This is a genomic window from Streptomyces sp. NPDC002742 (assembly GCF_042888885.1).
Classification (GTDB): Bacteria; Actinomycetota; Actinomycetes; order Streptomycetales; family Streptomycetaceae; genus Streptomyces.
This window is the reverse complement of sequence record NZ_JBIAQF010000002.1, coordinates 356,354-399,476: the sequence shown is the minus strand read 5'-3', so window position 1 is coordinate 399,476 and position 43,123 is coordinate 356,354. Positions and strand designations below refer to the sequence as shown.

34 protein-coding genes and 2 pseudogenes (1 of these 36 only partly in view) are annotated in these 43,123 nt (G+C 71.5%); 16 read left to right on the top strand and 20 right to left on the bottom strand.

What is annotated here, in order from left to right; translation table 11 throughout:
* On the top strand, window positions 1-2,010 hold a 2,010-nt coding region (locus ACFYW8_RS04565; RefSeq protein WP_389067784.1), incomplete at its 5' end, for a PAS domain S-box protein.
* A 21-nt stretch (window positions 2,011-2,031) separates the two neighbouring features.
* Here ACFYW8_RS04565 and ACFYW8_RS04560 read toward each other — a convergent pair.
* The 7 genes from ACFYW8_RS04560 to ACFYW8_RS04530 form a co-directional block, all read right to left on the bottom strand.
* Window positions 2,032-2,529 carry a hypothetical protein gene (locus ACFYW8_RS04560; RefSeq protein ID WP_261706991.1) on the bottom strand — a complete coding sequence of 166 codons (498 nt, stop codon included), beginning with the start codon at window positions 2,527-2,529 and terminating at the stop codon, window positions 2,032-2,034.
* Window positions 2,530-2,609: 80 nt separating this feature from the next.
* On the bottom strand, window positions 2,610-5,501 hold the full coding sequence (locus tag ACFYW8_RS04555) for an ATP-binding protein (RefSeq protein ID WP_389067780.1): 2,892 nt from the start codon (window positions 5,499-5,501) through the stop codon (window positions 2,610-2,612).
* A 244-nt stretch (window positions 5,502-5,745) separates the two neighbouring features.
* On the bottom strand, window positions 5,746-5,988 hold the full coding sequence (locus ACFYW8_RS04550; RefSeq protein WP_261706989.1) for a DUF397 domain-containing protein: 243 nt from the start codon (window positions 5,986-5,988) through the stop codon (window positions 5,746-5,748).
* A gap of 83 nt (window positions 5,989-6,071) precedes the next feature.
* The gene (locus ACFYW8_RS04545) at window positions 6,072-7,238 is read right to left on the bottom strand and encodes a thiolase domain-containing protein (RefSeq protein WP_365875596.1); all 1,167 of its coding nucleotides are present in this window, start codon (window positions 7,236-7,238) and stop codon (window positions 6,072-6,074) included.
* Window positions 7,235-8,290, bottom strand: coding sequence for a thiolase domain-containing protein (locus tag ACFYW8_RS04540; protein ID WP_389067775.1), 1,056 nt, complete (start codon window positions 8,288-8,290; stop codon window positions 7,235-7,237). Before ACFYW8_RS04540 ends, ACFYW8_RS04545 begins: the two co-directional genes overlap by 4 nt.
* Window positions 8,291-9,232: an OB-fold domain-containing protein gene (locus ACFYW8_RS04535; RefSeq protein WP_365875592.1), complete on the bottom strand. Its 942-nt coding sequence runs from the start codon at window positions 9,230-9,232 to the stop codon at window positions 8,291-8,293.
* 77 nt (window positions 9,233-9,309) lie between these two features.
* Window positions 9,310-10,110: a crotonase/enoyl-CoA hydratase family protein gene (locus ACFYW8_RS04530; RefSeq protein WP_365875590.1), complete on the bottom strand. Its 801-nt coding sequence runs from the start codon at window positions 10,108-10,110 to the stop codon at window positions 9,310-9,312.
* Between the two features lie 206 nt (window positions 10,111-10,316).
* Here ACFYW8_RS04530 and ACFYW8_RS04525 point away from each other — a divergent pair, with 206 nt between their 5' ends.
* The 4 genes from ACFYW8_RS04525 (at window position 10,317) to paaK (ending at window position 16,167) form a co-directional block, all read left to right on the top strand.
* Window positions 10,317-12,071, top strand: coding sequence for an acyl-CoA synthetase (locus ACFYW8_RS04525; protein ID WP_389067769.1), 1,755 nt, complete (start codon window positions 10,317-10,319; stop codon window positions 12,069-12,071).
* Between the two features lie 244 nt (window positions 12,072-12,315).
* Entirely contained in the window at window positions 12,316-13,275 is a 960-nt protein-coding gene (locus ACFYW8_RS04520; RefSeq protein WP_389067766.1) for a 5-dehydro-4-deoxyglucarate dehydratase, read from the top strand.
* A 114-nt stretch (window positions 13,276-13,389) separates the two neighbouring features.
* Window positions 13,390-14,721: an enolase C-terminal domain-like protein gene (locus ACFYW8_RS04515; RefSeq protein ID WP_389067764.1), complete on the top strand. Its 1,332-nt coding sequence runs from the start codon at window positions 13,390-13,392 to the stop codon at window positions 14,719-14,721.
* A 138-nt stretch (window positions 14,722-14,859) separates the two neighbouring features.
* On the top strand, window positions 14,860-16,167 hold the full coding sequence (gene paaK / locus ACFYW8_RS04510) for a phenylacetate--CoA ligase PaaK (RefSeq protein WP_389067761.1): 1,308 nt from the start codon (window positions 14,860-14,862) through the stop codon (window positions 16,165-16,167).
* Window positions 16,168-16,588: 421 nt separating this feature from the next.
* Here paaK and ACFYW8_RS04505 read toward each other — a convergent pair whose 3' ends face one another.
* Entirely contained in the window at window positions 16,589-17,176 is a 588-nt protein-coding gene (locus ACFYW8_RS04505) for a TetR family transcriptional regulator (protein WP_389067759.1), read from the bottom strand.
* Between the two features lie 101 nt (window positions 17,177-17,277).
* Here ACFYW8_RS04505 and ACFYW8_RS04500 point away from each other — a divergent pair, with 101 nt between their 5' ends.
* The 4 genes from ACFYW8_RS04500 (at window position 17,278) to ACFYW8_RS04485 (ending at window position 19,659) form a co-directional block, all read left to right on the top strand.
* A complete protein-coding gene (locus ACFYW8_RS04500) occupies window positions 17,278-18,261 on the top strand; it encodes an aldo/keto reductase (RefSeq protein WP_389067756.1) in 984 nt (327 codons plus the stop codon).
* Window positions 18,262-18,788: 527 nt separating this feature from the next.
* Entirely contained in the window at window positions 18,789-19,013 is a 225-nt protein-coding gene (locus ACFYW8_RS04495) for a hypothetical protein (RefSeq protein ID WP_389067753.1), read from the top strand.
* Window positions 19,013-19,318 (top strand): hypothetical protein, encoded by a 306-nt coding sequence (locus ACFYW8_RS04490; RefSeq protein WP_389067751.1) that lies wholly within the window; start codon window positions 19,013-19,015, stop codon window positions 19,316-19,318. Before ACFYW8_RS04495 ends, ACFYW8_RS04490 begins: the two co-directional genes overlap by 1 nt.
* Before the next feature lie 17 nt (window positions 19,319-19,335).
* A complete protein-coding gene (locus tag ACFYW8_RS04485) occupies window positions 19,336-19,659 on the top strand; it encodes a low temperature requirement protein A (RefSeq protein ID WP_389067747.1) in 324 nt (107 codons plus the stop codon).
* A gap of 340 nt (window positions 19,660-19,999) precedes the next feature.
* Here the strand turns inward: ACFYW8_RS04485 and ACFYW8_RS04480 are convergent, their stop codons facing one another.
* Both ACFYW8_RS04480 and ACFYW8_RS04475 read right to left on the bottom strand, forming a co-directional pair.
* The gene (locus tag ACFYW8_RS04480; RefSeq protein WP_389068165.1) at window positions 20,000-20,353 is read right to left on the bottom strand and encodes a hypothetical protein; all 354 of its coding nucleotides are present in this window, start codon (window positions 20,351-20,353) and stop codon (window positions 20,000-20,002) included.
* Window positions 20,354-20,399: 46 nt separating this feature from the next.
* Window positions 20,400-20,822, bottom strand: a pseudogene (locus ACFYW8_RS04475) (recombinase family protein); the annotation flags it as partial.
* A 283-nt stretch (window positions 20,823-21,105) separates the two neighbouring features.
* On the opposite strand from ACFYW8_RS04475, the gene ACFYW8_RS04470 reads away from it, so the two are divergent.
* The 4 genes from ACFYW8_RS04470 to ACFYW8_RS04455 are packed head-to-tail and all read left to right on the top strand — an operon-like array spanning window position 21,106 to window position 24,561.
* Complete coding sequence (locus ACFYW8_RS04470) at window positions 21,106-22,029, top strand: ATP-binding cassette domain-containing protein (protein ID WP_365875564.1); 924 nt, start codon at window positions 21,106-21,108, stop codon at window positions 22,027-22,029.
* Entirely contained in the window at window positions 22,026-22,745 is a 720-nt protein-coding gene (locus ACFYW8_RS04465; protein WP_365875562.1) for an ABC transporter permease, read from the top strand. Before ACFYW8_RS04470 ends, ACFYW8_RS04465 begins: the two co-directional genes overlap by 4 nt.
* Complete coding sequence (locus ACFYW8_RS04460) at window positions 22,742-23,902, top strand: sensor histidine kinase (RefSeq protein ID WP_389067743.1); 1,161 nt, start codon at window positions 22,742-22,744, stop codon at window positions 23,900-23,902. The genes ACFYW8_RS04465 and ACFYW8_RS04460 overlap by 4 nt, the downstream gene beginning before the upstream one ends.
* A complete protein-coding gene (locus ACFYW8_RS04455; RefSeq protein ID WP_365875558.1) occupies window positions 23,899-24,561 on the top strand; it encodes a response regulator transcription factor in 663 nt (220 codons plus the stop codon). Before ACFYW8_RS04460 ends, ACFYW8_RS04455 begins: the two co-directional genes overlap by 4 nt.
* Window positions 24,562-24,706: 145 nt before the next feature.
* Here ACFYW8_RS04455 and ACFYW8_RS04450 read toward each other — a convergent pair whose 3' ends face one another.
* On the bottom strand, window positions 24,707-26,146 hold the full coding sequence (locus ACFYW8_RS04450) for a trypsin-like serine peptidase (RefSeq protein WP_389067738.1): 1,440 nt from the start codon (window positions 26,144-26,146) through the stop codon (window positions 24,707-24,709).
* Window positions 26,147-26,462: 316 nt separating this feature from the next.
* Between ACFYW8_RS04450 and ACFYW8_RS04445 the strand changes: the two genes are divergently transcribed.
* Window positions 26,463-27,347: a hypothetical protein gene (locus ACFYW8_RS04445; protein ID WP_389067735.1), complete on the top strand. Its 885-nt coding sequence runs from the start codon at window positions 26,463-26,465 to the stop codon at window positions 27,345-27,347.
* Between the two features lie 412 nt (window positions 27,348-27,759).
* Here the strand turns inward: ACFYW8_RS04445 and ACFYW8_RS04440 are convergent, their stop codons facing one another.
* The 4 genes from ACFYW8_RS04440 to ACFYW8_RS04425 all read right to left on the bottom strand — a co-directional run bounded on the left by ACFYW8_RS04440 (window position 27,760) and on the right by ACFYW8_RS04425 (window position 33,137).
* Window positions 27,760-28,740, bottom strand: coding sequence for a threonine/serine dehydratase (locus ACFYW8_RS04440; RefSeq protein ID WP_389067733.1), 981 nt, complete (start codon window positions 28,738-28,740; stop codon window positions 27,760-27,762).
* 159 nt (window positions 28,741-28,899) lie between these two features.
* Complete coding sequence (locus ACFYW8_RS04435; RefSeq protein WP_389067730.1) at window positions 28,900-30,399, bottom strand: acyl-CoA synthetase; 1,500 nt, start codon at window positions 30,397-30,399, stop codon at window positions 28,900-28,902.
* A gap of 78 nt (window positions 30,400-30,477) precedes the next feature.
* On the bottom strand, window positions 30,478-32,028 hold the full coding sequence (locus ACFYW8_RS04430) for an acyl-CoA synthetase (protein WP_389067727.1): 1,551 nt from the start codon (window positions 32,026-32,028) through the stop codon (window positions 30,478-30,480).
* The gene (locus tag ACFYW8_RS04425; protein WP_389067724.1) at window positions 32,025-33,137 is read right to left on the bottom strand and encodes an NAD(P)H-dependent flavin oxidoreductase; all 1,113 of its coding nucleotides are present in this window, start codon (window positions 33,135-33,137) and stop codon (window positions 32,025-32,027) included. The genes ACFYW8_RS04430 and ACFYW8_RS04425 overlap by 4 nt, the downstream gene beginning before the upstream one ends.
* A gap of 172 nt (window positions 33,138-33,309) precedes the next feature.
* Here ACFYW8_RS04425 and ACFYW8_RS04420 point away from each other — a divergent pair, with 172 nt between their 5' ends.
* Window positions 33,310-35,136 (top strand): serine hydrolase, encoded by a 1,827-nt coding sequence (locus ACFYW8_RS04420; protein WP_389067721.1) that lies wholly within the window; start codon window positions 33,310-33,312, stop codon window positions 35,134-35,136.
* 329 nt (window positions 35,137-35,465) lie between these two features.
* Here ACFYW8_RS04420 and ACFYW8_RS04415 read toward each other — a convergent pair whose 3' ends face one another.
* The 5 genes and pseudogenes from ACFYW8_RS04415 to ACFYW8_RS04395 all read right to left on the bottom strand — a co-directional run.
* Window positions 35,466-37,031, bottom strand: a complete 1,566-nt coding sequence (locus ACFYW8_RS04415) for a phytoene desaturase family protein (protein WP_389067719.1) — start codon at window positions 37,029-37,031, stop codon at window positions 35,466-35,468.
* A gap of 189 nt (window positions 37,032-37,220) precedes the next feature.
* Window positions 37,221-38,366: a DUF6596 domain-containing protein gene (locus tag ACFYW8_RS04410; protein ID WP_365875634.1), complete on the bottom strand. Its 1,146-nt coding sequence runs from the start codon at window positions 38,364-38,366 to the stop codon at window positions 37,221-37,223.
* A gap of 8 nt (window positions 38,367-38,374) precedes the next feature.
* Window positions 38,375-38,782 (bottom strand): YciI family protein, encoded by a 408-nt coding sequence (locus ACFYW8_RS04405; protein WP_365875538.1) that lies wholly within the window; start codon window positions 38,780-38,782, stop codon window positions 38,375-38,377.
* Window positions 38,783-39,153: 371 nt separating this feature from the next.
* The gene (locus tag ACFYW8_RS04400) at window positions 39,154-41,433 is read right to left on the bottom strand and encodes a tetratricopeptide repeat protein (RefSeq protein WP_389067714.1); all 2,280 of its coding nucleotides are present in this window, start codon (window positions 41,431-41,433) and stop codon (window positions 39,154-39,156) included.
* Between the two features lie 18 nt (window positions 41,434-41,451).
* Window positions 41,452-42,166 (bottom strand): annotated as a pseudogene (locus ACFYW8_RS04395) (oxygenase MpaB family protein); the annotation flags it as partial.
* A gap of 559 nt (window positions 42,167-42,725) precedes the next feature.
* On the opposite strand from ACFYW8_RS04395, the gene ACFYW8_RS04390 reads away from it, so the two are divergent.
* On the top strand, window positions 42,726-43,123 hold the 5' portion of the coding sequence (locus ACFYW8_RS04390) for a potassium-transporting ATPase subunit KdpA (RefSeq protein WP_389067710.1). It continues 37 nt past the right edge of the window; the window shows 398 of its 435 coding nt (coding positions 1-398); it begins with the start codon at window positions 42,726-42,728; its stop codon lies beyond the right edge, outside the window.

Sequence of the window (43,123 nt, the reverse complement as noted above, 5' to 3'; positions counted from 1 at the left end):
AACCGACAGGTCCGCCCCATGGGCGCGGAACTCGAACTCCACGGCCTCCGCAAGGACGGCACCGAATTCCCCGTCGAGATCAGCCTCAGCCCGCTCGAAACGGCAGACGGTCTCCTCGTCTCCGCCGCGGTCCGGGACGTCAGCGACCGCAAGGCCGCAGAGGAAAGGTTTCGGGGGCTCCTGGAGGCGGCGCCGGACGCCATGGTGATCGTCGACGACACCGGAACCATCAGACTCGTCAACGCCCAGACCGAAGCCCTCTTCGGATACCAGCGCGAGGAACTCCTCGGCAATCCCGTCGAACTCCTCGTACCCGGCCGCTTCCGCGCCCACCACCACCGCCACCGCGACGGGTACGCCGACAACCGACAGGTCCGCCCCATGGGCGCGGAACTCGAACTCCACGGCCTCCGCAAGGACGGCACCGAATTCCCCGTCGAGATCAGCCTCAGCCCGCTGGAAACCACGGACGGTCTCCTCGTCTCGGCAGCCGTCCGCGACGTCAGCGACCGCAAGCGCGCCGAGGCCCGGATCAACGAACTGGCCGGTCTGGTGGAGTCCTCCCAGGACGCGATCCTCGCCAAGACCCTGGACGGCCACATCACGTACTGGAACGCGGCGGCCCAGCGGCTGTACGGCTACAGCCGTTCCGAGGTGATGGGCAGGCACGTGTCGCTGCTCGCCACCACCGAGCGGCGGTACGAGATCGATCTGCTCCTTGACCGGCTGCGCAGCGGTGAGAAGGTGGAGCACTTCGAGACGCTGCGGCTGACGCGCTCGGGCGACCTGCTGGACGTGGACATCACGCTGTGGCCGACCCGTGCCACGGACGGTTCGGTGATCGGTGCGTGCGCGATCGTCCGGGACATCAGCGACCGCAAGAAGGCCGAGGCGGAGCTGACCTTCCTCTACGAACAGCAGCGGCACATCGCCCTCACCCTCCAGCGCAGCCTCATGGGCACCCCGCCCGCCATTCCCGGCCTGACCACGGCGAGCCGCTACCGGCCCGCCACGCAGGGAGCCGGGGTGGGCGGCGACTGGTTCGACCTGATCCCACTGGGGGCCGGCCGGGTCGGGGTCCTGATCGGCGACGTGATGGGCCGCGGTCTGGACGCCGCCGCCGTGATGGGTCAGCTGCGGTCGGCCGCGCACGCCCTGGCCAAGACCGGTATGCAGCCCCGCCAGCTGATGCAGGCCCTGGAGGCGGTCGTCGGCGATCTGGACGTGCCCGACCAGCTCGTGACCTGCTGCTATCTGGTGATCTCCGCCGACGCGGGCGAGGTGACGGTGTGCTCGGCCGGGCATCTGCCCACGCTGGTGGCCACGCCCGGCGCCGTTGCCCGGCCGCTTCCCGCGCCGGTGAACGCGCCTCTCGGTGTCGGCGACATCCTCTACGAGCAGGCGACCGCGGTGATACCGCCGGGGGCGACGCTCGTCCTGTACACCGACGGTCTCATCGAGACGCCCGGCAGCGACATCGAGGACCAGCTCGCCGAGCTCACTTCGACCCTCACGGACCTGTTCACCACGGCGCCCGATCTGGAGGTGGCCGCCGATCATGTGCTGAGCGCCCTGCTGCCGGACGCCGACGGGCACAACGACGACGTCACGCTGCTGCTCACGCGGCTCCCCGACGGGCCCCTGGCCACCGTCAGCACGGACCTGCCCGCGGCGCCCGAATCGGTGCCGGAGGGCCGCGCGTTCCTCAGCAAGGCGCTGACCGCCTGGGACTGCGTGCCCTCCGCGGACGACGCCCGGCTCCTGCTCTCCGAGATCCTCACGAACGCCGTGCAGCACGCCCAGGGACCCATCAGCCTGCACCTGTGCCGCACCGCCACCGATCTGACCGTGGAGATCAGCGATCACAGCCCGCATCTGCCGCAGCCCCGGATGGCGAGCGAGGACGAGGAGTCGGGACGGGGACTGATCCTCGTCCGCGCGCTGGCCGACAACTGGGGCGTCCGCCCCACCGACGCGGGCAAGACCACCTGGTTCACCCTCAAACTCTGACGCCAGAAGGGGTGTTCGGCCTCAGCCCTGCTGGAAGAGTTCCGCCGGGAGCGGCTTCAGCAGGGCGTACAGGTCGTCCGTGATCGGACGGTCCCAGGCGGCGATGGTCACCAGGACGTTGTCGCTGCGGTCGAACTGGACGCAGGCGATCCGGGTCTCGGACAGCTTCAGCCGACGCACGATCAGAAGGTTGTCGCCCTGCATCACCGGCATGTCCTCGGTCCCGGTGACGGTGACCTCTTCGTCGTTCTCCAGCGCGATCAGCAGCTGGGCCACCTCGAAGGGGACCTCGCCCTCGGCGACGTCACGGGCCTGGGAGCCCTCCGGCAGATTGCCGATGATCATCGCCGGACCGCGGCCGCCGAACAGGTCGTAGCGCAGGAAGACGCCCTGGCAGCTGCCGTCGGGGGCGGGCAGCAGGCCCGCGCCGAGATTGCCGGGCCAGTCGCCCGGGTCCATGGCCAGAACGTCGAAGTCGGGCCCGGCGGGCGTGGCGCTGCGGCGGCGGAGGAAGGACATGCCGCAATGGTACGTGCACGGGCGCGTACCGGGCCCCACGGGCACCGTCCGCGCGGGGCCGGGGGACGGGCCCGCGCGCGTCAGGAGATCGCCTGTTCCCCCAGCGCCGTCGCCAGTCCCGTGTGGTCCGTGCCGACCTTGCGGTAGACCGCCGACAGGAGCCGGGCGACGGCGTGCTCGTCGATGTTCAGCTCCTCGGCCACCTGGGCCTGGGTCCGGCCCTCCGCGGTGAGTGCCGCGGCGGTGCGCTCGCGGGCCGTCAGGGTGTCCGTCTCGGTGCTGTGCAGGCGGCGCGGCCGCAGTCCGGCCGACGCCAGCTCGTCACGGGCGTCCTCGATCAGCCCGTCGGCACCGCACTGGACGGCCGCGTCGAGGCCGCGGTAGAGGTGCTCGGCGGCTTCCCTGGGACGTCCGGCGCGACGCAGTTCGGTGCCCAGGGCGACCAGGGCGCAGGCCAGTTCGTAGGCGGCCGGGGAGCGCTCCAGGTGGCGGACGGCCTCTTCGAGGAGCTGGACGCGGGCCGGGCCCGGGGAGACCTCGGCGGCGACGCGCAGGGCCTGGCCGATCGCGGAGGGGGCTCCGTACTGGCGGGCGCGGTTCACCGCTTCGAGTGCCGTGGCGACGGCGCGCTCGGGGGCATCGTGGCTCTCGGCGCGGGCGAGGTGGAGCTGCCAGGGGCACCAGGCGGGGTTGCGCATGCCGCGCGGGTCGAGGCGGCGGCCGGCGGAGGCGAGCTCGATGGCGGCGTCCTTGGTGAGGCCGCGGGCGAGCAGGAGTTCGCCGTACACGGTCTGGGCGTCCGGGAAGGTGACGGCGGCCGGGAAGGGGGCGCAGAAGGCGTAGGCCTCGCCGGTCCGCGCCGCCTCCTCGACCTGGCCACGGGCGAGCAGGACCTGGATGAGGGTGCCCACCGCGTACCAGTGGACGGGCGTACCGGGCCCGACGCGTTCGGCGAGCCTGAGGCCCGCGCGGACGAAGTCCTCTGCTTCGGCGAGACGGCCGCGGCGGAAGCGGACGTATCCGAGGATCGTGTAGCCGAAGGAGAGGTGGGCGCCGTGCCAGCCCTGGGATTCGAAGTCGGCGATCCCGGTGGCGAAGAGCTCCTCGGTGCGGCCCGGCCGGTCGGCGTACATGAAGGTCATCGCGACGAGGACCGGGACCTCGAAGCCGCGGTCGGCCTCGGCCCAGCCGAGGCCTCCGGCCAGGGCGCGTTCGGCGTGATGCAGGGCGATGTGGGCGGGTTCGCCCCGCAGGGTGGCGTCCCAGGCGCGCAGTCCGATGACATAGCGCTCGGTGAGGTCGTGGCCGGTGAGCCGGTCGGCGAGACGGGTGAGGCGCCGGGAGCGGGCGGGCGAGTCGGGTTCGTCGGCGCGGAAGGCGTCCCACATGAACTGCTCGGACTGCATGCGCAGCCGTACCCGGGCGTCGCCGGTGACGGGGATCTCGCGGGCGAGGGTCTCGGAGGCCTCGGCGAGGCGGTCGCTGTGCGCGAGGACCTGGGAGAGGCGGTAGACGATGTTGTGGCGCAGCTCGGGGTCGGTGATGGGCTCTTCCAGGGCGGCGCGCAGATGGTTGACCGTGGTTGTCGGCTCGGTGAGCAGGGAGGCGCAGCCCAGTTCGTACAGGACGGCGGCACGGTCCTCGAAGGGCGGGGGTTCGCGCAGGGCGCGGGCCAGGTAGCGGCGGGCGGCGTCGGGGGCTCCGGCGCGCTGGGTCTCGCGGGCCGCGGCGCGCAGCTGCTGGACGATCCAGGTGTCTCCGTCGGGGTGGGTCTCCATGAGGTGCCGGGCGGCGGCGGCCGGGCCGAGGCCTTCGTTGATCACGCACCAGGCGGCCTGGCCGTGCAGGGCGACGCGGACGCTGCCGGGGATGTCCCGGTAGACGGCGGTGGCGATCAGCGGGTGGACGAATTCGAGGGGGTCGGCGCCGGTGAGGATCCGCGCGGTACGCAGGGCGTCCGCCGCGTCGGCGGCCTCCTCGGAGCCGAGGCCCGCGACGGCCGCGGCGAGCGATGGATGGATCTCGGTGCCCAGCACGGCGCAGGCCCAGGCGAAGCGGACGGTCGCGGGGCCCAGGCGTTCGAGGCGGGCGACGATGCCGCTGCCCTTGACGGCGGCGGCGAGGTCGCGCAGGAGATGCGCTCCGTCCTCGGTCGGGGTCAGGCCGCGGTCGCGGACCTTCGCCGTCAGTTCGACGGCCTCGAACGGGTTGCCCGCGGTGACGGCCCAGCACTCGCGGCAGAAGGCGTCGTCGGCCTGGGTGCCGAGGTCTTCGCGGACGAGCCGGGCGACGGCTGCCGCGCTGAGGGGTTCGAGGCCGAGGGGGCGCTGTCCGGCACGTCCGGGCAGCCCTCTGAACGCCTCGGCGTGTTCGGGGAGTTCGTCGGGCCGGTAGGCGACGACGAGCAGCAGCGGGAGTTGCTCGGCGCGTGGCGCGAACGCGGCCAGCCAGCTGAGCGATTCGGCGTCGGCCCAGTGCGCGTCGTCCAGGAGGAGCACCATGGGGGCGCGCTGCACGGCGAGGTGGGTGAGGACCCAGTCGAGTCCGGCGCGCAGGCCCTGCTGGTCGGGTGGGGCACCCTCGGACGGCGCGCAGAGGCCGAGCGCGGGTCCGACGATCGCGTACCAACTGCCCAGGGAGGAGCGGAGTTCGGCCTCGGAGAATCCGGCGAGCTGCGGCTGCAGGAGCTGGCGGGCGACGTGGAAGGCGACGCGCTGCTCCTGTTCTCCGCCGCGCGCGCTCAGCACGGTGCAGCCCTTGGCCGCGGAGCGCCTGTGGACCTCGGCGAGGAGGGTCGTCTTGCCGATTCCGGCGCGTCCGGCGAAGGCGAGGAGCGCGCCACGGGGGCGGCCCGGTGGTTCGCCGGCGTCCCGGCGCAGCCCGACGAGGTCACTCAACGCCTCGTCGGCTGCGGACAGTTCACTCTCGCGCTCGAAGAGCGTCCGACGGCTGCGAAGGCTGCGTTGCCCCATGATCACCCCCTGTCACGATCGCGCGCCCGCGCGGGGATGCGGATGCGCACCGTGACGTCCAGGCACCTCAGCGTACGCCCCGATCAACCACGGGGCAGCCCGTTCGCGTGCTCCTGGTCGGAACCTCGTCGAGGTTGCGTGGCCGCGGGAGGACGGCCGGTGAACGGCCCGCCGGGCGCGAGGACTCGGGCCGCCGCCCCTTCCCCGTGCCGGGGGCCGGAGCGGGGGCCCGGCGGTCCTCGGTTCAGGTCAGGTCGAACTCGCCCTCGCGGGCTCCCGATACGAAGGCTCCCCACTCCGCGGGAGTGAAGATCAAGGAAGCGCTCTGCGGGCGGCCACTGTTGCGCATCGCGATGAAGCCCTCGACAAAGGCGATCTGGACATCTCCCCGCCCCCGGCTGCTGGACTGCCATTCGGCGTTGCTGAGGTCCAGCTCCGGCTTGTCCCAGCCCGCGAGCGGGTGTTGCTCGATGGTGCTTTCGGCCACGTCCGTGCTCCTCCCGGTTCGTCGTCCGCGGCCAGCCTAGCGATCGGTCCCTGCCGCGCACAGGCCACGTGAGGAGGACGGTTTCAGGAGGCGGGCGGCGCGGCCCCGACCAGCCACATGGAGAAGAACTGGGATCCGCCGCCGTAGGCGTGGCCGAGCACCCTGCGAGCCCCGTCGACCTGGTGTTCTCCGGCCTGGCCGCGCACCTGGAGGGCCGCTTCGGCGAAGCGGATCATGCCGGAGGCGCCGATCGGATTAGTGGAGAGGACCCCACCCGACATGTTGACGGGCAGGTCGCCCTCCAGTTCGGTCACGCCCGACTCGGTGAGCTTCCATCCCTCACCCTCGTCGGCGAAGCCGAGGTTCTCCAGCCACATGGGCTCGTACCAGGAGAACGGTACGTACATCTCGACGGCGTCGATCTCGCGGCGTGGGTCCGCGATCCCGGCCTGCCGGTAGACGTCCGCGGCGCAGTCCTTGCCGGCCCGCGGGGACACGCAGTCCTTCCCGGCGAAGAGGGTCGGTTCGCTGCGCATCGCGCCGCCGTGCATCCAGGCGGGCGGTCGGGGTGAACGGGCCGCTCCCGCGCGGTCGGTGAGGATCATCGCGCAGGCTCCGTCGGAGGAGGGGCAGGTCTCGGAGTAGCGGATCGGGTCCCAGAGCATGGGCGAGGCCTGGACCTTCTCCAGGGTGATGTCGTGTTCGTGGAGGTGCGCGTACGGGTTCTTCAGCGCGTTGCGGCGGTCCTTGTACGCGACGAGGGAGCCGACGGTGTCGGGTGCGCCGGTCCGCCGCATGTAGGCGCGCACATGCGGTGCGAAGAAGCCGCCGGCGCCGGCGAGCAGCGGCTGCTGGAAGGGGATGGGCAGGGACAGGCCCCACATGGCGTTGGACTCGGACTGCTTCTCGTAGGCCAGCGTCAGGACGGTGCCGTGGACGCGGCCCGCGATCAGGTTGGTGGCGACCAGGGCCGTCGATCCGCCTACGGAGCCCGCGGTGTGCACGCGGAGCATCGGTTTGCCGACGGCGCCGAGCGCGTCGGCGAGGTACAGCTCGGGCATCATGACGCCCTCGAAGAAGTCGGGCGCCTTGCCGATGACGACGGCGTCGATGTCGGCCCACGTCAACTCGGCATCCGCCAGGGCTCGTTGAGCGGCCTCGCGGACGAGTCCGGCGATGGACACGTCCCGCCGGGCCGCCACGTGCTTGGTCTGGCCGATGCCTACGACGGCCACGGGCTCCTTGCTCATCGGGCATCCCCTTCGAGTACGGCGACCAGGTTCTGTTGGAGGCAGGGGCCGGAGGTGGCGTGGGCGAGCGCCCGGTCGGACTCCCCGCGATGGACCTGCGCGGCGGCCTCGCCGATGCGGATGAGTCCGGCCGCCATGACGGGGTTGGCGGCGAGCGCGCCCCCCGACGGGTTGACGCGCACACTGTCGTCGAGCCGCAGCGTCTTGCGCAGGATCACTTCCTGGGAGGTGAAGGGGGCGTGCAACTCGGCGGTGTCGACGGGCCGTTCGAAGACGCCGGCCCGTTCGGCGGCCAGCCGGGTGGACGGCGAGTCGGTCAGGTCGCGTACGCCGAGGGAGTGCGCCTCGATGCGGTGGTCGATGCCCCGGATCCAGGCGGGCCGTTCGCACAGTTCGCGGGCCCGGTTCCCGGCCGCGAGGATCACGGCGGCGGCGCCGTCGCCGATGGGCGGGCAGTCGCCGGTGCGCAGCGGTCGTACGAGATAGTCGCCCTGCGGCACCGGACCCCGCAGCTGGGCATGGGAGTTGGCGGTGGCGGCGGACCGGCTGCGGGCGGCGACGGAGGCGAGCGCGAGTTCGTCGGTCTCCCCGGTGTCGATGAGCGCCTGCGCCTGGAGCGCGGCGAGGGCGACCGAGTCGGGCCACAGGGGGGCCACGTAGTACGGGTCCAACTGGCGGGTCAGGACGTCGCGTACGGAGCCGGGCGACGATTTGCCGTACGCGTACACGAGCGCGGTGTCGGCGTCGCCGGTCAGCAGCTTGGTCCACGCCTCGTACAGCGCCCAGGCGCCGTCCATCTCGACGTGCGACTCGGAGATCGGCGGCCAGGCGCCGACCCCGTCGAGCGCCATGGTGAACGAGAAGGCGCGGCCCGCGAGATAGTCCGAGGAGCCGGAGCAGGTGAATCCGATGTCACTGGTCTGCAGGCCCGTCCGGTCGAGGACGTCGTGCAGGACCGGGAGGAGCATCTCGACCTCGGAGTGCTCGTCGGAGGTGCGCCGGTGGTCGGTCTGCCCGAAGGCGACGACGGCGATGTCCCTGGCGGTCCGCATCTACAGCATCTCCTTGTACGTGTCGTAGTCCGCGTCCGGTTCCCCGGTGGGCCGGTAGTGGTCGGGGTAGCGGCCGCCCTCGGACCACACGGGTTCCACGCGCAGGCCCATCCGGACCTCGTCGTAGGGGATGCCGCCGATCCGGCCGTGCAGCGCGAGGCCGGCGCCGTCGAGGGCGATGTGGGCGTACACGTACGGGACTTCGATGTCGAGGTTCCTCGCCTTGATGTTGACGATGCAGTACGTGGTGACGGTGCCGCGCGGACCGACCTCGACCTGCTCGGAGGTGGCCACCCCGCAGGTGGGACACGCCCCCTTGGGCGGGACGTACACCTTGTGGCAGGAGGGGCAGCGTTCGCCGACTGTCCGCCGCTCGGAGAGGCTCTCGATGTAGGCGGACTGGGCGCGGCCCGGGGAGTAGACGTAGTCGAGCCGCGCGGGGGCGACGATCCCGGTCACCATGTCGTCGAACCGGCCGTCGTGGCCCGTGAGTTGCGCGGCCGCACCGTCGTAGGGCTCGAAGCAGGCGATGTCGGTGATCGCGCCGGAGCGTTCGCGCGCCCAGCGGACGCGGACGCGCATCCCGGTGCGCACGGCGTCGGGGCCGGGGGCGTCGAGGGCGTGCAGCAGGCCGGTGTCGGCCCCGTCGAGCTTGACCAGGACCCAGGCGAAGGGGGTGTCGAGGGGCTGGCCGCGGCGGGGTTCGTGGTTCCAGGCCCAGGTGGTGACGGTGCCGGTGGGGGCGACCTCGACCAGGTCGCGTATCTCTTCGGCGGTGACGGGGTCGTACTCGACGGGCGGGACGAGGGTGCGGCCGTCGGCGGTCCGTACGCCGAGGACGACCCGTTCGCGCAGTCCCGTGAGGAAGGCGCCCTGCACGGGCCCGAGGGAGCGGGTGAAGGGGAACTCGACGACGAGGGGGGCTTTGAGGACTTCGGGCATCCCGGATCTCTCCTTCCAACGGCCGGACGCGCCGTGTCCGGGGGCGGGCTGGACGCGTCCGGGGCCGGGCTTGCGGGTCAGGCGCGCCGGTAGACGGGCGGGCGCTTCTCGGCGAAGGCCCGGGAGCCCTCCTTGGCGTCGGCGGTGTCGAAGACCGGCCAGCCGCGCCGCAGTTCGGCGGCGAGGCCGTCGGTCTCGGTGAGCTCCGCGGTCTCGTACACGGACGCCTTGACGGCCTCGACGGCGAGCGGGCCGCAGGCGTTGATCTGCTCGGCGACGGCGAGGGCCTTGTCCAGCGCGGTGCCGTCGGGCACGACATGGCCTATCAGACCGATGCCCGCGGCCTCCTGGGCGGTGTACGGGCGTCCTGTCAGCAGCATTTCGAGGGCGTGCGTGCGCGGGATCTGGCGTTGCAGCCGGACCGTCGAGCCGCCGATCGGGAAGAGCCCGCGCCGGACCTCGAAGAGCCCGAAGGTCGCGGAGGCTCCCGCGACCCGGATGTCGGTGCCCTGGAGGATCTCGGTGCCGCCCGCGACGCAGTGGCCCTCGACGGCGGCGATCACCGGTTTTCGGGGGCGGTGGTGGCGCAGCATGGCCTTCCAGTGCAGATCGGGGTCGGCCTTGAGCCGGTCCCGGTACTGCTCGCCCTCCATGCCCTTGCCTGCCAGTGCCTTGAGGTCCATCCCGGCGCAGAAGGCGCCACCGGCGCCGGTGAGCACGATCGAGCGGATCGCGTCGTCCTCGTCGGCCTCGACCCAGCCGTCGTACAGACCGACCAGCATCGGCAGCGAGAGCGCGTTCCTGGCCTCGGGCCTGTTGAGCGTGAGCACCAGTGTGGCGCCTTCGCGCTGCACGGTGAGGTGTTCCGTCCCACCCATTGCCGTCCTCCCGTCTCGGATGCGAGAACAGGTTGCAGGAGGTGTCCAGCCAGTACAAGGGTTTTCTGACAGACAGTCAGATTTCTTGTGCCGGGGCCCTTCACAGTTGGGTGGGGCTTTGCTCTGATGACCGTCGGGCCCGGGGTGAACATGCCCCGGGGCGCCCGGCCACGGACGTAGACGGACGTGCACGGTCAGGAGGAACGGTGGAGTACAACCTTGCCGACCTGTTCGAGTCGGTCGTCGACGTGGTCCCGGACCGCGAAGCGCTCGTCTATCTCGACCACCCGGGCACGGGCGCGGAACGCCGCCTGACGTACGGGCAGTTGGACGCGGCCGCGAACCGTCTCGCGCACCATCTGATCGACAGCGGAATCCGTCCCGGCGAGCATCTCGGCCTACACCTCTACAACGGCGTCGAGTACCTCCAGACGGTGCTGGCTTGCCTGAAGGCGCGCATCGTTCCGGTCAACGTCAACTACCGTTACGTAGAAGAGGAGTTGGCGTACCTCTACCAGGACGCCGACCTTTCGGCGCTGGTCTTCGACGCGGAGTTCACGGACCGGGTGGCGGCGGCCCGGCCTCGCGCCCCGCGGCTGCGGCACCTCGTGCGGGTGGGCGCCTCGGCCTCCGGAGCGGGCGCGCCGGAGGCCTCGGGTGCGGTGGACACGGCGGACCCGACGGATGCGGCCGGCGCCGTGAGCGCGGTGGGTTCGGCGGGTGCCGTGAGCGCGGCCGGTGCCGTGGGCGCGGCGGATGCGGCGAGTACGGCGGCCGCGGTGGATGCCGTGGAGTTCGCCGACGCCGAGGCCGCCGGGTCGCCCGAGCGTGGTTTCCCCGCGCGTTCCGCGGACGACCAGTTCATCATCTACACGGGCGGTACGACGGGGATGCCCAAGGGCGTCATGTGGCGGCAGGAGGACCTGTTCTTCGCCGGACTCGGCGGGGGCGCGCCGACCGGCGATCCGGTGACGAAGCCGGAGGAACTCGCCGAGCGCGTCGCGGCCGGTGGCGCCGGGATCACCTTCTTCCCCACTCCCCCGCTGATGCACGGCACCTCGACGCTCACCGCGTTCATCGCCTTCAACTTCGGCCAACGCGTCGTGCTCCACCGCAAGTTCGTGCCCGAGGAGGTTCTGCGGACGATCGAGAGGGAGAGGGTGACCAGCGTGTCGCTGGTCGGCGACGCGATGCTGCGGCCCTTGATCGACGCACTGAACGGCCCCTTGAAGGGCACCGACTGCTCCGCCCTGTTCAGCGTGTCCTCGTCCGGCGCGATCATGTCGGACACCGTGCGCGAACAGTTCCAGGCGCTCGTCCCGAACGTGATGCTGCTCAACAACTTCGGCTCCTCGGAGTCCGGCTTCAACGGGACCGCGACGGCCGATTCCGGCCCGGAGCGCGGCTTCCGGATTCGCGTCAACGCCCGTACCCAGGTGGTGGATCCGGTCACCCGCGAGCCGGTCGCGGTCGGCGAGCCCGGACGCGTCGCACAGCGCGGTCATGTACCCCTCGGCTACTACAACGACCCCAAGAAGACCGCCGAGACGTTCTTCCGCAAGGGCGACGAGCGGTGGGTCCTCCTCGGCGACATGGCCACGGTCGACGAGGAGGGCATCGTCATCGTCCTCGGCCGCGGCTCGCAGTGCATCAACACCGGCGGCGAGAAGGTCTATCCCGAGGAGGTCGAACAGGCCCTCAAGTCGCATCCGGACGTGTACGACGCCCTGGTCGCCGGGGTGCCCGACCCGAAGTGGGGCAACCACGTGGCGGCGGTCGTCCAGCTCCGCGAGGGCGCGCCACAGCCGTCCCTGGACGACATCCAGACGCACTGCCGCGCCCGCCTCGCGGGCTACAAGATCCCGCGCCGGCTCGTGATCACCGACTTCATCCAGCGCTCCCCGAGCGGCAAGGCGGACTACCGCTGGGCCCGGTCGGTCGCCGCCGACGCGACACGGTGACCGGGGCACCCGACACCCCGGCCTGACCGGCCCGGAGCCGGTCAGGAGCGCTCGCCCCGCCAGGTCACGGTCGCCGCCCGAGCGGCGACCGTCCCGGTCCGGGCGCGGTACGCGCGCCCTCCACGGGCGGCGGCCCACCCCTTCCCGGCGTAATCCGCAGCACCACACCCATTGACCTCCAGGGTTCACGAATCTAACCTGAGTTCTCATATATAGACGTCGTCTGCATATAGGGATGAGACTCATGGCAGGGTTCAGCGCGGATCCGGAGGGCGTGGTCCAGCGGCTGCGGGACGGCATGGCGAGCGGGGTCCTGTCCTTCCCGCTCACCAGCTTCACGGAGGACGGCGAACTCGATCCGGAGTCGTACCGGATCTACCTGGCAGCCCAGTTGGCCACGGAGCCGGGCGCGGTGTTCCCCGCCTGCGGGACCGGCGAGTTCAGCGCGCTGGACGAGGACGAGTACCGCGCGGTCGTCACCGCGACGGTCGAGATCGCCGACGGCCGCCTGCCCGTGGTCGCGGGCGTCGGCTACGGCTGGGCGCAGGCACTGCGGTTCGCCCGGATCGCGGAGGAGGCCGGCGCGGACGCCCTCCTGGTGCTGCCCCACTATCTCGTCGAGGCCCCCGAGGCCGGCCTGGTCGAGCAGCTCCGCCGGATCTCCCTCGGTACGCGGCTGCCGCTCATCGCCTACCAGCGCGGCCCGGTCGCGTTCACCCCCGAGGGGCTGCGGGCCGTCGCGGCGATCCCCAACGTCATCGGGCTGAAGGACGGGCACAGCGACCTGGACCGGCTCCAGCGCCTCACGCTCGCCGCGCCCGACGGGTTCCTCTTCTTCAACGGTGCCGCCACCGCCGAGATCCAGGCCCGCGCGTACGCCACCGTGGGCGTCCCCGCCTACTCGTCGGCCGTCCACGCGTTCGCTCCCGAGATCGCCGACGCCTTCTTCACCGCGCTGGGCACCGGCGACGACGCGACCACGACCAAGCTGCTGCGGGACTTCTACGTCCCGCTCGTGGAACTGCGCGACCGGGTGCCCGGCTACGCCGTCTCCCTGGTCAAGGCCGCGGCCCGGCTGCGGGGGCTGCCCGTCGGACCGGTGCGCGCGCCGCTCACCGATCCCGGCCCGGACGATCTCGCCGCCCTGGAGCGGATCCTGGACACCGGGCTGGCTCTGGTCGGAGCGGTGCGCCGACCCGCCTGAAGCACGCGGGGGACGGCCCGACGGGCTCAGAGCGGGCCGACCGCCTCGCCCCGCCCGTCGCCGTCATCCTGGGAACAGCGGCCACGGTCACCCTCGTACACAAGGATTTTGATGATGAGTCAGCAACCGACGATCACCGAGTTCACCGTCTACCCCGTCGCGGGGCGGGACTGCATGGAGCTGAACCTGTCGGGTGCCCACGGCCCCTACTTCACCCGCAACGTCGTGGTCCTCAAGGACTCCGAGGGGCGGACCGGGCTCGGCGAGGTGCCGGGCGGGGAGAAGATCACCCGGACACTGCGCGACGCGGAGTCCCTCGTCCTCGGCTCGAAGGTGGGCGACTACCAGCGCGTCCTGCGCGAGATCGGGGACCGTTTCCGCGACCGCGACGCCGGCGGGCGCGGCGCCCAGACCTTCGATCTGCGGACGGCCGTCCACGCCGTCACCGCCGTCGAGTCGGCCCTGCTCGACCTGCTCGGCCAGCACCTCGACGTGCCGGTCGCCGCCCTCCTCGGCGACGGGCAGCAGCGCGACCGCGTACGGGTGCTCGGCTATCTCTTCTACGTCGGCGACCCGGACCGCACGGACCTGGCGTACGTCCGCGAGAGCGACTCGGACGTGGGCTGGTACCGCCTGCGGCACGAGGAGGCCCTCACGCCAGGCGCGATCGTACGGCAGGCCGAGGCCGCCCACGAGCTGTACGGCTTCCGGGACTTCAAGCTCAAGGGCGGTGTCCTGGAGGGCGCCGAGGAGGTCCGGGCCGTCCGCGCGCTCAAGGACCGCTTCCCCGAGGCCCGGATCACGCTCGACCCCAATGGCGCCTGGTCGCTGCGCGAGGCGATCGAACTGTGCGAGCCCCTGGTGGGCACGCTCGCCTATGCGGAGGACCCCTGCGGCGCCGAGGACGGTTACTCGGGGCGGGAGATCCTGGCCGAGTTCCGGCGGGCCACGGGGCTGCCCACCGCGACCAACATGATCGCCACGGACTGGCGGCAGCTGACCCACGCCCTGGCGCTCCAGTCGGTCTCCATCCCGCTGGCCGATCCGCACTTCTGGACCATGCGGGGGTCGGTGCGCGTGGCCCAGCTCTGCAACGCGATGGGCCTGACCTGGGGCTGCCACTCGAACAACCACTTCGACATCTCGCTCGCCATGGTCACGCACTGCGGGGCCGCGGCCCCGGGCGCCTACAACGCCCTGGACACGCACTGGATCTGGCAGGAGGGCCTGGAGCGGCTCACGGTCACCCCGCCGCGCATCGTCGACGGCGAGATCGCGCTTCCGGACGCCCCCGGTCTGGGAGTCCGGCTGGACATGGACCGGCTGCTGGCCGCACACGAGCTGTACCTGAAGGAGGCGCTCGGCGCCCGGGACGACGCCATCGGCATGCGCTTCCTCGTGCCAGGGTGGGAGTTCGACGCCAAGCGGCCCGCGCTGGTGCGCTGACCGCCGCCGCACGCGTTCCCGCAAAAAGCGTTCGCGGACCCCTTGCACTGGGACGGGACACCTGAATTACTGATCCGGAACGACACGACCGAATGATCGGTCGTCCGGATTCGCACGGTTGGCGAGGGAGTGGGCGCGATGGCGGGCTCGACGGACCCGAAGGGCCTGCTCGACGCGGGCGAGCGGCTCGACGCGGAGGAACTGCGGGCTCTCCAGCTGGAGCGGCTGCGCTCGTCGCTGCGGCACGCGTACGAGAACGTGCCCTTCTACCGGGAGTCCTTCGACAAGGCCGGGCTGCGCCCGGACGACTGCCGCTCGCTCGCCGACCTGGCACGGTTCCCCTTCACGGTGAAAGCGGATCTGCGCGAGAACTACCCGTACGGGATGTTCGCCGTGCCGCAGGACCGGATCAGGCGCATCCACGCGTCCAGCGGAACGACCGGGCGGCCCACGGTCGTCGGCTACACGGAGAACGATCTCTCCATGTGGGCCGACATGGTGGCCCGTTCGATCCGCGCGGCGGGCGGCCGGCCCGGCGACAAGGTCCATATCGCCTACGGCTACGGGCTGTTCACGGGTGGCCTCGGCGCCCACTACGGCGCGGAGCGGCTCGGCTGCACGGTGATCCCCGCGTCCGGCGGCATGACGGCACGTCAGGTCCAGCTGATCCAGGACCTGAAGCCCGAGATCATCATGGTGACACCGTCGTACATGCTGACCCTCCTCGACGAGTTCGAGCGGCAGGGCGTGGACCCACGCGGCACCTCCCTGCGGGTCGGCGTGTTCGGGGCCGAGCCGTGGACCGAGGAGATGCGCCGCGAGATCGAGGAGCGGTTCGCGATCGACGCGGTGGACATCTACGGCCTCTCGGAGGTCATCGGCCCGGGGGTCGCCCAGGAGTGCGTGGAGACCAAGGACGGTCTGCACATCTGGGAGGACCACTTCTACCCGGAGGTCGTCGACCCGATCACGGGTGAGGTGCTGCCGGACGGCGAGGAGGGCGAACTGGTCTTCACCTCGCTCACCAAGGAGGCCATGCCCGTGATCCGTTACCGGACAAGGGACTTGACGCGGCTGCTGCCCGGCACGGCACGGTCCTTCCGCCGGATGGAGAAGATCACCGGGCGCAGTGACGACATGGTGATCCTGCGGGGGATCAACCTCTTCCCGACGCAGATCGAGGAGATCGTGCTGCGGACCCCGGGAGTCGCCCCGCACTTCCAGCTCCGGCTGACCCGCGAGGGCCGTCTCGACGCCCTGACCGTACGGGCCGAGGCGCGGTCCGGCGCCACACCGGAGATGCGCGAGGCGGCCGCGCGGGCGATCACCGCGGGCATCAAGGACGGGATCGGCGTCTCGGTCACGGTGGAGATCGTCGAACCGGAGTCCCTGGAGCGGTCGGTGGGCAAGCTGAAGCGGATCGTGGACCTGCGCCCGCGCCCGTAACCGGCCGCAGGCAGGAGGGGCCGCGCCGGAACCGGCCGCGGCGGGACGGGCCGCGCCGGCAGTCGATCGCGGCGACGGCCCGCGAGGCGCGCGGCACGGCCCTCGCCGTGCAGCCGAACACCGCTCCATGAATGACCGGCTCAGGGCGGGAGCGCGCGCGGCCCTTTCGGCGTGGCGTTTCCTGCGGCGCCGAAGACATCCACCACTTGCCGGAGCGACCGGGAACGGCGCGCCTTTGCGCGCGGAACCGGCCCGCCGCGTGCCCGCCAGTGCCCGCCCCGCCTCCTCGCCGTGAGGGTGTCGGACCCGCCTCCTCGCCGTGAGGGTGTCGGACCCGCCTTCTCGGCCTGAGGGAGTCGCACCCACCTCCTCGCCCTGAGGGAGACAGACCCGCCCTGCGCCCGACGCACCCATGAGGCCGCTACCCTCCGGCGGTCCTCGGCTCGGTCATCCGGCGGGCGGCCTCGACGACCGCCGAGCGGTGCAGGGCCAGCCGCTGCCGCGACCAGGACCGGCTGACCACCTCGGGGTCGACACCTTCGGCAGCCCAGAACCACGCTTGGGCCGCGGCGAGAACCATGGCCAGAAGATCGGCAGCCTCCATGTCCTGCGCGATCTCGCCACGCTGCTGCGCGTCGGCCACTTCGGCGGATTTGCGCCGGAAGGCGTTCGGTTCGAGTCCGGTGGCGGAGGGACGCTCCAGCAGTTTCCATAGTCGTAGGCGCATCAGGTCCGGACGGGCGACGAGGTGATCGAAGATCGCGCCGGCGTATCCGGGCAGGTCCCCGGCATCGAAAGGCACCGATTCGGCACCCGCCGCCATCGCCCGTTGCAGCACCTCGTCGAACAGCTGCTCTTTGTTGCCGAAGTAGGCGTAGATCAGCCGCTTGTTCGCCCCTGCGGCCTCCGCGATCCGGTCCACCCGGGCACCGGCGATGCCGTAGGCGGCGAATTCGGTGAAGGCGGCGTCGAGCAGCCGGGCCTTGGTGGCGCTGGAGTCCCGTGGCATGCCCGCCACCCTAGCAAGTAACTATCTAGTTATTGACACTCACAATCCCCAGGTCTACAGTGATGTATATATCCAGTTAGTTACATGCTAGGAGAACTCCTATGGAACACCGCACACTGGGCGGCCAGGGCCTGACGGTCGGGGCCCAAGGCCTCGGCTGCATGGGTATGAGCGCGTTCTACGGCTCCACGGACGAGACCGAGTCGCTGGCCACCATCGACCGCGCGCTGGAGCTCGGCGTCACCCTGCTGGACACCGCCGAGAGCTACGGCCCCTTCGTCAACGAGCAGCTTCTCGGCAAGGCGCTGTCAGGGCGCCGGGAGGCTGCAGTGGTCGCGACCAAGACCGGTTTCGAGATCACCGACGACGGCCGGCCGCTCGGTCTCAACGGCCGGCCCGAGTACGTCCGCCGGGCCCTCGAACGCTCGCTGCGGCATCTGCGCACCGACCACGTCGACCTGTACTACCTGCACCGCATCGACCCCGAGGTGCCCGTCGAGGAAACCGTCGGCGCCCTGGCCGAGCTGGTCGCCGAGGGCAAGATCCGCCACATCGGTGTGTGCGAGGCCTCCGCGCGGACCATCCGGCGTGCCCACGCCGTCCACCCGCTCGCCGCCGTCCAGACCGAGTACTCGCTCTTCGAGCGCGGCATCGAGCACGACGGAGTACGCGACACACTGCGGGAGCTGGGGATCGGCCTGGTCGCCTACTCCCCGCTGGGGCGCGGCTTCCTGTCCGGCGCGATCACCAGCCCCGAGGACTTCGCCGAGGACGACTGGCGCCGGACCGACCCCCGGTTCCAGGGCAAGAACTTCGACCACAATCTGGATGTCGTCCGCGAGGTCCGCCGCATCGCCGACGACAAGAACGTCACGCCCTCCCAGCTGGCGCTCGCCTGGGTCCAGCACCAAGGCGCCGTCGCCATCCCCGGCACCAAGCGCCGCCGCTACCTCGAGGAGAACGTCGCCGCGACCGAGGTGGCTCTGACCGCCGACGACATCGCCGCGATCGAGGCGGTCGCCCCGCACGGCGTGATCACCGGCGATCGCTACGCACCCGAGTTCATGGGGACGCTCAACGGGTGAGAACCGGCCGACGGCCCACAAGATCCCGGTGCGGGGCACCCCGCCTCCCCCGCTCCGGCCCGAGGCCGTCGAGTCCCGAAAGGCCCCCGTGCCCCCGTCGACCACATGGTCCCGGACCACCTGCGACGGAACCCGGAAGGACGGTCCACCGACGCCGTTCCGGACCGGGCGGGAGCCGTGCGCGACCACGTACTCCGGCGGCCGGCACCGTGATCGCCGCCGGACACTTCACGGACGACGGGTTCAGCCGTGTCGCGTCGGCAGGCGGCGCGTGCCGGGCTCCCTTCGGCGCCGCGCCGTGTCCGCGGTGACCCGACCGGACCTGCCATCGCGGGTGCGGCCCAGCCCGGCCCAGCCCAGCCCAGCCCAGCCCAGCCCAGCCCAGCCCCTGAGCCTCCCCCTCGCCGAGACGCTGAACACGATCGGCACATGAGCCGCGCACGCTGTGGCCCTGGGCCCTCTCAAGTCACTCACATCACTTCGATCACTCACGTCACTCACGTCACTCGCATCAGGAGAGTCATCTCATGTCCGTATCTCAGACACCCCACAAGTTCGGGGCAAGCACAACCGCCGCCGAAGTCATCGACGGCGTCGACCTGCACGGCCGCCGGGCCGTGGTGACCGGAGCCAGTTCCGGAATCGGTGTGGAGACGGCCCGGGTGCTCGCCGCGGCGGGCGCCGCAACGCCCTGTTCGCCGTCGGTGCCGCCGGACGATGGGCCGACGACGGCATCACCGCCAACGCGCTGATGCCGGGCAACATCGCCGACACGTCCCTGGCCCGGCACGTGGACATGCAGCAGGTGGCCGCCTTCATCGCCTCGGGCGACCTCGCGCTGCCGCCGCAGAAGACCGTGGAACAGGGCGCCGCGACCTCGGTGCTGCTGGCCGCCTCGCCGACGGTGGAGGGCATCACCGGCCGCTACTTCGAGGACTGCGCGCAGGCCGAGCAGGTCACCGCGCGAGCCGGTGCCGTCGCCGGCGTCGCGCCGTACGCCCTGGACCCGGAGAACGCGGCCCGGCTGTGGGCCGTGTCCGAGGCTCTGGTCCGCTGAAGTCCTGGGCTGCCGCTGTGACCTCACGACACGAGCGGTGGGCCCGCCTGTGGCAGCCCCCGCGCGCCCATGGCGAACAGCCGCGCGAGCGGGTGGTCGGACCGCTCGAACTGTTCTACGACCTGGTCGTGCTGGTCGCCCAGGCCGCCCACCACTTCGCCCGACACCTCACCTGGCGTGGTCTGGGCGAGTTCACCGTGGTGTTCGCACTGGTGTGGATCGCCTGGGTCAACGCCGGTCCACAGGGCATTTGCCGTCGACCGGCGTCCGGCCGCCAAAGCAGCCGGTGCACCTCAAACGCACACCGGCCTGTATCCAGGAGGACCACGAACGCGATCTGAACCTGTCAGGGCTTCGGCATGGTCGCGTCGCGGGTTGAGTGGGTTGTCCTGATGTGGGCCTGGAACGTGGAGCAGACACGAGTTTCCAAGATCATGTGGGTATCGAGTTCAGTGATCCCTACAGAAGTCCGTGCCTGCCGTCGCATCTTCTCCGATCCCGCCCGCCCTGGACCGACTCTGTGATCGGCCTGACGCCGCCGAGGATGAACTGCCGGGGCCGGCCCGGTTGACCGAGGTTCCCGACCCCCGGACGCCGCGCGGCGTGCGCCATGGCCTGGTGTACGTGCCGACACGGCACCGGTGTCCTAGCTCAGACACCAGCCGCAAAGTAGCGGGGTGATCACGCGCTCGCCGCTGTGGCGGCCTGCTCGTCGTGTTCGCGCAGCATCCGCATGACGGTGGCGGGCGAGGGGTGCTGGCCCTTCTTCGCGCCAGTGGTGATGACGAGCCGCTTGGCGATGTCGCGCAGGCTCATCTCCTGGTCGCGTAGGTGAAGGGCCACGGACAGCATGGACTCGTCGGTGACGCCCGCGCCGCCGATGGTCTTGCCGCGCCTGCGGGCGGACTCGTGGCCTTCGAGGGTGCGGTCGCGGATGTACTCGCGCTCCATCCCGGACATGGCCGCGAGTACGGTGAACACGGTGCCGGACGGGTCGTGCGAGCCCTTCAGCTCTCCGGTGACGAACTCCGACATCGCTCGCCTTCAGTTCCTCGGCGAGCATGGCGAGTTCGATGGCGTGGCCGAGCCGCTTGTGCTCGTGGACGACGAGGGTCACGGCGGCGCCGGAGGAGCGGATCTCCCCGGCGAGCTTCACGGCTGCCTCCAGCTCGGGCCGTTTCGTGGCACGGGTGGAGATCTTCTCCGAGAAGACCCGCGTCACCCCGGCCTCGGCGAGGGAGTCGAGCTGTGCGTCGAGGGACTGCCGGGCGGTCGAGGCGCGGGCACAGCCAAGGCGGACGCGCCCGACCGGTTCGACGTCGGCGCTCACCGACCGCGGCAGCTCGGCCCACACCGACCCCGGCTTGCGTACGGCGGGGGTCGGCACGCTGAGCACCTTGGCGAGTCGGGGCACGAGGCGGAAGCGGGCGGCGTGGTACTGGATGGCCACCTTGCCCTTGCCCGTCCGGCACGGGGAGCCCGCCGGGGTGGCACAGGTGGACATCGGGCCGGGCCTGCGATTCCACGCGCTTGAAGTCGTCCCTCACGACCCCGGACTGTCATGAGGGTGTTTCAGACGTCCAGTCGTTTGCAACAACTCATGAAACATGATCGCCGCGGGTGGACCTCCGAGCGGCGGGGTGTTTCATGAGCGGCCACCTATGGAACGCCTGCTGGAGCGGGCCTTCTGGGAGACGGCGCCCAGCGGTGGTCTCCTCCCCTGGTGGGAGTTCGGGTTTCGACCGTGGGCGGATGACTGGGAGATCACCACATCGGAAGCTTCGGGCATGACTTCTTCACGAACATTCGTTGGAGACCCGGCAGCCATCAGGGTCGAAGGGCTGACCAAGCGTTATGGCCGTAGAACGGCAGTCGACGACTTGTCGTTCACGGTCGGGTCCGGAAGGGTGACGGGGTTCTTCGGCCCGAATGGGGCAGGGAAGACCACCGCGCTCAAAGCGCTCGTCGGACTGGCACGGCCGACTGCGGGCCGGGCGTTCGTACGTGGCACGTCAGTCACGACGATCAGGCCCGACGCCCGCCTGCTCGGCGTGCACATCGAGCCGTGCGGTGCCCATCCCGGCCGGACCGGTCGGGCGCACCTGCGGTCGCTGGCCGCGCTGGCCGGGTTGCCCCGCCGCCGGGTCGGCGAGGTCCTGGAACTCGTCGGCCTGGAGGAGGCCGCCAAGCGCAGGGTCGGGAAGTATTCGATGGGCATGCGGCAGCGGCTCGGGCTCGCCGCGGCGCTCCTGGGCGATCCGGAGATCCTGGTACTGGACGAGCCGGTGAACGGCCTGGACCCGCAGGGCATCCGCTGGTTGCGCACGCTGCTGCGGGATCGGGCCGCGAACGGTGGCACGGTCCTGCTGTCCAGCCACATGCTGGGCGAGGCGGCCCAGACCGTAGACGACGTGATCATGATCGACCGGGGCCGGCTGGTCCACGAAGGCGCGATCAGGGATCTCGAACGGTCCGGGGAAAGCGTGGTCGTCGTACGCACCGCCGAGGCCGAGCGCCTGTCGGCGCTGGTGGCCCGGGCCGGTGGCCGCACAAAGCGCGAGGACGGAGGCGGGCTGCTGGTCGAAGGGCTCGACGCCGCGGAGGTCGCAGGGCTGGCCCACCGCGCCGGCGTACTGCTGGAGGAGATCGTCCAGCGGACTACGTCGCTGGAGGATACGTTTTTCGGTCTCACGGGAGGGGCGGACCGTTGAGCCATCTGCTGCGAGGCGAACTGATCAAGACCGTGACCACCCGGACTGTGCTGGGCTTCGCGGTGGGCGGGGTCGCGTTCGCGGTCCTCAACGTTCTGGCGGTCGCGGTGTGGTCGGGCACCCTGGACGAGGTGCCCGAGAAGGAGGAGGCCCTGTCGGCGTTGCCGATCCTGCTTCTGCTCTGGGGGTTGGTCGGTACGGCTGGGGAGTACCGGCACCGGACGGCCGCACCGGCGGCTCTTGTGGGCCGCCGTCACCGCGGGGTCGTGCTGTCGGCGAGAATCACCGCTTACGCCCTGACCGGGCTCCTGCTCGGTACGCTGACGACCATGGTGTCGGTCGGGCTAGCGCTGCCCCTGCTGAGCGATCAGCCGGGTCCCGATCTCACCTCGGGAGACGTCGGTGCCGTCGTGGCGGGCAACCTCGTGGCGTTCGTCCTGTCCGCGACCATGGGTGCCGCCCTCGGCGCCCTGATCCGTAGCCCGGTCCTGGGAGTTGTCGTCCTCCTCGTCGTGAACTTCGCCGTGGTCCCGCTGCTGTCCGGCGTCTGGGAATCGGGGGTCAACCTCACGCCCTTCGGCGCTGCCGGGATTCTGAGCCGGATGACGCACAACACGACCCTGTCGGTGGTCTCGGCCGGATGGGTACTGGCCGCGTGGACGGTCGCGGTCACGCTCGTCGCGGTCATCGTCGAGCGACGGCGCGACCTGGCGTGAACCGGCTCCCTGAGCGGGCCCGGACGGCGTACGGCCTGCTGGTCGCGCGCCGCTCGGCGCTGTTCGACCTCGCGCTGGCGGTGATCACGACCGGAGTGGAGCTGGGGCAGCTCTTCGACGGCGCCCCCCCGGTCGGCGTGATCCGGGTCGGCGTGATCCCGGTCGACGTGATCCCGGTCGTGGTGACGGTGTTTGCCGGCTCCGTCCTGCTCGTCCGCCGCCGCGCACCCTTGGCGGTGCTCATCGCGGTCTGTGCGGGGGCCGCGGTGCTCGTGCCGCTGGGCTACTCGCCGGGCGGGGCGCCCGTCGTGGTCGCCCTTGCCTCGCTCGCCGACCTGCGTGACCGAAGGGTGTCGGTGGCGGCGCTCGTCCCGACGGCGCTGTTCCTGCTTCTGGCGAGCATCTGCTCGCTGCCCGTCTCGATCGGCGCGTGGGCCCTCGGCTCGTATCTGCAGACCCGGCGGCGCTACACCTGGGCGCTGGAGGACCGCGCGGCCACCCTGGAACGCGAGCGCGAGCAGCTCGACCAGATCGCGGCACAGCGGGAGCGCACCTCCATCGCCCGCGAGCTCCACGACATCGTCGCCCATTCGGTCACCGTCATGCTGATCGGTGTGCGCGGCGCCCGGGACGTCCTGCCGACCGAGCCCCAGGTCGCGGCTGAGACCCTGGAACGGGTCGAGGCCAATGCGGAGCAGAGCCTGGCCGAGCTCCGCCGGATCCTCGGTCTGCTGCGCACGTCGGACAACAGCGCGCAGTGGCGGCCGCAGCCGTCGCTCGACCAGCTCGCCGAGCTGGTTTCCGGATACCGGGCAGCCGGGATGTCCGTGCGGCTGGAGCTCACCGGCGAGGCCCGGCCGCTGGCCGGCGGCCTCGAGCTGTCGGCCTACCGAATCGTCGAGGAGGCGCTGACCAACGTGCTCAAACACACCGACCCCACCCAGGTCACGGTGACGCTCCACTACGGCCGGACGCAGCTGGACGTCACGGTCGAAGACGACGGCGGCGGCGGCCGCGACCGGGTCCCGCCGGCCGCCGGGCACGGCATCCTCGGGATGCGGGAGCGTGCGGCGGTGACAGGCGGCAGCCTGGACGCCCGCCATACCGCCAGCGGATTCCTGGTGACGGCCCGGCTCCCCGTCGGGGATGCGGCATGACCCGCCTTCTGATCGTCGACGACCAGGAGCTGATCCGCACCGGCTTCCGGCTGTTCCTGCAGACCCAGAAGGACCTCGAGGTCGTCGGCGAAGCCGCCGACGGCCACGAGGCACTCACCCAGGCCGCCGCTCTGCGCCCGGACGTGGTCCTGATGGACATCCGCATGCCGCGCATGGACGGTGTGGAGGCCACCTCCCGGCTGACCGCCTCCGGATCCTCGCCCCGGGTGCTGATCCTTACGACCTACGACCTGGACGAATACGTCTTCGGCGCACTACGGGCGGGCGCGTCGGGTTTTCTGCTCAAGGACGCCTCCCGCGACCGCCTGCTGGAGGCGATCCGCGTCGTGCACGCCGGTGAGGCCCTGCTGTCGCCGTCGATCACCCGCAGGCTGATCGAGGACTACGCCACCCGCACCGAACCGCTCCGCCTCCCCACCAAGCCGCTGGCCGATCTCACTCCCCGGGAACGGGAGACCCTCCTCCTGGTGGCCAGGGGCCTGTCGAACCCGGAGATCGCCGCGCACCTGGTCGTGACCGAGGCGACGGTGAAAAGCCACATCGGCAGCATGTTCGCCAAGCTCCATCTGCGTGACCGCGCCCAAGCTGTGGTATTCGCCTACGAAAACGGTTTCGTCCTCCCAGGCAGCTCAGGCTGAGCCCGGGATGCGCTCGACCTCGCCCTTGTCGTCGACGACCGCCTCGCGCCAGTCCTTGCGCACCACGCCGTCCATCGGCACCACGTCCGTGGCGTCGTAGAAGCGGGTCTTGCCGTCGACGCCCGGCTGCGTGGTTCGGGTGGGCTCAGGAGGTCGGGGCGACGAGCATGCGTTCGGTTCCCAGCCGGTCGGCGAGGGTATCGGTGTACATGGTGGTCTCGCCGTCGGACCAGCGGATGACGAGATCGTCGGTACGGCCGTTGCCGGTGAAGTCACCGGTCGTCATGGCCGCGTCGTGCTTCCAGAGCCCGTTGGGGTCCAGGATGCGATGCTCGCCGCCGAGGCCCGAGGTCGTCGTACCGGCATAGTTGTCCAGCAGCTGCCGCTCGGGGTCGTAGCCGCCGTGTCCGTTGCCGGGGTAGAGCGTGACCTCGCCGTCGGACCAGACCACGATCATGTCGCTGTGGCCGGTCTGGCGGAAGTCGCCCGAGGCCATCAGGTCGGCGTGCTGCCAGGTGGTCGCCGCGCCGGGCAGCCAGGGGTCTCCGGACGGCTGGTACGGCGGCTTGTCGTCATCCACTTTCCGATGCGCGGCGGCGTCGGCGAACAGGTCCTGGGCGTCCTTGCCGTAGATCGGCGCGTAGGTCACCCAGTCGTCGTCGGCGTCGTTGCCGCCGCCGTTGTACCCGCCGGTGTTGCCGATCACCTTGCCGGTGCCGTTGGTGCTGTTGTGGTCCTCGATCCACGGGCCGCCGGAAACACCACCGTAGAAGCCGGTGCAGGTCATGCGCATCTGCCGGAAGCCTGGCAACTGGGAGGTGCTGACGGGGCAGCGGACCGGCACGTGGTCGGGGTTGACACCGGCGTCGTCGGGATAGCCGATGACGGTGACCTTGTGGTGGTAGCTGCTGGTCGGCGTGAAGGTCAGGGCTCCCGTGACATCCTCCACCTTGCCCCGGCTGTTGGGGCCGACCTGAGCGAAAGCCAGGTCGAGGTCGGAGACCGCCTTCTTGCTGTTCCTCTCGTAGCGCGGGTCTATGTAGAGCCGGGACACCGGGAACACGCCGTCCGGTTGCTCGGCGGCGGGCCGGCCGATGCGGTAGCGCGGTACGAAGATGCGGTGGGTGGCTGACTTCAGGCCGAGCCCGCAGTGTCCGGCGGTCAGGACGATGTCCTTGGCGCCCGTGTGCACGACGCTGCCCGTGCAGTACGTCTTCGGGCCGCCGAGCGGCTTGCCGTCGAAGAAGAACGTGCCCACCATCGGGTGGCCGAGGAAGTGCTCCGGAGTGGGGGTGCCCGACGGCGGCGGCCGGTGCGCGGCGGCGCCGGCCGTGATGCCGTGCTTCGAGGCGGCCGGAGCGGGGTCCGGCGGGTCATCGACCGGGACCGCATTGGCCATGCGCTCAGCCGTCCAGTACTTCTCCTCCTCGCTCAGACTCGGTCCGTCCGGGGGAGAGGGAAAGACGGTCGGCTCGGCAGACTGCGAGGGGGACGGCTCGGCGGGCTGCGTCGAGGCGTCCGAGGGGGTGGCGGAGTCGGTCGGGTCGACGGCCCCCGCGACCGTCGACGACGGCGGGGACAGCATCGGCGGGACCTGCGGCGCGGTGCCGGGAGTCTTCGGTGATGCGGAGGCCGTCGGTGGGACGGAGACCACCGGTGACGGATCACCTGTCCCGGCCCATGCCGTCCCGGCGCCGAGAACTCCTGCACCCAGTCCGAGCGCAAGGGCTTGAATCCATCTGCATCTGGAACGCAAGAAGATGCCTTTCCGTCTTGAAGAGGGCCGAACAGTGAGCGGGCCCTGAACTACCCATAACCCGCACATATGTTCAATCGAGTGGCGATAGTGTACTGGTGAGCGATAGCCGACATGGCATCAAATAAGAGGACAGGGTGCGACGATGGACCGACTCCGCAAGACCGCGTGGGCGGCACTCCCCCTCCTGCTCCCCTTTCTGGCAGCCGGGCCGGCCTCGGCCTCGCCGCCCGGACCCTCGCTCCCGTTCGGAAGTGTCCGCTCGGTGCATCCCGGCGACACACTGACGGTCAACACCGCGGCCAGCGATGCCACTTACCTCGCAACGATCAACTCCCCCGCGTTCGTCGCGGCAGGGAAACTGCGCATGATGCATCCGGTGCTGACCACCACCGTCACCATCGCCTGCGACGCCCGGCCCGGCACCTACCCGGTGACACAACGCGGCGCCGGAGACGTGGGCCCGGACGAGCATCCGTTCCGATGGGCACAGGTGCGCGTGGAACCCGCCGACGAGGCGGCACGCCGCGCCTGCCGGAACAAGGCCAGGAAACTGCCTCCGCCCAGGCTGGAGGAGCGCTGGGCTCCGGACAGGACGTGGCCCCAGTCGGAATGGGACGTGCGCACCTTCCGGGCCGGCAGCCGCATCACCATCACGGACAACGACGACGAGGGATCGGACGGAGACATCACCCTGACCTCCCGCGCCTTCACCGACCGCCCCGTCCTGCGCGGCGCCAAAGCCGTCCTGACCGCCACCACCACCCTGACCTGCGACTCCGCACCCGGCATCTACGTCGTCCACCGCCACGACGTCAACCGGACCGGCCCCGACAAACCATGGGCCCGTCTGCGTATCGCCCCCGCCGCACCCGGAAAAGCCTGCGCTGCTCAGCAAGCCGCAAAGCACTCAGCCGGGACATCCGGTACCGGCACGGTGGCCTGGGCCGCGGGCGGCGTACTGCTCGCCGTCGCAGCCGGCGCCGCACTTCTTCTGTGGGCCAACTCCCGCCGCACACGCTCCGCCTGAGCGCGCCTCGCCGCTCGTCGGCCGGCTCGGATCGCTGCTGCGTCGACGCGATCGGGCGGCCCGCGCACCCACACCGACCCTCGAGCTCACTGGCGGCACCAGCTGGGAGAAATACTGGAGCGCCCAGATTTGCGATCGAGTATCAGGGCGCACGGCGGCGCAGTCGCCACGCTGCTACTGATCACCGCGGTGGGCTGTGGTGGGCAGTCCAACACGAAGACGCACGGAGGGTTCGCCGGCGCTGGTGTGGTTACGCAGATGCGGTGTCCGACACCGCGTCGCCCACAAAGGCATCGAGTCCTCCGAACGGCTGGGGCGCCACTGCTGGACCATCGTGACCCGACGCCCGAGCGAGGCGGACGGTGGCGTGATCACCGTCAAGTGATCGACGCCGTCGTCTGGAGAACGCTTGTCAAGACCTGTGGACGGGCGCCGCGCCGACCCAGCGGTGGTAGGCGTCTATGTCGACGTTGCTGCCGCACACGATGGTGACGACGTGTCGGTCGGCGAAGCGGTCACGGTCTTCGAGGATCGCCGCGATACCGAGCGCGGCCGACGGTTCGACGACGAGGCCGGCGTGGTCGAGGAGCATCCGCATACCGGCGGTGATCGACGCCTCCTGGACCAGGACGGCGTCGTCGGCGACCAGGAGGAGGTCGTCCAGGACGGCCGGGATCGGACGCCGGCCGGCGACGCCGTCGGCGATGGTGTCGGTCGAGTCGGTGGTGACGACACGCCGCCCGCGCCACGAGTGTGTCATCGCCGGTGCGCCCAGCGGCTGCACGCAGATCACCTCGACCTGGGGTGCCATTGCCTTCATCACATGGCCCACGCCGGTGGCCAGCGCCCCACCGCCGAGAGCGATCAGGACGGCGTCGAATGACGGCGCGGTGTCCACCAGTTCCAGGCCGATGGTCGCCGCGCCCTCACAGGTCTCGATGTCCAGGCTGTCTTCGACCAGCCGGATGCCGTCGTGCCGTGCGATGGCCGCCGCCCGCTCGCGAGCCATCTCGTGGTCGCCGTCCACCAGCTCCAGCCTGGCGCCCAGCGCGCGGATGCGATCAAGCTTGGCCGTCGTCGCGAAGCGGGATGCCACGACGGTGACGTCGATCCCGCGGCCGCGACCGGACCATGCGAGGGCTTGGCCGAGGTTGCCCGCGCTCGCGCACACCGCGGCTCGCGAGGCATTGCCGGCGAGCAGGCTCGCGACCACCTCGGTGCCGCGGGCCTTGAAGCTGCGGACCGGGTTCGCCGTTTCCAGTTTGATGCTCACCGCGCACCCGAGGCCGGGCTCCAGCGCCTCACATCGGTACAGCGGAGTGTCGAGAAATACCGGGTCGATTACCCGGCGGGCCGCCCGGATCCGAGCGGTGTCGAGACGCGTCTCCTGCACGACACAGCAGGGTAGCGCCACCGGCGCCGGGTCGATGAGCAACCGTCATCTTCCAGGGTCACCGAGCAGAACGACCTTGCAGATTCGCTTCACCACCGGCCTGAAGGCCCCGATGCACTGCGAATGGACCCCTGTAGCGGCCGTCGTCCCCGCCGGGGGCTACGCGTCGCCGAACCGGTCCCGCAGTTCCCGCTTGAGGATCTTTCCGCTGGCGTTGCGGGGAAGTTCGTCCACGAACAGGACGCGCTTGGGTGCCTTGAAGTGGGCGAGCTTCTCGCGTGCGTGGGCGATCAGTTCGTCCTCGGTGACCTCGCCCCGGGGGACGACGACCGCGGTGACGGCCTCGATCCAGCGCTCGTCGGGAAGCCCGACGACGGCCACCTCGGCGACCTGCTCGTGGGTGTACAGCGCGTCCTCGACCTGCCGCGAAGCGACCAGCACACCACCGGAGTTGATGACGTCCTTCACCCGGTCCACGACCGTGAAGTACCCATGGGCGTCGCGCACGGCGAGGTCCCCGGAGTGGAACCAGCCGTCGCGGAACGCCTCGGCCGTCTCCTCGGGCTTGTCCCAGTAGCCCTCGCACAACTGCGGTGAGCGGTAGACGACTTCGCCCGGTGTCCCGTCCGGCACGTCCTTGCCGTCCTCGTCGACCACCCGTGCGTCCACGAACAGCACCGGGCGTCCGCACGAGTCCATCCGGCCCTTGTGCTCGTCGGGCCCGAGGACGGTGGCCAGGGGGCCGATCTCGCTCTGGCCGAAGCAGTTGTAGAAGGCCAGCTTCGGCAGCCGCGCGCGCAGCCGTTCCAGGACGGGAACAGGCATGATCGACGCCCCGTAGTACGCCTTGCGCAGCCCGCTCAGGTCGCGGTCGGCGAAGTCGGGGCGGTTCGACAGGCCGATCCACACGGTGGGCGGGGCGAACAGGCTGTCCGCGCGGCCCGCCTCGATCAGGTCGAAGAGCTGCCCCGCGTCCGGCGCGTCGAGGATGGTGTTCGAGGCGCCGACCGCGAGGTAGGGCAGCAGGAACACGTGCATCTGCGCCGAGTGGTAGAGCGGCAGCGAGTGGACCGGCAGGTCCCCGGCGCTCAGATCGAGAGCGGTGATCGCGCTCAGGTACTCGTGCACCAGGGCGCGGTGGGTCATCATCGCGCCCTTGGGCAGCGCTGTGGTGCCGGACGTGTAGAGGAGCTGCACGAGCGTGTCGCCGCGCGGCTCGTCACCGTCGTACGGGCGTGCCGCCTCCAGTCGCGCGAGGAACGAGCCGTCGGCGTCACGCAGCGGCAGCGTCCGTACGCCCTCCGGCAGCCGGCCCGCGAGGTCGGGGTCGGTCAGGACCAGGGAGCATCCCGACTGGCCGACGATGTAGGCGAGGTCGTCGCCGGTCAGGTTCTGGTTCACCGGCACATGGACGAGTCCGGCGCGGGCGCAGGCGAGGAAGCCGATCAGATAGGCGTCCGAGTTGTGGCCGTAGGCGCCCACGCGGTCCCCGGGGGACAGCCCCTCGTCGAGGAGGACGGTCGCCGCGCGGGAGACGGCCTCGTCGAGTTCCGCGTACGTCCAGGAGCGCTCTCGGTAGTCGACGGCGCGCCGCGCCGGTGTGCGCCGGGCACTGCGGCGCAGCACCCCGTCGACCGTACTGCCGTGTCCAGGCTTCATGAGACGTGATCCTCGATCCACGGAAGGACGAGGTCAAGTGGGGCGGCGTGGCGCGACGGCCGTGGAGGGCGAACCGGGTCACATCGCTCGGGTGCGGCCCTCCCAGTAGGGATCGCGCAGCCGTCGCTTGTACAGCTTCCCGTTGGGGTCGCGAGGCATCACCGCGATGAAGTCGACGCTCTTGGGCCGCTTGTAGCCCGCGAGTTGGCGTTCGCAGTGGGCGAGGATGCCGGCGGCGAGCGCGGGACCGGGTTCGTGGCCCGGCGCGGCCTCGACCACGGCCTTGACCTCCTCGCCCCAGTCGTCGTGCGGGATGCCGAAGGCCGCCGCGTCGGCGACGGCGGGGTGCGAGAGCAGGGCCGCCTCGATCTCGGCCGGATAGACGTTGACCCCGCCCGAGATGATCATGTCGATCTTGCGGTCGCGGAGGAAGAGATAGCCGTCCTCGTCGAGGCAGCCCAGGTCTCCGACGGTGAAGAAGTCACCGATGCGGTTCTTCCGGGTCTTGGTCTCGTCCTTGTGGTAGGAGAAGCCGCCGGTGCTCATCTTCATGTAGACGGTGCCGAGTTCGCCGGGCGGCAGCCGGTTGCCGTCGTCGTCGAAGACGGCCAGTTCGCTGATGGGCCACGCCTTGCCGACGGTGCCGGGCTTCTTCAGCCAGTCCTCGGCGGTCGCGAAGGCTCCGCCGCCCTCACTGGCGGCGTAGTACTCCTCGACGCTGTCGCCCCACCATGCGATCATGGCCCGTTTCACGTGGTCGGGGCACGGGGCCGCGCCATGGATGGCATGCCGCATGGAGGAGACGTCGTAGCGGGCCTTCACCTCGTCAGGGAGGGCCAGCAGCCGGTGGAACTGGGTCGGCACCATATGGGTGTGGGTGCACTTGTGTGCGTCGATGACACGCAGCATCTCCTCGGGCGTCCACTTGTCCATGAGCACCAGCCGGTGGCCGATGTGCAGGGACGCGCCCGCGAACTGGAGCACCGCGGTGTGGTAGAGCGGCGAGCAGACGAGATGGACGTTGTCGTGGAACGGTTTGATGCCGAAGATGGCGAGGAAGCCACCGAGGTACGACTCCTCGGGGAGTTTGCCGGGCAGCGGGCGCCGGATGCCGCGCGGGCGGCCGGTGGTGCCCGAGGTGTAGTTCATGACCCAGCCGAGGGTGCGGTCGGCGGGCGCCGACCCGGGCTGCCCGTCGAGGAGTTCGGCGTACGGCCGGAAGCCCTCGATCTCGCCGACGGCGTACCGCTGCGCCTCGGGAAGTTTCGCCTCGTCGGCCGCGTGCCGGGCCGCGTCGGCGAACCGTTCGTGGGCGATGAGGACCCTGGCTCCGGAGTCGGAGACGATCCAGGCGATCTCGGGGCCGACGAGGTGGTGGTTGACGGGGACGAGGTAGAGGCCCGCCTGCGAGGCCGCGAGGTAGGCGACGAGGAGCTCGACGCCGTTGGGCAGCACGACCGCGAAGGAGTCGCCACGCCGCAGACCGGCGGCGCGCAGTCCGTGGACGAGGCCGTTGGCGGCGGCGTGCAGCCGTCCGGCGGTCCACTCCTCGCCGGTGGGGGTGACGAGGACGACGCGCTCGGGGTCGGCGGTGGCCTGCGCCCAGAAACCGTTGGGTGCTGTGCTCATGCCGGTTCCCCCCTGCCCGCGATGCGGTTGACGCGGTCGACGGCGCGTTCGAAGCCCCGGGTCAGATCGTCGAAGACCTCCTGGACGGAGCGTTCGCTGTTCATCCGGCCCACGATCTGGCCGACCGGGGTGCCGAGCAGGGGCTCCACCTCGTACTTCTGGATGCGGGAGACGGCGTCCGCGACCAGCAGTCCCTGGAGCGGCATGGGGAGGGTGCCGGGACCGTTCGGGTCGTCCCAGACGTCGGTCCACTCGGTGCGCAACTGGCGTGCGGGCTTGCCGGTCAGGGCGCGCGAGCGGACGGTGTCGCCGGAGCCGGCGGCGAGCAGTTTCCGGGTGACGGCGGGCGAGTGCATGTCGGCCTCGGTGACCGTCAGCCAGATCGATCCGAGCCACACTCCCTGGGCGCCGAGGCTGAGCGCGGCCGCCACCTGCTGTCCGCTGCCGATGCCGCCCGCCGCCAGGACGGGCAACGGGCCGACCGCGTCGACGACTTCGGGGGTGAGCACCATGGAGGCGATCTCCCCGGTGTGACCGCCGGCCTCGTAGCCCTGCGCGACGACGACGTCGATGCCCGCCTCGGCGTGCTTGCGCGCGTGCCGGGCACTGCCCGCGAGGGCCGCGACGAGCACGCCCTGGGCGTGTGCCCGCTCGACGACGTCGGCGGGCGGTGAGCCCAGCGCGTTGGCGAGCAGCTTGATCGGATAGTCGAACGCGACGTCGAGCTGGCCGCGGGCGACCTGTTCCATCCAGCCCGTGATGCGCCAGCCGGACGCCTCGCCCTCGGCGAGTTCGGGGACGCCGTACTTGGCGAGGGTGTCCTTGACGTACTGCCGGTGCCCTTCGGGGATCATCGCCTCGACTTCGGCCTCGCTGACGCCCTCCACCTTCTTCGCGGGCATGACGACGTCCAGGCCGTAGGGCCTGCCGTCGACGTTCGCCTCGATCCAGTCGAGGTCGCGTTCGAGGTCGGCGGGGGCGGTGTAGCGGACCGCGCCGAGCACACCGAATCCGCCCGCACGGCTGATGGCCGCGGCGACGGCGGGAAACGGCGTGAAGCCGAAGATGGCGTGCTCGACTCCCAGTTCCTTGCTCAGCTCCGTCTGCATGGGCGCAGGATGCCGCAGACGTCCGGACGAGGGAAGGCCTTTTCTGATACTCCGTCAGATCCCTTGAGTCCTGCCGGGGAGGGTTGACACGCCCACCCCTGACCGGAAAGTTTCACTCGGCACGGCAGACCCGGAAAGATACTTTCAGGCGACGCGAGCGAGAGGCTTCTCGATGACCGAAGGCGCGAGGGACAGGACGGAAGGCGAGCGGGACGGAGCGGGGGGCGACCCGGCCGGAGGGGGCGGCGGGCTGACCCGCCGTCAATGGAGCAGGGGTGTACTGGCCGTGGGCGGGACCCTGGCCCTCGCACCCTTTCCGGCGGGCCCGGCGGCGGCTTCGACGGGGAACGGCCGCCGGACGCTGAGGCACGGCACGCCTGGGCAGGCCGGGCTGCTCGCCGGCCACCTGCGCCAACTGGTCGCGGACGCCGAGGCGTTCCTCGGACCCTCCCCCAAGTACCCCTGGTACGCCGGTGCGGTTCTGCTCGCCGGACGCGGGGACACCGTGGCCCTGCACCAGCCGATCGGCATGGCCGTGCGCTACGCGGCGTACGACGAGAAGACCGACACCGGTGTGGAGTTCCCCGCCGACCGGCAGATCCCGGCGGCCATGGACACGGTCTACGACCTGGCCTCCGTCTCGAAGCTGTTCACCTCGATCCTCGCCGTGCAGCAGATGGAGCGCGGCACCCTGGAGCTGGAGGCCACCGTCGCCTCGTACCTCCCGGAGTTCGCGGGCGGCGGCAAGAAGGACATCACGATCCGTCAACTGCTCACCCACACGTCCGGGTTCCGTTCCTGGATCCCGCTGTACAAGGCGCCGACCCACGAGGGGAAGCTCCAGCTCATCTGGGACGAGGTGCCCCTCCATCCGCCCGGCACCGCGTACCTCTACTCCGACCTGAACCTGATCTCGCTCCAGCTGGTCCTGGAGAGGATCACCGGCCGGACCCTCGACACACTCCTGCGCGACGAGATCACCGGCCCGCTCGGCATGGACCGCACCCGCTACAACCCGCCCGCCTCCTGGAAGCCGGAGATCGCCGCGACCGAGGACGCCCGGCTGCCCTGGTCGGGACTGGACCGCGGGCTCGTGTGGGGCGAGGTCCACGACGAGAACGCGTACTCCCTGGGCGGAGTCGCCGGTCACGCGGGTGTCTTCTCCCGCGCCTGGGACCTGGCGATCCTCGGCCGTACGCTGCTGAACGGCGGCGCGTACGGCAGAACGCGCATCCTCAGACCGGAGACGGTGGACCTGATGTTCACCGACTTCAACACCGCGTTCCCGGGCGACGAGCACGGCCTCGGCTTCGAGCTCTACCAGCACTGGTATATGGGCGCGATGGCGACTCCGCGCACCGCGGGCCACACCGGCTTCACCGGCACCTCGCTCGTTCTCGACCCGACGACCGACTCCTTCCTGATCGTCCTCGGCAACTCCGTCCATCCCGTGCGCAATTGGCGATCCGGCTCCGCTCCCCGGGTCGCCGCCGGGAACAATCTGGCGCGGGCCGTCGCGGTGCGTCCCGCGCGCGGTCGTACGTCCTGGTTCTCCGGAACGGCGAGCGCCACGACGGCGACACTGACACTGCCCCCGCTCGACACCACCGCCGGCCCGACGTGGCTCGGCTGCGCGCTGTGGTGGGACACCGAACCCGTGTCGGACGTCCTGTTCCTGGAGTCCTCGACCGACGGCGGCGCGACCTGGCGGCCGGTCCCGTTCACGGTCCGGCGCGGGTCCGAGGACCCGGAGACCCATCCGGCGGGCACGGCCACCGGCTGGTCCGGGCGGGTCTGGCACCGGCTCCGGGCGGACCTGCCGAACGCGGCGGCGCTCACACTGCGCTGGCGGTACATGACCGACCGGCTGTATGTCGGGCGTGGCGCGTACGTCGACGCCCTGCGGGTCGAGGCCGCGGGCCGCGTCGTCTTCGACGAGACGCACCCGGCGGACGCGGAGCGGATCGCGGCGGTGGGCTGGGTGCCGTCCCGGGACTGACGTGCGGTCGGCGGGGGCGGGCGTGGCCGCCTCCGCCTGCCGGTGGCCAGTTGCCAGGGCCCGATGGCCAGTTGCCCGACGCCTGGTGGCCGTAGCCGATGGCCAGCCGCCGAGCGTCCGGTGGCCGAAGCCGGAGGCCAGCCGCCGGGCGTCCGGTGGCCGGAGGCCGAAGCCGGAGGCCGAAGCCGGAGGCCGAAGCCGGAGGCCGAAGCCGGAGGCCGAAGCCGGAGGCCGAAGCCGGAGGCCGTAGCCGGAGGCCGAAGGGCCGGTCGCCGGTGGCCGGAGGCCGTAGCCGGAGGCCGAAGGGCCGGTCGCCGGTCGCCGGTCGCCTAGCCTCCCTGGCCCAGGGACTCCAGCACCGCTTTCGCCGCGTTGTGGCCCGGTACGCCGCTCACGCCGCCGCCGCGTACCGCGCCCGCGCCGCACAGCAGCACATTCGCGTGCCGGGTCTCGACGCCCCAGCGGCCGGTGCCCTCCTGGGCGTAGGGGAAGGCGAGGTCGCGGTGGAAGATGTTGCCGCCGGGCAGGCGCAGGTCCCGCTCCAGGTCGAGCGGGGTCTTCGCCTCGATGCACGGCCGCCCGTCCGCGTCGGTGGCCAGACAGTCGGCGAGCGGCTCGGCGAGGTGCGCGTCGAGCTGGGCCAGCGTCGACTTCAGCAGTTCATCCCGTACGGCGTCGTTGTCCCGCTCGAAGAGCCGGGCGGGCGTGTGGAGGCCGAAGAGCGTGAGGGTCTGACAGCCCTGCTCGACGAGGTCCCGGCCGAGGATGCTGGGGTCGGTGAGCGAGTGGCAGTAGATCTCGGAGGGCGGCGCGGCGGGCAGTTCACCGGCCGCGGCCTGGGCGTGCGCGGCCGCCAACTGCTCGTAGCCCTCGGCGATGTGGAAGGTCCCGGAGAAGGCCTCGCGCGGGTCGACGGACGTGTCACGGAGCCTCGGCAGCCGCTTGAGGAGCATGTTCACCTTGAGCTGGGCGCCCTCGGCGGGGGTGGGCTGTTCGTCTCCGGTGAGGTGCGCGAGCTCCTGCGGCGAGGCGTTCACCAGGACGTGACGGGCCGCGACGACGCCCTCGCCGTCCGCGGTCCTGTAGGTGATCGCGGCGGACTCGCCGTCCGTGTCGATCCGCAGCACCTCGTGGCCGGTGGCGATCACGGCTCCCGCGGCGCGCGCGGCGCCGGTGATCGCGTCGGTCAGGGCGCCCATCCCGCCGACGGGCACGTCCCAGGCTCCGGTGCCGCCGCCGATCACGTGGTAGAGGAAGCAGCGGTTCTGCCGCAGAGAGGTGTCGTGCGCGTCGGCGAACGTGCCGATCAGAGCGTCGGTGAGAACGACACCGCGTACGAGGTCGTCGGCGAAGTACTTCTCGACGGCGACGCCGACCGGCTCCTCGAAGAGGATCCGCCAGGCCTCCTCGTCGTCGACGCGCGTCCTCAGTTCCTCTCGGGTGGGCAGGGGTTCGGTGAGCGTCGGGAACACGCTCTTGGCGACGCGGCCGGTCATCGCGTAGAAGCGCTGCCACGCCTCGTACTCGCGCTCCGATCCCGTCAGCCGGGCGAACGCCTCGCGGGTGCGCCGCTCGCCGCCGCCGACGAGCAGCCCGGTGGGCCGTCCGTCCCGCTCGACCGGCGTGTACGAGGAGACCGTGCGGCCACGGACCCGGAAGTCGAGCCCGAGGTCCCGCACGATCTTCCGGGGCAGCAGGCTCACCAGGTACGAGTAGCGCGACAGCCGCGCGTCGACTCCGGCGAACGGCCGGGTGGACACGGCGGCGCCGCCGGTGTTCCCCAGGCGCTCCAGCACCAGCACGGACCGGCCGGCCCGCGCCAGATAGGCGGCGGCGACCAGTCCGTTGTGGCCTCCACCGACGACAACGGCGTCATATCCCTCGTGTACAGGCATGGTTCTTCGTAGCACGTGATGATCTACGTCGGCCAGGGGTGCGCGCAAGCGGCGGGCAACCGTACGAGGGGGCGCGGACGTCTCGTGTCCCGTGTCGCCTGCCCCCGTCGGGGCGACCGTCCTGGCCAGGGGGCCGCGCCGGGGTCGCGGGGAGGCCCGGGCGCGGCCCGTCAGGCGACCGGCGGCCCGTCAGCGCGACCGGCGGGCGTTGAGCCGGGCGGCCTGGCGCGTCAGATGGTCGCGCTCGGCCAGGTCGGTCGCCTTATGTGCCGCCTCGGCGTACAGCCGTGCCGCCGTCGCCAGGTCGCCGTCGCGCTCGTGGAGGTACGCCGCCACCGCGGTGTGCCGGGGCAGGGAGTCGTGCAGCGCCGCGAGCGCCGCCAGGCCGGCGCGCGGTCCGTCGGCCTCTCCGACGGCCACCGCCCGGTTGAGCCGGACGACCGGACTGTCGGTCAGGCGCGCGAGTTCGTCGTACCACTCGACGATCTGCACCCAGTCGGTCTCCTCGGCGGTGGGCGCGTCGGCGTGCAGAGCCGCGATGGCGGCCTGGGCCTGGAACTCGCCCAGCCGGTCGCGGGCGAGGGCCGCCTGCAGGATGCCGACGCCCTCGGCGATCGCCCCGGTGTCCCACCGGCCGCGGTCCTGCTCGGCGAGCGGTACGAGGCTGCCGTCGGGCGCGGTCCGGGCGGCGCGCCGGGCGTGGTGGAGCAGCATGAGGGCGAGCAGCCCCGCCGCCTCGGGATGGTCGATCGCGGCCGCCAGCTGCCGGGTGAGCCGGATGGCCTCGGCGGCGAGGTCGACGTCACCGGAGTAGCCCTCGTTGAAGACCAGGTAGAGAACGCGCAGCACGGTGGCCACATCGCCGGGCTGGTCGAACCGGACGCCGGAGACGGTGCGCTTGGCGCGGCTGATGCGCTGCGCCATGGTCGCCTCGGGCACCAGGTAGGCCTGGGCGATCTGGCGGGTGGTGAGCCCGCCGACGGCGCGCAGGGTGAGCGCGACCGCGGACGACGGCGTGAGCGACGGGTGGGCGCACAGGAAGTAGAGCTGGAGGGTGTCGTCCACCGCGGGCGTGGGTCCGGGCTCCGGCTCCTCCTCGACGAGGTCCTCGCGCCGACGGCGGGCGGCGTCCGCGCGGGTCGCGTCGAGGAACCGGCGCCAGGCCACGGTGACCAGCCAGCCCTTCGGGTCCCGCGGAGGGTCGGCCGGCCAGGCCCGGACCGCCTCGACGAGCGCGTCCTGCACGGCGTCCTCGGCCGCCGCGAAGTCGGCTCCGCGGCGGACGAGGATCCCGAGCACGCTCGGTGTGAGGCTCCGGAGCTGGACCTCGTTCACCTGAGAGGTCACTCCGTGATGGTGGGCGGCGCGGTCAGGAACGGGCGCAGCTCCAGCCACTCGTGGATCGGCTTCCCGCCCGCCCCGGGGGCGGCCGACAGTTCCCCGGCCAGCTCGAGGGCGCGCTCGTGGGTGTCCACGTCGATCACCATCCAGCCGGCGATGAGGTCTTTGGTCTCGGCGAACGGGCCGTCGGTGACCGGCGGGCGCCCCTCGCCGTCGTACCGGACCCACGTCCCCTCGGGGGCGAGCGCCTGGCCGTCGACGAACTCGCCGGTCTTCTCCAGCCGGGCCGCGAAGTCGTTCATGTACCGCATGTGGGCCGAGATCTCCTCCGGCGTCCACCGGTCCATGGGCACGTCGTTGACCGGAGCCGGGGCGCCACGGTAGTGCTTGAGCAGCAGGTACTTGGCCATCGTGTCTCTCCTGGGTACTGGTGCGATCCATTGTGGTCGCGTTCACTGCTGGGACGGAGCGGGCCACGGGTTCTCGACATCACCGCCAAGTTTTTTTGGCTCTCCTGGAATGAATGGGGGAGCACGCCGCTCCGGCGTCCGGGTTCACGGTGTGACGCGAGGGCGGGACACGGCCGTGCTTCCGTGACCGGCAACGGTCCGACCCGCTGGGAAACGGCCCCAGGGCACGCCGGCTGTCCCAAGGCTCCGCGAGCACTGACCGGCACCGGACGCCGACATCCGACGCCCCTCGCGGTCCGGGCCCGCGGCGCGCTCCGGGCCTGCCGCGCGGTCGCTCGGGCGGTCAGGATCCGCCGTCACGGTCGCCCGTGTCACTGGCCCCCGGCCGCCCGCTGCGCCCGCACGGCGGCCACCCTCCGGTACAGCTGGTCCGCCTCCTGCCCGTGCCCCAGCTGCTCCAGGCAGTGCGCTTCGTCGTTGCGGCCGGCGAGGGTGTCGGGATGGTCGACGCCCAGTACCCGCTCGCGGGCGGCGGCGACTCGCCGGTACTCGGTGAGGGCGTCCGCCCAGCGGCCGAGCCAGCCGAGCCCGACGGCGACCTCGCGGCGGCTGACGAGGGTGTCGGGGTGGTCGGCACCGAGCACCCGTTCGCGGACGGCGCAGACGTCACGGGATTCGGCGAGCGCCTCCTCCCAGCGGCCCAGGCGGCCGAGGTTCACACCGAGCCCGTGCCGCGCGCGCAGGGTTTCGGGATGCGCGGCGCCCTGTGCCCGGGTGCGGTCGTCGACGAGGGAGCGGTACAGCTCGAGGGCCTGTGCGCTGCGGCCGAGCCTGCCGAGACTGATGCCCACTTCGTAGCGGGCGGCGAGCGTGTCCGGGTGGTCCGGGCCCAGTGCCCGCGCACGGGCCCCGGCCACCTCCTGATAGGTGTGCAGTGCCTCGGCCCAGCGCCCCAACTGGCCTAGGACGTAGGCCACTTCGTAGCGAGTGACGAGGGTGTCCGGGTGGGCCGGGCCGAGCACCCGGGCGCGGGCGGCGGCGACCTCGCTCGCCATGCGGTACGAGTCCTCCGGGCGTCCGAGCCTGCTGAGGTTGAACGCGAGATTGTGGCGGCAGCGCAGGGTGTCCGGGTGGTCGGGGCCCATGGCGCGCTGCCGGGCGGCGAGTACCGAGGTGTAGGCCTGGTGCGCCTCGAAGTGACGGCCCAACTGACCCAGTACATACGCCATTTCCTGCCGCGCGGCCAGGGTGTCGGGGTGCCTGGCGCCGAGCACCCGCTCTCTGGCCTGGGCGACGCGCGCGTACTCGCCGAGCGCTTCCGCGGGGCGTCCGGTGCGACTGAGGGTGAAGCCGACCTCGTAGCGGCTGGCGAGTGTGTCCGGGTGGTCGGTCCCGAGCAGATGCTCGCGTTCGGCGGCCACCGAGCGGTGGACCTCGCCCGCCTCGGTCCACCGGCCGAGCCGCCCGAGGCTCAGCCCGGCGTTGTGCCGCCCGGTCAGAGCCGTGAGCAACTCCGGTGCGGGGGAAGGCCGTTCCCCTTGGCCCGGCAGGGGCGAGAGCGCCGTGGAGGGGCGGGCGATCCACTCGCTGGTGAGGCCGGCGGAGGCGTCCGGCGGGGTGCCGCGCAGCCCCGCGCCGGTGGCCTTGCGGCCGGTGGTCATGCCCTGGGTCCAGGAGGGCAGCCGGGGTGCGCGGGAGGGCGGCTGCTCGGCTCGGGCCGGAACCCGGGGCGCGGGAGAGCGCGGCCCCCCGGCGAGGCGCGGCAGGGCCGGGGCGACCACCGTCGGCACGTACGTCGGTGTGGTGCGCCCGGCGCTGATGCGGCGGGCGAGTTCACGGGCGTCCTGCGGACGCTGCTCGGGCCGTTTGGCGAGCAGGTCGAGGATGATCCGCTCCAGGTACTCGGGGATGTCGGCCCGGTGGCTGCGCGGCGGCTCGGGCACGGTGTCGCGGTGGCCGACGAGGACGGCCCAGGCGTCGTCGAGGTCGAACGGCGGTGCACCGGTGGCGATTTCGTAGAGCACGCACCCGAAGGAGTAGAGGTCGCTGCGCTCGTCGACCTCCGAGCCGCCGATCTGCTCCGGCGACATGTAGTGCGGGGTGCCCATCGCGATGCCGGTGCCGGTGAGCCGCGAGGTGAATCCGATGTCGTGGCCGAGGCGGGCGATGCCGAAGTCGCAGATCTTCACGGTGCCGTCGGTCAGCCGCATGATGTTCGCCGGCTTCAAGTCACGGTGCACGATGGCCTGTTGGTGGGTGTAGGCGAGAGCGTCGGTCACCTGGTCGGCGATGTCGACGACTTCGGCGACCGCGAGCGGGTGGTGGTGGTTCTCCTCCAGGAGCTGGCCGAGGTTGTGTCCCTCCAGCAGTTCCATCACCAGGTACAGCACACCGTCGGACTCGCCGAAGTCGTGGACGACGGTCACACCGCGGTGCTGAAGGGCCGCGGCGACCCGGGCCTCCCGCCGGAACCGCTCGCGCAGGACACGGGTGAAGGACGGGTCGTGGTGCGGGCCCAGCGGCTTGAGGCACTTCACGGCCACCTGACGGCCCAGCGATTCGTCCCGGGCGCGCCACACCTCCCCCATGCCGCCGCGCCCGATCGGATGAAGGAGCCGGTAACGGCCCTGGATCAGCCTGCTCTCCGCCATCTCGAGTGATCGCCCCCGTCACTGCTCACTGCCCGGCCCCGAGCCCACCCCTGGCCCCGCCCCGCCCAGTATGACGAGCTGTCTGCCGACTTTGTACGGCGCCGGGCGCGAGCCGGGGCCGAGCCGTGACACGGCCGAGAGAATGCGCTTGGGCGGGAGTTGCCGGCGCAGCCGTGCGGGGACACAGCGCAGCATGGTGCCCGTGACCCGCGGCCGCCGGGTCACCGCGGCGGGCGACGGCGCCGGCCTGCCGTACGACGTCTGGGCGTACGACGGCAGAGCGGCGTACGCGAGCCCGGCCACGCGCCGCCGCAATTGTGCGCGCGCCGGTACGAGCAGCGGGTGGACCGGCGGTCGCCGGAGGAAGTCGTCCACTCGCGGGTTTCGGGGCCCGCGGCGAGTCCGGGGAGCATCTTCTCGAAGTGCGCGGCCACTTCGGCTCAGTTCGACGGCGCCTGGTCGGGGTCGAGCCCCACCAGCCGCGCGCCGACCCGGTGTTCCCCGATGTAGCGGTCGGCCTGCCCGTCCGTGAGCCGGAAGCCGGAGCGCCGCAGGGCGCGCGGACACGAGTCGATCTCCGCGCAGTGCACCCACAGCAGCAGTTCGGGATCGTCGACCCGTACCACTCACCGGTGTCCGGGTCGGTGGCGGTGAGCATGCGGTGGATCTTCCGGACCCGGGCCGCCGCCCGCTCCGCGGCCTCGACTGTCCCGTACGTCGTCGTTCCGACGAACTGTCAGGTGCGCCCAGGAGCCACGGTCGGCACACGTAACGGCGACCCACCTCGCTCCACCAGCCCCTGCACATCGGACCGCCGACGCAGGCACTCGCCGGGCACGCCGCTCCCGCCGATCTCACGGCCCCGCATGTCACGGTGCCCAGACTGATCGCGTCGCACCCGGCGCACGCGCCCCGTGACGCGTCCTGTGACCAGGATCGCTAGGTGGCATCGGGCAACGTTGGCGAAGAGAGGCTCGCGCTCTCGTCCTGCACGTCCCGGGTACTGCACGCACGCCGTCCGGGCGGTGTCGGCCGGCCGTGCCGCAAGATCCTGGTGGAGCCGGCCGAGCCGCCCGAGTGTGGGAGGAAGAGGACCGTCCAAGGCGTGGCGGGTAACACGGCGGAGGGGAAGGACCGTATCCACGGTTCGGCATCGAGCATGGCTACCGCTCTCCGGGAGGACGACGGACGACGACGCGGATCACAGGGAGTGGAGCAGGGCGAGGGTCCGCTGGAGCTCGTCACGCAGCGCTCGTCCGGCCGCCTCGGCATCCCCCTGCACGACGGCGTAGATGCGCTGGGCCGTGGTCTACGCGCTGATCCCGCCCACCGTCATCCTGGCCTGCACGGGCATCGCGCTCGCCTTCGACGACGGGCAGACCTCGATGGGCAACCCGGGGGCGCACGGCCTGACGGAGCTGATCTACGCCTACACCAGCAACACCAACAGCAACGGCAGCGCGATGGCGGGCTTCAACGGCGCCACCGACTTCCACGATCTCTTGATGGTGGTCGCGATGCTGGCGGGGCGGTACCTCCCGATGGTCGCCGTGCCGGCCCTGGCCGGGCGGCTCGCCAGGCAGCGGCCCGGCGTCGTCACGGCCGGCACGCTGCGCGCCCAGGGCGTCAACTTCGTCGTCCTCGCGACGGCCGCGGCCGTCGTCCTGGCGCTGCTCAACTTCCTGTCGGC

What these genes read in the sequence shown, in the direction of transcription:
- ACFYW8_RS04515 (WP_389067764.1), top strand. Translation starts at nt 13,390, where the DNA reads ATGAGTCAGCAACCGACGATCACCGAGTTCACCGTCTACCCCGTCGCG.
- ACFYW8_RS04435 (WP_389067730.1), bottom strand. Translation starts at nt 30,399, where the DNA reads ATGAAGCCTGGACACGGCAGTACGGTCGACGGGGTGCTGCGCCGCAGT.
- ACFYW8_RS04450 (WP_389067738.1), bottom strand. Translation starts at nt 26,146, where the DNA reads ATGCTGTCCCCGCCGTCGTCGACGGTCGCGGGGGCCGTCGACCCGACC.
- ACFYW8_RS04400 (WP_389067714.1), bottom strand. Translation starts at nt 41,433, where the DNA reads ATGGCGGAGAGCAGGCTGATCCAGGGCCGTTACCGGCTCCTTCATCCG.
- paaK (WP_389067761.1), top strand. Translation starts at nt 14,860, where the DNA reads ATGGCGGGCTCGACGGACCCGAAGGGCCTGCTCGACGCGGGCGAGCGG.
- ACFYW8_RS04445 (WP_389067735.1), top strand. Translation starts at nt 26,463, where the DNA reads ATGGACCGACTCCGCAAGACCGCGTGGGCGGCACTCCCCCTCCTGCTC.
- ACFYW8_RS04535 (WP_365875592.1), bottom strand. Translation starts at nt 9,232, where the DNA reads ATGCCCGAAGTCCTCAAAGCCCCCCTCGTCGTCGAGTTCCCCTTCACC.
- ACFYW8_RS04480 (WP_389068165.1), bottom strand. Translation starts at nt 20,353, where the DNA reads ATGTCGGAGTTCGTCACCGGAGAGCTGAAGGGCTCGCACGACCCGTCC.
- ACFYW8_RS04500 (WP_389067756.1), top strand. Translation starts at nt 17,278, where the DNA reads ATGGAACACCGCACACTGGGCGGCCAGGGCCTGACGGTCGGGGCCCAA.
- ACFYW8_RS04420 (WP_389067721.1), top strand. Translation starts at nt 33,310, where the DNA reads ATGACCGAAGGCGCGAGGGACAGGACGGAAGGCGAGCGGGACGGAGCG.
- ACFYW8_RS04430 (WP_389067727.1), bottom strand. Translation starts at nt 32,028, where the DNA reads ATGAGCACAGCACCCAACGGTTTCTGGGCGCAGGCCACCGCCGACCCC.
- ACFYW8_RS04455 (WP_365875558.1), top strand. Translation starts at nt 23,899, where the DNA reads ATGACCCGCCTTCTGATCGTCGACGACCAGGAGCTGATCCGCACCGGC.
- ACFYW8_RS04470 (WP_365875564.1), top strand. Translation starts at nt 21,106, where the DNA reads ATGACTTCTTCACGAACATTCGTTGGAGACCCGGCAGCCATCAGGGTC.
- ACFYW8_RS04560 (WP_261706991.1), bottom strand. Translation starts at nt 2,529, where the DNA reads ATGTCCTTCCTCCGCCGCCGCAGCGCCACGCCCGCCGGGCCCGACTTC.
- ACFYW8_RS04540 (WP_389067775.1), bottom strand. Translation starts at nt 8,290, where the DNA reads ATGCGGACCGCCAGGGACATCGCCGTCGTCGCCTTCGGGCAGACCGAC.
- ACFYW8_RS04405 (WP_365875538.1), bottom strand. Translation starts at nt 38,782, where the DNA reads ATGGCCAAGTACCTGCTGCTCAAGCACTACCGTGGCGCCCCGGCTCCG.
- ACFYW8_RS04545 (WP_365875596.1), bottom strand. Translation starts at nt 7,238, where the DNA reads ATGAGCAAGGAGCCCGTGGCCGTCGTAGGCATCGGCCAGACCAAGCAC.
- ACFYW8_RS04520 (WP_389067766.1), top strand. Translation starts at nt 12,316, where the DNA reads ATGGCAGGGTTCAGCGCGGATCCGGAGGGCGTGGTCCAGCGGCTGCGG.
- ACFYW8_RS04490 (WP_389067751.1), top strand. Translation starts at nt 19,013, where the DNA reads ATGCCGGGCAACATCGCCGACACGTCCCTGGCCCGGCACGTGGACATG.
- ACFYW8_RS04530 (WP_365875590.1), bottom strand. Translation starts at nt 10,110, where the DNA reads ATGGGTGGGACGGAACACCTCACCGTGCAGCGCGAAGGCGCCACACTG.
- ACFYW8_RS04425 (WP_389067724.1), bottom strand. Translation starts at nt 33,137, where the DNA reads ATGCAGACGGAGCTGAGCAAGGAACTGGGAGTCGAGCACGCCATCTTC.
- ACFYW8_RS04555 (WP_389067780.1), bottom strand. Translation starts at nt 5,501, where the DNA reads ATGGGGCAACGCAGCCTTCGCAGCCGTCGGACGCTCTTCGAGCGCGAG.
- ACFYW8_RS04415 (WP_389067719.1), bottom strand. Translation starts at nt 37,031, where the DNA reads ATGCCTGTACACGAGGGATATGACGCCGTTGTCGTCGGTGGAGGCCAC.
- ACFYW8_RS04505 (WP_389067759.1), bottom strand. Translation starts at nt 17,176, where the DNA reads ATGCCACGGGACTCCAGCGCCACCAAGGCCCGGCTGCTCGACGCCGCC.
- ACFYW8_RS04495 (WP_389067753.1), top strand. Translation starts at nt 18,789, where the DNA reads ATGTCCGTATCTCAGACACCCCACAAGTTCGGGGCAAGCACAACCGCC.